This window comes from Mycobacterium syngnathidarum (genome assembly GCF_001942625.1).
Classification (GTDB): domain Bacteria; phylum Actinomycetota; class Actinomycetes; order Mycobacteriales; family Mycobacteriaceae; genus Mycobacterium; species Mycobacterium syngnathidarum.
The window spans coordinates 1-55,723 of the sequence record NZ_MLCL01000021.1; the positions used below are offsets into that span (position 1 = coordinate 1).

General features: G+C 67.0%; 59 protein-coding genes and 1 pseudogene (1 of these 60 cut by a window edge). 42 read left to right on the forward strand and 18 right to left on the reverse strand.

Features of this window, described 5'->3' with window-relative positions; genetic code table 11:
* Positions 1-679 precede the first annotated feature (679 nt).
* The 5 genes from BKG60_RS04265 to BKG60_RS04280 all read left to right on the forward strand — a co-directional run bounded on the left by BKG60_RS04265 (position 680) and on the right by BKG60_RS04280 (position 4,999).
* Positions 680-2,212 carry a flavin-containing monooxygenase gene (locus BKG60_RS04265; RefSeq protein WP_075909264.1) on the forward strand — a complete coding sequence of 511 codons (1,533 nt, stop codon included), beginning with the start codon at positions 680-682 and terminating at the stop codon, positions 2,210-2,212.
* Positions 2,209-2,523, forward strand: a complete 315-nt coding sequence (locus BKG60_RS32325; protein WP_242671572.1) for a hypothetical protein — start codon at positions 2,209-2,211, stop codon at positions 2,521-2,523. The genes BKG60_RS04265 and BKG60_RS32325 overlap by 4 nt, the downstream gene beginning before the upstream one ends.
* Complete coding sequence (locus tag BKG60_RS04270; protein ID WP_242671574.1) at positions 2,523-3,284, forward strand: alpha/beta hydrolase; 762 nt, start codon at positions 2,523-2,525, stop codon at positions 3,282-3,284. Before BKG60_RS32325 ends, BKG60_RS04270 begins: the two co-directional genes overlap by 1 nt.
* On the forward strand, positions 3,281-3,994 hold the full coding sequence (locus BKG60_RS04275) for a hypothetical protein (RefSeq protein ID WP_075909265.1): 714 nt from the start codon (positions 3,281-3,283) through the stop codon (positions 3,992-3,994). Before BKG60_RS04270 ends, BKG60_RS04275 begins: the two co-directional genes overlap by 4 nt.
* A gap of 210 nt (positions 3,995-4,204) precedes the next feature.
* Entirely contained in the window at positions 4,205-4,999 is a 795-nt protein-coding gene (locus BKG60_RS04280; protein ID WP_075909266.1) for an SGNH/GDSL hydrolase family protein, read from the forward strand.
* A gap of 58 nt (positions 5,000-5,057) precedes the next feature.
* Here BKG60_RS04280 and BKG60_RS04285 read toward each other — a convergent pair whose 3' ends face one another.
* Positions 5,058-6,446, reverse strand: coding sequence for a flavin monoamine oxidase family protein (locus BKG60_RS04285; protein ID WP_341350325.1), 1,389 nt, complete (start codon positions 6,444-6,446; stop codon positions 5,058-5,060).
* A gap of 242 nt (positions 6,447-6,688) precedes the next feature.
* Between BKG60_RS04285 and BKG60_RS04290 the strand changes: the two genes are divergently transcribed.
* The 3 genes from BKG60_RS04290 to BKG60_RS04300 all read left to right on the forward strand — a co-directional run bounded on the left by BKG60_RS04290 (position 6,689) and on the right by BKG60_RS04300 (position 9,095).
* Positions 6,689-6,880, forward strand: a complete 192-nt coding sequence (locus BKG60_RS04290) for a hypothetical protein (RefSeq protein WP_075909268.1) — start codon at positions 6,689-6,691, stop codon at positions 6,878-6,880.
* A gap of 106 nt (positions 6,881-6,986) precedes the next feature.
* A complete protein-coding gene (locus BKG60_RS04295) occupies positions 6,987-7,847 on the forward strand; it encodes a phytanoyl-CoA dioxygenase family protein (protein WP_075909269.1) in 861 nt (286 codons plus the stop codon).
* A gap of 15 nt (positions 7,848-7,862) precedes the next feature.
* Positions 7,863-9,095: a PucR family transcriptional regulator gene (locus BKG60_RS04300; protein WP_075909270.1), complete on the forward strand. Its 1,233-nt coding sequence runs from the start codon at positions 7,863-7,865 to the stop codon at positions 9,093-9,095.
* 80 nt (positions 9,096-9,175) lie between these two features.
* Here the strand turns inward: BKG60_RS04300 and BKG60_RS04305 are convergent, their stop codons facing one another.
* Both BKG60_RS04305 and BKG60_RS04310 read right to left on the reverse strand, forming a co-directional pair.
* Positions 9,176-10,057, reverse strand: a complete 882-nt coding sequence (locus BKG60_RS04305; RefSeq protein ID WP_075909282.1) for an exodeoxyribonuclease III — start codon at positions 10,055-10,057, stop codon at positions 9,176-9,178.
* Positions 10,058-10,130: 73 nt separating this feature from the next.
* Positions 10,131-10,517 (reverse strand): DUF5997 family protein, encoded by a 387-nt coding sequence (locus BKG60_RS04310; protein ID WP_075909271.1) that lies wholly within the window; start codon positions 10,515-10,517, stop codon positions 10,131-10,133.
* A 29-nt stretch (positions 10,518-10,546) separates the two neighbouring features.
* Between BKG60_RS04310 and BKG60_RS04315 the strand changes: the two genes are divergently transcribed.
* A complete protein-coding gene (locus BKG60_RS04315) occupies positions 10,547-11,260 on the forward strand; it encodes a LysR family substrate-binding domain-containing protein (protein WP_075909272.1) in 714 nt (237 codons plus the stop codon).
* Positions 11,261-11,302: 42 nt separating this feature from the next.
* Positions 11,303-11,656, forward strand: coding sequence for a cupin domain-containing protein (locus BKG60_RS04320; protein ID WP_075909273.1), 354 nt, complete (start codon positions 11,303-11,305; stop codon positions 11,654-11,656).
* Here the strand turns inward: BKG60_RS04320 and BKG60_RS04325 are convergent.
* Positions 11,653-12,102, reverse strand: a complete 450-nt coding sequence (locus BKG60_RS04325; protein ID WP_131827501.1) for a hypothetical protein — start codon at positions 12,100-12,102, stop codon at positions 11,653-11,655. The genes BKG60_RS04320 and BKG60_RS04325 overlap by 4 nt on opposite strands.
* A 257-nt stretch (positions 12,103-12,359) precedes the next feature.
* On the opposite strand from BKG60_RS04325, the gene BKG60_RS04330 reads away from it, so the two are divergent.
* Together BKG60_RS04330 and BKG60_RS04335 are read left to right on the forward strand one after the other, a co-directional pair.
* Positions 12,360-13,073: a TetR/AcrR family transcriptional regulator gene (locus tag BKG60_RS04330; RefSeq protein ID WP_075909275.1), complete on the forward strand. Its 714-nt coding sequence runs from the start codon at positions 12,360-12,362 to the stop codon at positions 13,071-13,073.
* Positions 13,060-13,980, forward strand: coding sequence for a class I SAM-dependent methyltransferase (locus BKG60_RS04335; protein WP_075909276.1), 921 nt, complete (start codon positions 13,060-13,062; stop codon positions 13,978-13,980). The genes BKG60_RS04330 and BKG60_RS04335 overlap by 14 nt, the downstream gene beginning before the upstream one ends.
* A 71-nt stretch (positions 13,981-14,051) precedes the next feature.
* Here the strand turns inward: BKG60_RS04335 and BKG60_RS04340 are convergent, their stop codons facing one another.
* Entirely contained in the window at positions 14,052-15,230 is a 1,179-nt protein-coding gene (locus tag BKG60_RS04340; RefSeq protein WP_075909277.1) for an NAD(P)/FAD-dependent oxidoreductase, read from the reverse strand.
* Positions 15,231-15,379: 149 nt separating this feature from the next.
* Here BKG60_RS04340 and BKG60_RS04345 point away from each other — a divergent pair, with 149 nt between their 5' ends.
* The 3 genes from BKG60_RS04345 to nrdF all read left to right on the forward strand — a co-directional run bounded on the left by BKG60_RS04345 (position 15,380) and on the right by nrdF (position 18,780).
* Positions 15,380-16,120 (forward strand): TetR/AcrR family transcriptional regulator, encoded by a 741-nt coding sequence (locus tag BKG60_RS04345; protein WP_070188897.1) that lies wholly within the window; start codon positions 15,380-15,382, stop codon positions 16,118-16,120.
* 80 nt (positions 16,121-16,200) lie between these two features.
* The gene (locus BKG60_RS04350; protein WP_075909278.1) at positions 16,201-17,742 is read left to right on the forward strand and encodes a flavin-containing monooxygenase; all 1,542 of its coding nucleotides are present in this window, start codon (positions 16,201-16,203) and stop codon (positions 17,740-17,742) included.
* 75 nt (positions 17,743-17,817) lie between these two features.
* The gene (gene nrdF / locus BKG60_RS04355; protein WP_070188899.1) at positions 17,818-18,780 is read left to right on the forward strand and encodes a class 1b ribonucleoside-diphosphate reductase subunit beta; all 963 of its coding nucleotides are present in this window, start codon (positions 17,818-17,820) and stop codon (positions 18,778-18,780) included.
* Here nrdF and BKG60_RS31070 read toward each other — a convergent pair.
* Together BKG60_RS31070 and BKG60_RS04360 are read right to left on the reverse strand one after the other, a co-directional pair.
* Positions 18,777-18,968, reverse strand: a pseudogene (locus tag BKG60_RS31070) (YihY/virulence factor BrkB family protein); the annotation flags it as partial. The gene nrdF and the pseudogene BKG60_RS31070 sit on opposite strands and share 4 nt — an antisense overlap.
* A gap of 64 nt (positions 18,969-19,032) precedes the next feature.
* On the reverse strand, positions 19,033-19,257 hold the full coding sequence (locus BKG60_RS04360) for a hypothetical protein (protein ID WP_070188901.1): 225 nt from the start codon (positions 19,255-19,257) through the stop codon (positions 19,033-19,035).
* A 121-nt stretch (positions 19,258-19,378) separates the two neighbouring features.
* On the opposite strand from BKG60_RS04360, the gene BKG60_RS04365 reads away from it, so the two are divergent.
* Positions 19,379-20,752: an alpha/beta hydrolase gene (locus BKG60_RS04365; RefSeq protein WP_075909279.1), complete on the forward strand. Its 1,374-nt coding sequence runs from the start codon at positions 19,379-19,381 to the stop codon at positions 20,750-20,752.
* 108 nt (positions 20,753-20,860) lie between these two features.
* The gene (locus BKG60_RS04370) at positions 20,861-21,199 is read left to right on the forward strand and encodes a DUF3349 domain-containing protein (RefSeq protein WP_075909283.1); all 339 of its coding nucleotides are present in this window, start codon (positions 20,861-20,863) and stop codon (positions 21,197-21,199) included.
* A 60-nt stretch (positions 21,200-21,259) separates the two neighbouring features.
* On the opposite strand, the gene BKG60_RS04375 is transcribed toward BKG60_RS04370, so the two are convergent.
* From BKG60_RS04375 to BKG60_RS04385, 3 genes are all read right to left on the reverse strand, one after another.
* Complete coding sequence (locus BKG60_RS04375) at positions 21,260-22,309, reverse strand: NAD(P)-dependent alcohol dehydrogenase (RefSeq protein WP_075909280.1); 1,050 nt, start codon at positions 22,307-22,309, stop codon at positions 21,260-21,262.
* Positions 22,310-22,465: 156 nt separating this feature from the next.
* Complete coding sequence (locus tag BKG60_RS04380; RefSeq protein ID WP_070188903.1) at positions 22,466-22,741, reverse strand: YciI family protein; 276 nt, start codon at positions 22,739-22,741, stop codon at positions 22,466-22,468.
* A gap of 10 nt (positions 22,742-22,751) precedes the next feature.
* Entirely contained in the window at positions 22,752-23,834 is a 1,083-nt protein-coding gene (locus BKG60_RS04385; RefSeq protein WP_075909281.1) for an iron-siderophore ABC transporter substrate-binding protein, read from the reverse strand.
* A gap of 176 nt (positions 23,835-24,010) precedes the next feature.
* On the opposite strand from BKG60_RS04385, the gene ctaD reads away from it, so the two are divergent.
* The 3 genes from ctaD to BKG60_RS04400 are packed head-to-tail and all read left to right on the forward strand — an operon-like array spanning position 24,011 to position 27,370.
* Positions 24,011-25,738, forward strand: a complete 1,728-nt coding sequence (gene ctaD / locus BKG60_RS04390) for an aa3-type cytochrome oxidase subunit I (protein ID WP_070945286.1) — start codon at positions 24,011-24,013, stop codon at positions 25,736-25,738.
* A 42-nt stretch (positions 25,739-25,780) separates the two neighbouring features.
* Complete coding sequence (gene serB / locus BKG60_RS04395) at positions 25,781-27,025, forward strand: phosphoserine phosphatase SerB (RefSeq protein WP_165617785.1); 1,245 nt, start codon at positions 25,781-25,783, stop codon at positions 27,023-27,025.
* Positions 27,026-27,061: 36 nt separating this feature from the next.
* Positions 27,062-27,370 carry a hypothetical protein gene (locus BKG60_RS04400; RefSeq protein WP_070188905.1) on the forward strand — a complete coding sequence of 103 codons (309 nt, stop codon included), beginning with the start codon at positions 27,062-27,064 and terminating at the stop codon, positions 27,368-27,370.
* Between the two features lie 9 nt (positions 27,371-27,379).
* Here BKG60_RS04400 and yczR read toward each other — a convergent pair whose 3' ends face one another.
* Positions 27,380-28,822, reverse strand: coding sequence for a MocR-like transcription factor YczR (yczR, locus tag BKG60_RS04405; RefSeq protein ID WP_070945235.1), 1,443 nt, complete (start codon positions 28,820-28,822; stop codon positions 27,380-27,382).
* A 64-nt stretch (positions 28,823-28,886) separates the two neighbouring features.
* Between yczR and BKG60_RS31870 the strand changes: the two genes are divergently transcribed.
* From BKG60_RS31870 to BKG60_RS04440, 8 genes are all read left to right on the forward strand, one after another.
* The gene (locus BKG60_RS31870) at positions 28,887-29,033 is read left to right on the forward strand and encodes a hypothetical protein (protein ID WP_165617782.1); all 147 of its coding nucleotides are present in this window, start codon (positions 28,887-28,889) and stop codon (positions 29,031-29,033) included.
* Positions 29,030-29,743, forward strand: a complete 714-nt coding sequence (yczE, locus tag BKG60_RS04410; RefSeq protein ID WP_070188907.1) for a membrane protein YczE — start codon at positions 29,030-29,032, stop codon at positions 29,741-29,743. Before BKG60_RS31870 ends, yczE begins: the two co-directional genes overlap by 4 nt.
* Positions 29,707-30,543, forward strand: a complete 837-nt coding sequence (locus BKG60_RS04415) for an ABC transporter ATP-binding protein (protein WP_070188990.1) — start codon at positions 29,707-29,709, stop codon at positions 30,541-30,543. The genes yczE and BKG60_RS04415 overlap by 37 nt, the downstream gene beginning before the upstream one ends.
* Positions 30,540-31,376 carry an NUDIX hydrolase gene (locus tag BKG60_RS04420; RefSeq protein ID WP_070945236.1) on the forward strand — a complete coding sequence of 279 codons (837 nt, stop codon included), beginning with the start codon at positions 30,540-30,542 and terminating at the stop codon, positions 31,374-31,376. Before BKG60_RS04415 ends, BKG60_RS04420 begins: the two co-directional genes overlap by 4 nt.
* Positions 31,373-32,044, forward strand: coding sequence for an enoyl-CoA hydratase (locus BKG60_RS04425; protein WP_070945237.1), 672 nt, complete (start codon positions 31,373-31,375; stop codon positions 32,042-32,044). The genes BKG60_RS04420 and BKG60_RS04425 overlap by 4 nt, the downstream gene beginning before the upstream one ends.
* Before the next feature lie 79 nt (positions 32,045-32,123).
* On the forward strand, positions 32,124-33,080 hold the full coding sequence (locus tag BKG60_RS04430) for a class I SAM-dependent methyltransferase (RefSeq protein ID WP_171055085.1): 957 nt from the start codon (positions 32,124-32,126) through the stop codon (positions 33,078-33,080).
* The gene (locus BKG60_RS04435; protein ID WP_070945288.1) at positions 33,077-34,264 is read left to right on the forward strand and encodes a THUMP-like domain-containing protein; all 1,188 of its coding nucleotides are present in this window, start codon (positions 33,077-33,079) and stop codon (positions 34,262-34,264) included. The genes BKG60_RS04430 and BKG60_RS04435 overlap by 4 nt, the downstream gene beginning before the upstream one ends.
* 73 nt (positions 34,265-34,337) lie before the next feature.
* Positions 34,338-35,027, forward strand: a complete 690-nt coding sequence (locus BKG60_RS04440; RefSeq protein WP_070945238.1) for an esterase — start codon at positions 34,338-34,340, stop codon at positions 35,025-35,027.
* Positions 35,028-35,034: 7 nt separating this feature from the next.
* Here BKG60_RS04440 and BKG60_RS04445 read toward each other — a convergent pair whose 3' ends face one another.
* Positions 35,035-36,318 (reverse strand): outer membrane protein assembly factor BamB family protein, encoded by a 1,284-nt coding sequence (locus BKG60_RS04445; RefSeq protein ID WP_070188912.1) that lies wholly within the window; start codon positions 36,316-36,318, stop codon positions 35,035-35,037.
* A 165-nt stretch (positions 36,319-36,483) separates the two neighbouring features.
* Here BKG60_RS04445 and BKG60_RS04450 point away from each other — a divergent pair, with 165 nt between their 5' ends.
* Positions 36,484-37,227 (forward strand): acyltransferase, encoded by a 744-nt coding sequence (locus BKG60_RS04450; RefSeq protein ID WP_070188913.1) that lies wholly within the window; start codon positions 36,484-36,486, stop codon positions 37,225-37,227.
* A gap of 8 nt (positions 37,228-37,235) precedes the next feature.
* On the opposite strand, the gene BKG60_RS04455 is transcribed toward BKG60_RS04450, so the two are convergent.
* From BKG60_RS04455 to BKG60_RS04470, 4 genes are all read right to left on the reverse strand, one after another.
* Positions 37,236-37,820 (reverse strand): hypothetical protein, encoded by a 585-nt coding sequence (locus BKG60_RS04455; RefSeq protein WP_070188992.1) that lies wholly within the window; start codon positions 37,818-37,820, stop codon positions 37,236-37,238.
* Positions 37,821-37,914: 94 nt separating this feature from the next.
* Complete coding sequence (locus BKG60_RS04460; RefSeq protein ID WP_070945239.1) at positions 37,915-39,156, reverse strand: glycosyltransferase family 4 protein; 1,242 nt, start codon at positions 39,154-39,156, stop codon at positions 37,915-37,917.
* A gap of 91 nt (positions 39,157-39,247) precedes the next feature.
* Positions 39,248-40,825 (reverse strand): 1,4-alpha-glucan branching protein domain-containing protein, encoded by a 1,578-nt coding sequence (locus tag BKG60_RS04465; protein WP_070945240.1) that lies wholly within the window; start codon positions 40,823-40,825, stop codon positions 39,248-39,250.
* Positions 40,822-41,604 (reverse strand): class I SAM-dependent methyltransferase, encoded by a 783-nt coding sequence (locus BKG60_RS04470; protein WP_070188916.1) that lies wholly within the window; start codon positions 41,602-41,604, stop codon positions 40,822-40,824. The genes BKG60_RS04465 and BKG60_RS04470 overlap by 4 nt, the downstream gene beginning before the upstream one ends.
* A 229-nt stretch (positions 41,605-41,833) precedes the next feature.
* On the opposite strand from BKG60_RS04470, the gene BKG60_RS04475 reads away from it, so the two are divergent.
* The 12 genes from BKG60_RS04475 (at position 41,834) to BKG60_RS04530 (ending at position 51,752) form a co-directional block, all read left to right on the forward strand.
* Positions 41,834-42,625, forward strand: coding sequence for an electron transfer flavoprotein subunit beta/FixA family protein (locus tag BKG60_RS04475; protein ID WP_070188917.1), 792 nt, complete (start codon positions 41,834-41,836; stop codon positions 42,623-42,625).
* A gap of 45 nt (positions 42,626-42,670) precedes the next feature.
* Positions 42,671-43,627, forward strand: coding sequence for an electron transfer flavoprotein subunit alpha/FixB family protein (locus BKG60_RS04480; protein WP_070188918.1), 957 nt, complete (start codon positions 42,671-42,673; stop codon positions 43,625-43,627).
* A 288-nt stretch (positions 43,628-43,915) separates the two neighbouring features.
* The gene (locus BKG60_RS04485; protein WP_070945241.1) at positions 43,916-44,659 is read left to right on the forward strand and encodes an SDR family oxidoreductase; all 744 of its coding nucleotides are present in this window, start codon (positions 43,916-43,918) and stop codon (positions 44,657-44,659) included.
* Between the two features lies 1 nt (position 44,660).
* Entirely contained in the window at positions 44,661-45,071 is a 411-nt protein-coding gene (locus BKG60_RS04490; RefSeq protein ID WP_070188920.1) for a cupin domain-containing protein, read from the forward strand.
* Positions 45,071-45,730, forward strand: coding sequence for a nitroreductase (locus BKG60_RS04495; RefSeq protein ID WP_070945242.1), 660 nt, complete (start codon positions 45,071-45,073; stop codon positions 45,728-45,730). The genes BKG60_RS04490 and BKG60_RS04495 overlap by 1 nt, the downstream gene beginning before the upstream one ends.
* An 87-nt stretch (positions 45,731-45,817) precedes the next feature.
* Positions 45,818-46,666 carry a GNAT family N-acetyltransferase gene (locus tag BKG60_RS04500; protein WP_070945243.1) on the forward strand — a complete coding sequence of 283 codons (849 nt, stop codon included), beginning with the start codon at positions 45,818-45,820 and terminating at the stop codon, positions 46,664-46,666.
* Positions 46,663-47,517 carry a lysophospholipid acyltransferase family protein gene (locus tag BKG60_RS04505; RefSeq protein ID WP_070188923.1) on the forward strand — a complete coding sequence of 285 codons (855 nt, stop codon included), beginning with the start codon at positions 46,663-46,665 and terminating at the stop codon, positions 47,515-47,517. The genes BKG60_RS04500 and BKG60_RS04505 overlap by 4 nt, the downstream gene beginning before the upstream one ends.
* A gap of 47 nt (positions 47,518-47,564) precedes the next feature.
* The gene (locus BKG60_RS04510; protein ID WP_070945244.1) at positions 47,565-48,791 is read left to right on the forward strand and encodes a cysteine desulfurase family protein; all 1,227 of its coding nucleotides are present in this window, start codon (positions 47,565-47,567) and stop codon (positions 48,789-48,791) included.
* Positions 48,788-49,858 (forward strand): tRNA 2-thiouridine(34) synthase MnmA, encoded by a 1,071-nt coding sequence (gene mnmA / locus BKG60_RS04515; protein ID WP_070188925.1) that lies wholly within the window; start codon positions 48,788-48,790, stop codon positions 49,856-49,858. The genes BKG60_RS04510 and mnmA overlap by 4 nt, the downstream gene beginning before the upstream one ends.
* On the forward strand, positions 49,855-50,868 hold the full coding sequence (locus BKG60_RS04520) for a uroporphyrinogen decarboxylase/cobalamine-independent methonine synthase family protein (protein ID WP_070945245.1): 1,014 nt from the start codon (positions 49,855-49,857) through the stop codon (positions 50,866-50,868). Before mnmA ends, BKG60_RS04520 begins: the two co-directional genes overlap by 4 nt.
* A 69-nt stretch (positions 50,869-50,937) precedes the next feature.
* On the forward strand, positions 50,938-51,432 hold the full coding sequence (locus tag BKG60_RS04525) for an SRPBCC family protein (protein ID WP_070945246.1): 495 nt from the start codon (positions 50,938-50,940) through the stop codon (positions 51,430-51,432).
* On the forward strand, positions 51,429-51,752 hold the full coding sequence (locus BKG60_RS04530) for an ArsR/SmtB family transcription factor (RefSeq protein WP_070945247.1): 324 nt from the start codon (positions 51,429-51,431) through the stop codon (positions 51,750-51,752). Before BKG60_RS04525 ends, BKG60_RS04530 begins: the two co-directional genes overlap by 4 nt.
* Here BKG60_RS04530 and BKG60_RS04535 read toward each other — a convergent pair.
* Complete coding sequence (locus BKG60_RS04535; protein ID WP_070945248.1) at positions 51,737-53,323, reverse strand: 4-coumarate--CoA ligase family protein; 1,587 nt, start codon at positions 53,321-53,323, stop codon at positions 51,737-51,739. The genes BKG60_RS04530 and BKG60_RS04535 overlap by 16 nt on opposite strands.
* A 12-nt stretch (positions 53,324-53,335) precedes the next feature.
* The gene (locus BKG60_RS04540; protein WP_070945249.1) at positions 53,336-53,737 is read right to left on the reverse strand and encodes an MmcQ/YjbR family DNA-binding protein; all 402 of its coding nucleotides are present in this window, start codon (positions 53,735-53,737) and stop codon (positions 53,336-53,338) included.
* An 85-nt stretch (positions 53,738-53,822) separates the two neighbouring features.
* Between BKG60_RS04540 and ligA the strand changes: the two genes are divergently transcribed.
* A protein-coding gene (ligA, locus tag BKG60_RS04545) for an NAD-dependent DNA ligase LigA (RefSeq protein ID WP_070945289.1) crosses the window boundary here: on the forward strand, positions 53,823-55,723 show its 5' portion. The gene runs 178 nt beyond the window's last position; only the first 1,901 of its 2,079 coding nucleotides appear in the window; its start codon is at positions 53,823-53,825; its stop codon lies off the right edge, out of view.

Genomic DNA, 55,723 nt, shown 5'->3' on the forward strand with positions numbered 1-55,723 from the left:
CTGGAAGTGCCTTTCTTGTGCTGGTCGGATTGTTGCGTAGAGAACACCAATCTTTCCAGCTCAGAGGGCACTTTCCTCATTCCGACACCCCAACAACCAGCCCATTCATCGGTGGATCAAGGCTAAGACCGGCGATAAAAGCAAGGTCGACATGACATCACCTGTGGCGCTGTAAGCGTTCCGAGGAAGGTAGCCCGTCGGGTGCCGGCACGATCGGCGCGGCCACCATCCTCGTCGCGCTGTACTACCGGGCGGGGTTCAGCTAAACCCAACCCTGGTGTTCGTGCTGGTGCTGCTCGGCGTCGCCGGCGGGAGCTGTGGAGCCGCAAGTTCGCCGCGCGGCTGCTGTGAGAAGGATGACGCGGCAAGGGCGGCACGAGCCAGATCTGAGCGGGATCCACGCTGGTGAGGGTAGACGCGACCAACTCCGCGGTATGACCAACATGATCACTCCTCCGGACTGGCTTGGCCTCCGCCTGGTACAGGCTGCGCTCGTACCCCGAGACGGACCCCGGCGGGCAGGGCCGCGCGCGGGGCGGTTGTGCCATCGGCTGCGGGAGAGGTGAGATTTCCACCACTGAACGAGCAAAGACGTTGAGATTCGATGTGGAGTCCGCCACGCCCGAACCGGCAATCTGAACTGCATCACGACGCGCTCGGCGCAGGGAGGAATCAACAGATGAGCAACACAGCAGCCCGCCCGGAGTACTTCGACGTGGTCATCATCGGCGGAGGCATCTCGGGTATCGGCGCCGCGGCGTACATCACCAAGGAGTTCCCGAACAAGACGGTGGCCCTGCTGGAGGGACGCGACTCCGTCGGCGGTACCTGGGACCTGTTCAAATACCCCGGCATCCGCTCCGACTCCGACCTGCACACCTTCGCGTACGAGTTCAAGAGCTGGAAGGACGAGAACGCGATCGCCGACGCTCCACTGATCCTGGACTACCTCAAGGAGACCGTTGACGAGTACGGGCTCGGCGACAAGATCCGCTACCGGCACAAGGTTGTCTCCGCGGCGTGGTCGAGCGACGACGCCGAGTGGCTGCTCGACGTCGACGCGATGGAGGCCGACGGGACGGTGCGGCGTGAGGTGATCAAGGCCGGTTGGGTCTTCGGCGCCACCGGCTACTACAACTACGAGGAGGGCTTCACCCCGGAGTTCGCAGGCCGAGAGGACTTCACCGGCGACATCATCCACCCGCAGCACTGGCCCGAGGGGTACGACTACTCCGGCAAGAAGGTCGTGGTGATCGGCAGTGGCGCCACGGCGATCACGCTGATCCCGTCGATGCTCAAGGGCGACGGCGCGGCCGCGCACGTGACGATGCTGCAGCGGACGCCGACTTACATCTTGACCCTGCCCCGCGTGGATGCGCTGAGCCTCAAGCTCACCCGCCTGCTGGGCGAGCGTGGCGGCTACCTGGCGACGCGGTGGAAGAACATCCTCATCGACTGGACGATCGTCGAGTTGCTGACCCGGTTCCCCAACGCCTCCCGCCGCTACATCCGCAGCGTCAACGTCAAGGAGCTGCCCGCCGGTTTCGATGTCGACAAGCACTTCAACCCGCCCTACAACCCGTGGGAGCAGCGCCTCTGCCTCGCGCCCGACGGGGACTTCTTCAAGTCCATCCGCGACGGCCGGGCCTCGGTGGTGACCGACCGGATCCGGCGGTTCACCCCCACCGGTATCGAACTCCAGTCCGGCGAGCACCTGGACGCCGACGTCATCGTCACCGCGACCGGGCTGAACCTACGCATCTTCGGCGGCATCGACCTGACGGTGGACGGGCGTCCTATCGACCTGCCCAGCTCCGTGGTGTACCGCGGCATGATGCTCTCCGGAGTGCCGAACTGGATGAACGCGATCGGCTACACCAAGTCGTCCTGGACGCTGAAGATCGGGCTGCTCGGCAAGAGCATCATCGAGCTGTTGCGCCACATGGACACCCACGGCTACGACACCGTCGTCCCGCATGCGCCTGTCGGCGTCGGCACCCGCTCCATGCTCGACCTCAACTCGGGCTACATGCAGCGGTCCAAGGACGATCTGCCGCGCCAGGGCGACGCCATGCCCTGGAAGATGGAAAACGTCTTCCTCGACGACCGGAAGATGTACCGGGGTTCGGTGATCGACGAGAACCTCCGGTTCAGCTCGCGCCTCGAGCGCGAATTCGGCGGCCGTGCCGTTGTGGAAGAGGCACGGTCATGACCGTGACCGCCCAGGCGCCCGCGTCCGCCGCTGCACCGGCTGCGCTGACCATTCCCGAGCGGCTCCAGCGCGGCGCGTTCACCGCCCTCGGGCGCGTCCCCGGCGGCGTGCTTCGCCGGCTGGCGCCGCGAGTGGTCAACGCCGACGGCGACGTGATGGCGCCCGAGATCGCCCTGATGCTCAAGGCCTCCGCAGGTGCGCCGGACTTCAGCGACGGCACCGCGGAGGAGGCACGCGCGATCGTCGCGCACGACTACCGGGTGTTCGCCGACAAGGCGCCCTCGGGCGTCGCGTCGAGCCGGAGATTGTGATGTCAGGCGGACTGCGCGCCACCCTGTACCGGCCCGCCGCACCGTCGAAGGCCCTGGTCCTGTTCCTGCACGGCGGAGGCTTCGTCCTCAGCAGCCGGCAGGACTACGACGTCCCCGTCCGCCTGATCGCGGACGGCGCCGGGGTCAACGTGCTCTCGGTCGAGTACGGCCTGGCGCCGGAGTCGCCGTTCCCCGGGCCCGTCGACGACGCGGTCACAGCCTGGCGGTTCGCTGTCGAGCACTGCGCCGAGTGGGGGATCGACCCCACGCGGATCGTGTTGCTCGGCGACAGCGCCGGCGGAAATCTCTGTGCCGTGCTCGCGAACGACCTCGCGGGCCAGACGATTCGGCCCTACCTCCAGGTGCTGATGTACCCCTTCGTGGACGCGGCGGGGGTCTACCCTTCGCGGCAGGAGTTCGCGGGCAACTCCGCACTGTCGGCGAAGCAGATCGACTGGCTGGCGAACCTGTACGTGCCCAGCCGCGAAGACCGTTTCGACCCGCGGATCTCGCCCATGCTCGCCGAGGACCTGTCCGGCGCGCCGCCGACCCTGCTCACGGTGGCCGGATTCGACCCGCTCCGCGACGAGGCGCTCGCCTACGCCGAGCGGCTCACCGAATCCGGTGTCCCGGTGCGCGTGTTCCGCGAGGGCGGCCTCGTGCACGGCTACATCTCGATGACACGGATCAGCCCCACTGCCCGCGCCGCCGTCGACCGCGTCGCCGGCGCCATCCGCACCTCCCTCAAGGAGAGCCGATGAGCACCACCCGCATGGTCCTGATCCTCCTCGCGGACCTCGCGATGGTCATCGCCGGCTTCTACTACGGCTACAAGCTGCTCCGCGGGTTCCGCAACTTCCTGCTCGGCCTCGAGTGGGTCGTCATGGCGGTCTCCGGCGTCAACGTCCTCTACCTCGCTGCGATCTATGCCGACCAGGCAAGCTCCAGCTACCGCGTGATGCTGTTCTTCGACGCCTTCTCCAGGTCTTTCGGCATGACGGTGATCCTCGTCGTCGGCATAGCGGCGGTGACCCACAGGTACCGCCCGACCTGGATGGTGGAGGCTGTCGCCATCGTGGCCGGCATCGCGGTGGGCCTCAACCGCGCCCTCGATCCGCGGCCGGTGGAACTGGGGTGGTCGATCTTCTACCTCGTGATGAATCTCGGTGCGGCACTGTTCATCTTCGTATTCATGGTGCCGAAACTGTGGCGCGCGGGCGATCGCACCAACGCAACGTGGGTCGCAATTGGGAACAGTCTCGGGGCGTTCGTGGCGATCATCTACGACTTCGTCCATCTTCCGGGCGACGACGCGGATCACACGGTGTTCTACATCATCTCGCTCTCGATCTGGGCGCTCATGATCGTGACCTTCTCCCGCGGCTACCTCGCGCTCGAACGGCACAACGCGGCGGCGGACGCGGGTCCGCCCGCGGCGGGCAAGGTCAGTCCACGGGCTTCAATCGCCTGACCAGCGTTGCAGAAGTTCCCCAAAACAACGGGCTTAGCCTTGTCGAACCGCGCTGCTGACCCGGCTGCCGGCCGCCGGGGTGGCGCTCGAGACCGTCCGTCTGAATCGCGTGCCGACCGTATGAACTTGCGCGAAAAAGCGTGCAATGACTGACCATTCGGTGTTTTCGCACTAGGCTGCTGAGAAAGCCAAGGCCGGGAGATCCGCACCATGACGACGTATCGCCGGATCGCTGCACTGGGCAGCTCCTATGCTGCCGGACCAGGCGTCCAACCCGTCGTCAACCGTGCCGCGATGCGTTCGGGCAACAACTACGCACACGTATTGGCGCGCGCTCTCGGTGCCGAACTCACCGATTTGACGGTCTCGGGAGCAACGACGTCGACCGTCCTGGATGTCCCGCAGCGTGTGGGGTTCGTCACGTTCGCACCACAGATTCGCTCACTGCCCGCCGACGCCGACCTGGTCCTCATCACGGCGGCAGGCAACGATCTGGAGTACCTGGGCTCTGCGGTCAAGCTCGGCGTCCGCTTCACCCTCGACCGGTACACGCACGGGCTGCTGCAGCGCTGGATACCTGCCGGCATTCCGGTGGCGACTCGGCAGCAGCGGGACAAGGCTGCCGCTGGGCTCGCGCGCATCGTGACCGAAACACGTTCCCGCGCACCGAAAGCACGTGTCATTCTCGTCGATTACCTACCCATGGTCGGTGACGCGACCGTCCCTTTCACCGATGTCCCGTTCGACAGGACCGTCATCGACGCTCTCGCGGTTATCCACGATCAGCTGTCGTCGGTATTCACCGATGTCGCCGGGCAAACTGGCGCCGATCTCGCACAAGCATCCCGGCTCGGCCGTGGGCATGAACTCGGTAGCCCGTTCCCGTGGATCCAGCCGTTGCAACCTGTCCACCGAATTGCGAGTTCGTTTCACCCGACCGCCGACGGGATGAAAGCTGTTGCCAGGGAACTACTGAAAATCGTCGGTGCACCCCTCGGGGGGTGAGCAGCGGCCAACGCTCGCGGGCCGGCCTGTCCGCTCGCACCCGAGGGGCACGCGAAGCTTACGCGGAGGCTTCTTCCTTGACGCCGAGTCGCTGCGCGATCTGCTCGGCGGTGTGCAGACCAGTCAGGATGGCGCCGTTCATGGTGCCGGCCCACTCGCCCGCGGTTTCGGTGCCCGCCCAGTGGATGCGCCCGTGCGGTGTGGTGAGGGCCTCGCCGTAGTTCACCGATGCAAAAGGCGGCGCGGCCGGATGCGGGCCGCCCGGGGCGAAAGGTTCTGTGCCCCAACAGTGATCGATGTAATCGATGGGGCTGCCAGCCTGCTCGCCGTACAGGTCGACCAATTGATCGAGAACCAGTTTCCGCCGAACGTCCGGACCGAAGCCGTCGTACACCCGCGCGGTGCAGAAGACCATCAGGATCCCCGGCCCGTCATCGCTGGGTGACACGTCGAAGGTGATGAACACCGGCGCGGTATCGGCCAACGCCTCACCCGAAAGTCCCTCAGCACGCCAGAAGGGCTTGTCGTAGGCAACGAACGCCTTGCTCAGCGCGCCCATCGGGAAGCTCGTCGTGAGCCCCTCGATCTTGTCCGGCAGGGCCGGGCGGTACTCGATGTACGCCCGATGCTCGGGGGCTGCGGTCACGATGGCGTACTTGGCATTGATCAGTCCCGAGTCGGTGGAGACCGTGACGCCGTTGTCGTCTTGCGAAATCTCGCAAACCCGGGTGTCCAAGACAATCCGGTCGCCGATCTGCGCAGCGAGCCGCTTGGCGATCTCCTGAGTGGTTTCGGTGACGCGATACTCCTGCTGTCCGCCTTCGACGGCAAGCATGTGATCGAGCCCGCCCACGGCCTGGATGTAGCGCAACACGTGCAGCAGTGACACATCGAGCGGGCTGCAGCCCCACTGCACCCTGGTGACGATGAACATCAGGGCACGAGTGCTGGTCGCGGCCTGCTGCTGGTCGAGCCATTCGCCGAACGAGATCGAGTCGAGCTGGCCGGCGTTGGGGGATCTCCAGGCAGCATTGACATCGATGGTCTCCAGCAATGTGTTCAGCGCCATTTGGATGCGGCCCAGATCCTCCACGTCCACCGGCCCGGTCGTCGGCAGGGTGCCCGTGTAGGTCTGGCGTTGCCCGGCCATCCAGAGAACGTTGACGCCTTCGTCGAACTGAGGGGTCAGTGAACACCCCAATCGCTCCATCAGGTCACGGATTGCGGTGTGGCGCTGGGCAACCCACGTCGCACCCAGGTCGACCTTGACCCCGGCCACCTCGCCCGTGTACGACCGGCCGCCGACCCTGTCGCGACCTTCTACGACGAGAACGGACGCGCCCATGTTGACGAGCCTGTCTGCAGCGCTCAAGCCGGCGAAGCCCGCCCCGACAATCGCGACATCAACCGATGCGGACCCGTCGCCGCCTTCGGGTGATGTCAACACGGTGTGTTTTTCCACTGTTTCCTCCATCGCTCCTAATTGATGATGCGAGATGCAGCGGGCGGCAGCGTAGGACAGAGCATGCGCAGCATGAGCTACTGCACGCGACGGATCGCCCTGGCAATCGACGCATCTCGCAACTGACAAGTTCACTGTCGCGGCTATAGGCGCAGGGCCGCTACAACGGTGCTCACCGACTGCTGAGGCGAACATGTGCAAGGTGCACCCCTGATCACCTGCCGTCCGTGCTGCCGCGCACCGACGTCGAGTCCTGCGTCAGCACCGTCGCGGCGGCGGTCAATGCCGTGACAGCGGTGATCGACGCGCCCAGCGGATTCCTGTCGATGGGTGATCTTCCCCCCGTCCTGGCAACGAAAGATGCGCGGTGGGGTGCTGAAGGGGTGCAACATGCACCGCTGCCTCGCTCAATTGGTTGAGAGGTGCCGTGGCACGTGACCAGTCTCAGCGGCCATAGTGAGATGAACGCCATGCCAACAGCTCGACGCTATCCCCAAACCTCAACTCGCAGAAAGAGATAACGCGATGACAACCGCAGTTTCGAATCTCAGGAAGCTTCCCTCCACCGCGGATGTCGCGGACATCCTCGCCGTCGTCGCCGAGGACGGCGGGGTGATCATCGAGGGCCTGCTCAGCCCCGAGCAGGTCACCCGCTTCAACGCCGAGATCGAAGCCCCCCTCACCGCGCTGACCGCCGGCGGCAAGCACGAACTCGAGATCGTCAACGAGTTCCACGGCGCCAACACCAAGCGCCTCACCAACCTGGTCACCCACAGCCCGGTCTTCCGCAACGAGATCATCGACCACGACCTGGTCCACGCCCTGTGTGATGCGACCTTCCTCGAGGAGTCCGGCACCTACTGGATGACCACCGCCCAGGTCATCGAGATCGGACCCGGCAACCGCGCGCAGTTCCTGCACCGCGACCTCGAGAACTGGTTTCCCTTCGTCGGCATGGGCCCCGCCGGGCCGGAGATCACCCTCAACTTCCTCATCGCCCTCACGGACTTCACCGAGGAGAACGGCGCGACCCGCGTCATCCCGGGTAGCCACCAGTGGCCCGACTTCCAGGACCGCGGCACCCCTGAGCAGACGGTTCCCGCGATCATGAACGCCGGCGACGCCCTCTTCTTCAGCGGCAAAACCGCCCACGGCGGCGGTGCCAACGCCACCACCGATCAGTACCGCCGCGCGGTGTCCTTCGCGTTCAACCCGGGCTTCCTGGTCGGGGAGGAGGCGTACCCGTTCCTCGTGGACCATGACGTGGTGAAAACCCTGCCGGAGCGCGTCCAGCGCATCCTTGGCTTCCGCTCTCAGTACCCCACCGGCTCGCCCGGACTCTGGATGGTCGACTACCGCGAACTCGCCGACCACCTCGGCCTGTAGCGGCAGACTGTTGCCATGACACCGGATCAGCTATGGCCCGATGCATCCGATCCGGTCCGTCGGCTGATCCGCGGACTTGCCGAGACGGCGCTGGCGAGGTCCGGGGACGTCATCGACGAGCTGACGGCGGCGTCGCTGCAGGACCCGCGGTACCGGGCGATCGCCGAGGACCCGGTGCTCGCGGAGGTCGACGCCCGCGTGGTGGCCACCCACCTCAAGCACTGGCTGACGTCCAACATCGCCGAACCTGGTCGCCGGGTCGCCCCGGCCGCGGGAAGCGCGATGCGCACCTACGCACGTGATGTGGTGCTGCGCGGCCTGACCACCGACGATGTCCTGTCGTGGCGATCGGCTCAACGTGTCGCCTGGAAGTGGTGGCTGGCCACGTGTTTCCAGGCGACGGACGACGCAGAACAGCTTCGCGAACTGATCGAGGTCTCCGGGAATTCGCTCACGGCGTTCGTCGATGACTCCATCGCCGAACTTGCCGAGCACATCCGCAAGGTCCGCGAGGAGTTCGCCGGTGGCTCGCAGCTGCAGCGCTACGCCACCGTCGAACTCCTGCTGCAGGGCGCGGACATCGCACCGTCGCGCGCCGAAGCGCAGCTGGGCTATGCACTGACGGGTTCGCACGTCGGCGTCGTCGTCTGGGTCGACTCCGAGAAAGACGTCGCCGAACTCGAACGCGCCAGTGAGCAGGTGACGCGGGCGTGCGGCGCGGACCGACGGCTGACGGTGGTTGCCGGTACCGCTGCGGTGTGGCTGTGGATACCGGCTAAGACCACGCCGACGGTCACGGACCTCGCCGAACGTCTGGGGCGACGGTGCGGTGCGCGCGTGGCACTCGGCCGCGCGGCCCCAGGGGTGAGCGGCTTTCGGCGAACGCACATGGATGCCGCTGCAGCGCAACGGCTTCTGGCGCGCCTGGACTCCGGGCTGTCCATCGTGCGCTATGAGGACGTCCACCTGGTGGACCTGTTGTCGAGGGATCTGCCGTCGGCCGACCAGTTCGTCGCCGACGTGCTCGGTGAATTGAAGGACGCCAGCCCGGTGCTGCACCAGACGGTACTGACCTACGTGGACGAGGGACTCAACCGCACGAGCACCGCAGAACGGCTGTACACCCACCGCAACACCATCGATCGGCGTCTTGCCCGGATCGACGAACTCCTGCCGAAACCGTTTGCGCGCAACCCGATCGAGGTGGCTGCGGCCCTCACACTGCTCAGTGTGCGCGGGGGCCACTAAGGCCGGCGCCCGGAAGCAGGTGCCGTCACAGGGGTAGACAGCCGGCCCGCGCGTAACTCATCGCATGCGTGAACCGGGGTTCAACGGAACGCGTACCGCACGACCACGGGCGCGTGGTCAGACAGCCGCGCGCCGGGTTCGGGTTCCTTGTCGACGGTCACCGACATGGCGGTCCGCGCGAGCCGCGGCGTGGCCAGGTGGTGATCGATGCGCCAGCCCACGTCCTTGACGAACGACTCGCCGGCCCAACTCCACCAGGAAAGCGGCCCGGGGCGGTCGCCGTGCAGCGTCCGGACCACGTCGACAAGCGTGCGCGGCCCGATCTGGGTGTCCAGCCAGGCGCGTTCCTCGGGGAGAAAGCCCTCCATCTTCTGTGCGGGCCGCCAATTGGTCACGTCGTGCGGAAGATGAGCGAGGTTCAGGTCTCCGACCAGCAGGAATTCGCGACCCGCATCGAGCGCAGCCCGGCGGTTCCGGCTCAGCTCGCGCGCGAACGCCCCGAGGAAGCGCATCTTCCGGTCGTACTTGGCGCCGCCGTCAGGCGTATCGCGCATGGTTCCGGGCCGCTGCAAGTGCGCGGGTAGGCCGCCCTTCGGCAGGTAGAGGCACGCCACGGTGAGGGGAACGTCCGCGAGGTCGACCTCGAGGTACCGGCCCTCGCCCGCATGGGCCCCGAGGCCCCGGCTGCGCGGCGGATGCGAGACCCAGGTCCGCGCGTCCGATGGTGCCTCGCGCGTCAGGATCGCGACGCCGTTGCGGCCCGGGATCGAGCCGCAGTCGATCGCCGCGTGATAGCCGTCGAACGCGCCGACCTCCTCGCGTGGGCAGCGCAACTCCTGCAGGGCCACCACGTCGAGCCCCCGCCCGGCGAGCCAGGCGTCGAAGCCGCGACGGCGTGCCGCCCGGATCCCGTTGACGTTGAACGTGGCAATGCCCAGCGGAGGGTTTGGAGTGTCAGGCATCTGGTGCTGGTGCTTCCGTTCGGGGTGCATCATGTGCGCCATCTGCGGCGGTGGTGGCACGTGGCCAGCGCCGTCAGCTGTCGCGAGCCTGCTCCGCCCGTACCGCCTTCAGCCGTCGCTGCTCGGCCAGAACATTCTGGTAGCTCTCGCGTTCGGCGATCAGCCACTCGGGCTTCTCCTGGAGTAGCTGATCGATCTGCTCGGTGGTGAGCGCATCTCCGACGCCACCACGCGCGAGACCGGCGATCGAGATGCCCAGCTTGGCTGCCACGAGATTCTTCGGGTGCGGCCCGTTCTTGCGGAGATCCTTGAGCCACTGCGGTGGGTTCTCTTGGAGGGCGGCGAGCTCGCCGCGGGTGATCGCGTTCTCCTGGAACTCGGCAGGTGTCGCGGGCAAGTACACGTCCAGTTTCTTCGCCGCTGTGGCGGGTTTCATGGACTGCGCGTTTGGCCTGCTCATGGGAATCAGCGTATCGGTAACCTGAGGCGGTGACCCCGCAGTCCCTCACCCTCGGGTATGTACCTGGCGGGACGCCCGCCAAGTGGGCGCGGATCTGGGCACAGCGTCACCCAGAGGTGCCGCTGCAGTTGCATTCCGTCGCTGCCGCGGACGCCGCCGACGCCGTGCGGGACGGCACCGTCGACGTGGCGTTGGTCCGGCTGCCGGCCGATACATCCGGACTCGCGGTCATCCCGCTCTACGAGGAGACCACGGTGGCGGTGGTGCCGATCGATCACCTGCTCACCGCCGTCGATGAGATCACCGCGGCCGACCTCGACGACGAACCTGTCCTGGTGCCGCTCGATCACGTCGTCGACTGGGCGAATGCTCCCGGCGCTGTCGTCGACCATCGACCCGAGACCACCGGGGACGCAATCGAACTCGTCGCCGCCGGAATGGGCGCGCTCGTCGTCCCACAGTCACTGGCGCGGCTGCATCACCGCAAAGACCTCACCTACCGCCCGATCGCCGACGCGCCCACCTGTCCTGTGGCGCTGGCGTTCCCGGAAGGGTCGCAATCCGAACCGGTCGACGAGTTCATCGGCATTGTGCGGGGCCGCAAAGCCAGTTCGTCGCGGGGGCAGGCCACGCCGGCGCCGAAACGCACGGCACGCGAAAAGACGCTGGCGAAACAGGCGGCCCGCGCCGCCGCGGGCAAGGTTGCGCGCAAGCCGGGCCCGGCCAAGCGCGGTCGGCGCTGAGGCGCCGGGAATTGTGAGCCGGTGTGCGCGGTTCGTGCACACATGACCACTAACGGCGACGCGGCGTCTTTCGGTCCCAACGCGCCTGGATACGAGTGGAAATCGACTTCCGAGGTCGACCCGATCGAAGTCTCTCCCGGAATCACCGTCCAACCACTCTGGCGGGGTGCCAACGGAGCCAAGGCGGCGATCACCACCATCGCTGCGGGTGCGGTCTGGGCCGGTGAAGACCTGCATGACCCAGGACCCGAAGAGGTCTATGTCGTCTCCGGTGTCTTCAATGACGGCGTGAACGACTATGCCGCAGGAACCTTCCTGCACGCCCCGGCCGGGTCGTGGCACGTACCGCAATCCGCGGAAGGCTGTGTGCTGTTCCTCTTCTATCCGGAAGGCTAGGCCGGAAGAGCGTCCAGGATCTCGTCCGCGGCCCGTGTCCATGCGGCAACGTCGGGTGGGCGGGGGATGTTGCCGACCACGAGCACGACGTTGGCCAGATACTTGTCGGTGGCTACCCGCATGGCCGGGAAAGCGCCTGGGCGAGTGAGCGGTTCGATGAGCATGCGTCGTCCGATGTCCGGAACTTCCGTTGCGCCCGGCTCCCCGATTTCCGCCAGGAGATCCTCGGTGATGACCCCGTTGGCGGGGGACTGGACCTTGATCGTCGCCGTGAACGACAGAACGCCGCCCGCGGTGGCGTAGTAATTGCAGCTGTGCCCGACGGATCCGTTGGCGTTCTGGATATCCGCGTCGAGGCCATTGTCGATCTCGACCCCTGCCAGAGCCGACATCTGTGCCCCGGTGAGCAGGCAATCCGAGGGCAGGACACGGTCACGCCATGTCACGTCGGGTGCATTTCGGGCGGGGGGACTTCCGGCGACCGGTTGCCCGGTCACCACCTGCGAACACGCAGTGGCACAAAGGACCAATCCGAGGGTCGCGGTGGATCCGCATTTCCTGCCCACCCGACCTGGCAATCGCACGTTGTCACGCTATCCGATGTGCAGACGGGGACGAAGCGGACAAATGGATTTGATCCCTGACCCTTGACCAAAAACGTTTTTTGGTCAAGTCTGGTACCGACGGGTCAACAGGAGGTGCGATGTCGGATGCGCGACGGGAACGAGCGGACCGGATCCTCGATACGGTGTCGGACCTGCTGCTGCGCTGGGGCTATCGGCGGATAAGGATCGACGAGGTCGCCAAACGGTCGGGCATCGGCAAGGGAACGGTCTATCTGCATTGGCGTACCCGCGAGCAGATGCTCGCCGCAGTCGGATCGCGGGAAACCGCCCGGATGGTGGACGCGGTCATCGAGTCGATGCGGGCCGATCCGGAGACGGTGTCGCCGCACCTGCTGATGCGACGAATCTTCATGGAGGCGATGGGCCGACCGGTGCTACGCGCAATTTATACGCAGGACATCGAAACGGTGGACGCGTTGGCAACCGACCGCTCCCAAAAGGGGATGGGCGCCGCGAATTTTGCCGGCTGGCGGGAGTATCTGGAAATTGTCCACGGGCACGGCTTGCTGCGGGAGGGGCTGAGCCCGGCCGATGTGCACTACCCGCTCACAGCGACCGTCTACGGATTCTTCGCAGCTGAGCCGCTGCTGCCCGACGAACTCACCCTGAGCCTGGACGACAAGGCCGATCAGTTGGCTGCCACATTGCGTCGGGCTTTCGAGCCACCTCGACCACCGGGCCGAAAGCACGTGGATGCCGCAGCGAGCGAGGTCGTCGCTCTCTATGAACGGATCGCCGAGCAGTTCCGGACACTCACCTACGCGCAAGGAGGCCGTGATGAGCCGAAGTGACAACGACAGCTGGGATCTGGCATCGAGCGTTGGTGCGACCGCCACCGTGGTGGCCGCGCAGCGCGCGATCGCATCACGAGGACCGGATCCACTGATCGACGACCCCTATGCGGAGCCCCTGGTGCGTGCGGTGGGGGGCGATGTCGTGCGGACCATGCTCGACGGCGGGGATGTGCCGGACGGCGCCGCTGCCCTCGATCGGCAACAGCTCGCCGAGGCCATGGCGGTGCGGACCCGGTTCTTCGACAGCCTGTTCATCGACGCAGCCGCCGCGGGCGTACGTCAGGCAGTGATCCTGGCCTCGGGCCTGGATACGCGCGCCTACCGCTTGCCGTGGCCTGCCGGGTCGGTCGTGTACGAAGTCGATCAGCCGGCGGTGATCGACTTCAAGACCTCGACTCTGGCCGGCCTGGGTGTCGAGCCCGCCGCAATACACCGTGCGATCGCCATCGATCTACGCGGTGACTGGCCAAAAGCGTTGGTGGACAACGGGTTAGACGCCGATAGTCCGACGGCGTGGATTGCCGAAGGGTTGCTGATCTACCTGCCGCCCGCCGCCCAGGATCAGTTGTTCGACGACATCACGCGACTGAGCGCTCCCGGTAGTTGTCTCGCCACCGAGTACATTCCCGACGCGTCGGCTTTCTCCGAAGATCGGTCACCGGGCGTCGCGGAGGGCTTTCGCCGGTTCGGCTTCGACGGCGAGTTGTCTCACCTCGTCTACCACGGTCGACGCAGCTCCGTCATCGAGTACCTGACGGCATGTGGTTGGGAGGTGTCGGCCCAGTCGCTGGAAGAGGCCTACACCGCCAACGGGTTTGAGCTCCCTGGCGATGACATGTTCGCCGCATTCTCCGATGCCCGCATTGTCAGCGGAGTGCTGGCCGGCGGGTCGTCGCCGGCTTGAGCCGAATGGCCAGTTGCTGCACGCCGGTCGCGAAAGAGCGTGTCATAACTGGTCATTCGGCACAGCCACGCCTACGTGTGCTGCGGACTCTGCGCCTTCTTGTACAGCGACTTGAGCAGCAGGTCGCGGAACGTGTGGTTGTCCAACGCCTTCAGTCCGGCACCCGCGACGGCGGGCATACCCGCGAGCTTGTTGAAAAAACGGCCGCGCCGGTATTCCCGACCCCACGCCGCACGCATCCGCTGCTCATAGTTGGTGAAATCGTCGGGACCGCCGTTGGTCAGCGCGGCAATCGCGCATTCGCCTGCGGTCAAACCGGATTCGAGCGCCTTCGAGATGCCGGCACCGGACACCGGCTTGCCCGCACCCAGCGAGTCGCCGACGAACAGCACGCCCGGCCGCCACGGCGGCCAGGCCGTGAAGCCCATCGGCAACCGCCAGGCCCGCACGCTCTTGTTCTTCTTGAGCTCCTCGATCGGCGGCAGTTCCCATTCGGCGGGCAGGGTCCGCAGGAAATCGCCCAGGAACTGGGTGGCGTTGATCGACTGCCAGTTCTTGTAGCTGTTGACGTAGCCCAGGCCGATGTTGAACCGGCCCCCGCCCATCGGGAAGATCCAGCCGTAGCCGGGCAGCTGATCGCCCTGGAACAGCAGCTTGAGGTAGATCTCGAAGGCATCGCTGTCGGGACGGTTGGCGTGCATCTCGGACCGGATGGCGATTGCCGAGTAGCCGTTGTACTCCGAGTCGATCTTCAGTGCCCGCTTGATCGGGGAGTAGGCGCCGTCGGCCGCGATGACCGCGTCGCCGAAAACCTTCTCACCGCTCTTGAGTACGACGCCGACCACGCGGCCCTTGGCGTCGAACTCGGGTCCGGCGACTTCGGCGCCCTGACGCACCTCGGCACCCGCCGACTCGGCGTGCTTGAGCAACAGGGTGTCCAGTTCGGTGCGGCTCACGGTGTGGCCGTGGCCGGGCATACCGGGACGCCGCGGGAAGGAGAGCTCCCACTCGCTGGGGCTGTACACCGTCACCTTGTTGACCCGATGGAACTTGGCAACCTCGTCGGCCAGCCCCATCTTCTGCAGATAACTGACCGCGCGGGCGGTGAGCCCGTCACCGCATGGCTTGTCGCGGGGGAACTCCGCCTTGTCCAGGACCAACACCTTGGCGCCGGTCTGAGCGGCCTGCCACGCTGCGGCTGACCCAGATGGGCCGCCACCTGCAATGACCAGGTCGTATCGCTGCGTCATGAGCCTCGTCTCATTGGTTGACTGTGGCTGCGATAGTACCCAAGCGGGGTGTCGGCGGCTCGACAGGCGAACGCCCGGGTCAAACGGCAAAACCGCGTGTTGTGGGGCGGTCTGGGCAGGTCAGCGCCATCGGGCGGTACAGTGATCGCGTGCGGCGAACGTCGAGATCACATTCCAGCGCTGGCGCGGGTGTCAAGGTTGATGCCCGCAGCGAGCGCTGGCGTGAGCACCGCAAGAAGGTGCGTTCAGAAATCGTCGACGCCTCGTTCCGGGCGATCGACAGGTTGGGCCCCGAGGTCAGCCTCCGGGAGATCGCCGAAGAGGCGGGCACTGCCAAGCCCAAGATCTACCGCCACTTCGCCGACAAATCCGATCTGTTCCAGGCCATCGGCGAGCGTCTGCGCGACATGCTGTGGTCGGCGATCTACCCGGCCATCAACCTGGGCGCCGACCCGGCCCGGGAAGTCATTCGCCGCAGCGTCGAACAGTACGTGCTGCTGGTCGACGAACACCCGAACGTGTTGCGGTTCCTGATCCAGGGCCGGTTTGCCGAGCAGAGCGAATCGACCATGCGGGCGCTGAACGAAGGCCGCGGGATCACCCTGGCGATGGCCGACATGTTCTCCAACGAACTGCGCGAGATGGAACTCGACGGTGCCGCGATCGAGTTGGCCGCGTTCGCCACTTTCGGTGCGTGCGCTTCGGCCACGGACTGGTGGCTGGGCACCGACGAGGACAGCCCGCGCCGGATGCCTGCCGCGGAGTTCGTCAATCACCTGACCACGATCATGGTCGGTTCCATCAACGGCACCTGCGAACTGCTCGGCATCTGGATCGACCCGGACCTGCCGTTGCACGAGGGAGTCCAGCGGCGCCAGCACGCCAGCTAACCGACTCGTTGACAGTCCGGTCCCAGGTCCGGAGACTGGGGAGTATCCGGTACCGCCGTTCCCAGAAAAGGACCTGAGCTATGACGGCTGCCCAACCCACACCGCAGGGTCAGCAACCAATCCACACCCGCGCCTTGATCATCGGCAGCGGGTTCTCGGGGATGGGGATGGCGATCGAGCTGCAACGACGTGGCGTCGATTTCCTGATCCTCGAGAAGGCCGACGAATTCGGCGGCACTTGGCGCGACAACACCTACCCGGGTTGCGCCTGCGACATCCCGTCGCACATGTACTCGTTCTCTTTCGAACCGAAGGCGGACTGGAGCCACATGTGGTCCTTCCAGCCCGAGATCCAGGACTACCTGCTGGGCGTGGCGTCCAAGTACGGGCTGCGCCGCAACACCCGCTTCAACACCCACGTCGACCGCGCGCACTGGGACGACCAGGAGCTGCGCTGGCACGTGTTCAGCGACACGGGCCAAGAATTCATCGCCCAGTTCCTGGTCTCGGGCGCAGGCGGTCTGCACATCCCGCAGATCCCCGACGTCGAAGGGCGTGACGAATTTACCGGCGCGGCTTTCCATTCCGCGGAGTGGGACCACAGCGTCGACCTCACCGGCAAGCGAGTCGCGGTGATCGGCACCGGTGCCAGCGCGATCCAGATCGTTCCCGAGATCGTCAAGGACGTCGCCGAGCTGCATCTGTACCAGCGCACCCCGCCGTGGGTCATGCCGCGGGTGAACAACAAGTTCCCGCAGTGGATTCGGCGCATCTTCAGCTATGTGCCCGGCACCCGCGCGGCGATGCGGGCCGCCATCTACTGGATCCACGAAGGCGTCGGCTTCGCGATGACCCAGCAGCCGTGGCTGCTCAAGATCGGCGAGGCGATGGGCCGCTACAACATCAACCGCAGCATCAAGGACCCCGAGCTGCGTCGCAAACTCACCCCGAGCTACCGCGCCGGGTGCAAGCGAATCCTCAACTCCGACACCTACTATCGCGGGATCGCCAACCCCAAGACCCAGGTGATCACCGAGTCCATCAGTCGGATGACCCCGACCGGCATCGTCACCGCCGACGGTGTCGAGCATCCGGTCGACGTCGTGGTGTTCGCCACCGGGTTCCACGTCACCGACTCCTACACCTACGTCGACATCAAGGGCGCCGGCGGCGAGGACCTGATCGACCGCTGGAACCGCGAGGGGATGGCCGCGCACCGCGGCATCGCGGTGTCCGGTATGCCGAACCTGTTCTTCCTGCTCGGACCCAACACGGCGCTGGGGCACAACTCGGTGGTGTTCATGATCGAACAGCAGATCCGCTACGTCGGCCAGGCCATCGCCGCCGTCGACAAGGCCGGGGCCCAGGCCCTCTCGCCCAGCCCTCGTGCCCAGGCGGAATTCAACACCGAGCTGCAGCAGGATCTGGCCAATACGGTGTTCAACACCGGAGGTTGCCGGAGCTGGTACATGGACGCCCACGGCGTCAACCGGACCCTGTGGAGCGGCATGACCTGGCAGTACTGGCTGGCAACGCGCAAGCTGGACCCGGCGGAGTTCGATTTCATCCATGAGGCGAGCGACACGAAAACACAAGGTGTTGCGGTCCCCGCGGGTCAGTGACCCCAGGGGTAGTGTCGTGGTTACTGTCCGGCAAACACAACGACCTGGTGAAATGGGGTTCTGGTGAGCGAAGGCATGAAGCTGATCGACCGTGTCTCAGCGATCAACTGGAACCGTCTCCAGGATGAGAAGGACGCGGAGGTCTGGGACCGGCTCACCGGCAACTTCTGGTTGCCGGAGAAGGTGCCGGTGTCCAACGACATCCCGTCGTGGGGCACGCTGACTGCACACGAGAAGCAGCTCACCATGCGGGTGTTCACCGGCCTGACGCTGCTGGACACCATCCAGGGCACCGTCGGTGCGGTCAGCTTGATCCCCGATGCGCTGACCCCGCACGAGGAAGCGGTCTACACCAACATCGCCTTCATGGAGTCGGTGCACGCCCGTAGCTACAGCAACATCTTCTCCACGTTGTGCTCGACGGCCGAGATCGACGATGCGTTCCGCTGGTCGGAGGAGAATCCGAACCTGCAGCGCAAGGCCGAGATCGTCATGCAGTACTACAAGGGTGACGAGCCGCTCAAGCGCAAGGTGGCCTCCACGCTGCTGGAGAGCTTCCTGTTCTACTCGGGCTTCTACCTGCCGATGTACTGGAGCAGCCGGGCCAAGCTGACCAACACCGCCGACATGATCCGGCTGATCATCCGCGACGAGGCCGTGCACGGCTACTACATCGGCTACAAGTACCAGCGCGGGTTGTCCCTGGTCGACGAGCAAAAGCGTACGGAGCTCAAGGATTACACCTATGAGCTGCTTTTCGAGCTGTACGACAACGAGGTCGAATACACCCAGGATCTCTACGACGAGGTCGGTCTGACCGAGGACGTCAAGAAGTTCCTGCGCTACAACGCCAACAAGGCGCTGATGAACCTCGGCTATGAGGCGTTGTTCCCCAAGGACGAGACCGACGTGAACCCGGCGATCCTGTCCGCACTGTCACCGAACGCCGACGAGAACCACGACTTCTTCTCCGGGTCGGGTTCGAGCTACGTGATCGGCAAGGCCGTCAACACCGAAGACGAGGACTGGGACTTCTAGTCACCGCGGCCGCGGGTGCGCCGCAGCAGGCGTCCCCGCAGTAGACCGCGCCGCCGCTTTTTGGCGCTCTTGTCGATGACGCTGGTGTCGCGCAGCGGCAACTGCAGAATTTACTCGGCGGGGATACCTGCCTGCAGCTGTCGGCCGCGTTCGAGCTCGGCATCGAACAGCAGGGCCACGTTGGTGATCTCAGTCGGGGAATCGGGCTTGGTCGATGCGTCCGGTGCTGGGCGCGAACGGTTTTCGTCCTCGTCAACGTGCACAGGGGTAGCTTCGTCGCGCACTGTGCCGTCGCTCCCGCTGATTGGACAGGCCCAGTGCCACACCGAGCACCGACAAGGCGACGATGGCCGCCACCACGCCCGGCCCCGGCAGGCCGAGGCTCAGCGCCACGATGCAGACGAGCGCCGCCGCGACGATCAGAAAGGCGAAGACCGGTCCGGCGAACTGTCCGTTGGTGGTCGACTTGCGTTCCATGGGTTCGGATTACCCGCCCGGGGCCTGCACCACACAGCTTCTTTTGTCGACTCGAAAGTGTTCGGTCGCGTGGAGCAACCACTCAGTGAGCTGACAGCCGGCCCTGATAGGAAATGAGCCGATGCACCAGCTCATTGCGCAGATCTCGCTGATCCACGGCTGGTTCCCGGTGGTCGTTCAGCTGATCGCTGCCCTGCTGCTGGGCGCCGCGGTGGGCTGGCGCACGCAACGCTGGCGGCGCCGGTTCCTGCCCGCGCTCGTGATCACGGCGACCGTGCTGGCGGCCGCGACGTATTGGTACATCGACTCGATCGGCGTGGCCGGTAACGCCGGGCCACCCGAGTTGTGGTTCTGGATTGCGTTGAGTGTGCTGTCGGTCGGCATCGCATTGCTGGGCTGGGCGAGTGCGCGGTGGTGGCGGCGCACCGTCTCGGTGGCCGCGGTCGGGGTATGCGGGCTGGCTTGCGCGCTGACCCTCAACATGTGGGTCGGATACTTCCCGACGGTGGGCGGCCTGTGGAAGCAGCTCACGTCAAGCCCACTTCCGGGGCAGACAGACCGGCTGACCGTGACCAAGATGCAGCTGGCCCACTTTCAGCCGCCCAGCGGTGTCCTGGTCCCGGTGACCATCGATTCGACGGCTTCGGGTTTCACGCACCGTGGTGAACTCGTCTACCTCCCGCCGGCCTGGTTTGCGGGCAATCCGCCGCCGCAGCTTCCGGTCGTGATGATGATCGGCTCACAACTGAACACCCCGGCCGACTGGCTGCGCGCGGGCAATGTGCTGGGCATCCTCGACGGCTTCGCGGCCGCCCATGGCGGCAATGCGCCGGTGTTCGTATTCGTCGACGCCACCGGCTCGTTCACCAACGACACCGAGTGCGTCAACGGAGTCCGCGGGAAGGCGGCCGACCATCTGACCAAAGACGTTGTCCCATATCTGATCTCGAACTTCGGGGTGCGTTCAGATCGTGATGGGTGGGGGATCGCAGGCTGGTCGATGGGCGGCACCTGCGCAGTGGACCTGACCCTGATGCATCCGGACATGTTCCGGTCATTCATCGACATCGCCGGGGATTTGCGACCCAACACCGGAACCAAGACTCAGACGATCAACCGGCTGTTCGGCGGGGACGCCGACGCCTGGGCGGCTTACGATCCGGCCACCGTCATGCGTCGGCACGGCCCGTACGCGGATGTCACGGCGTGGTTCGAGGTGCCGCACCACGACGGCGTGACGCATGACCCCACGGCCAATCCCGAGGCTCAGGACATCGCCGCGAGCACGCTGTGTGAAGCGGCCCGGGCCGAGGCGATCAGGTGCTCGGTGCAGACTGCGCCCGGCCGGCACGATTGGGCATTCGCCGCCAACGCTTTTGGCGCCGCGTTACCGTGGCTGGCCGGCCAGCTCGACACGCCCGGTGTGGAACGGACCGAACTGCCGCCTTCGACGTTGGGGCCCGGACCCACCAACGTCCAGGCCGCCCCGGGCTAGGGATTTTCCCGCGCGGGATGCATTTTGGCGATGAATCACCAATGAATGACCGACCAACTGTCGGCCCTTCCAGTGGTGGGCCGGGCGAGAAACGGCGAAACTTACCGGGTGTCAACAAAGTCGCTGCTGATTTCGGTCCTGAACTGGCTGCGTGCCGGGTACCCGGAAGGCGTCCCGGGAACCGATCGGGTGCCGCTGCTCGCGCTGTTGCGGGCCACGCCGCTGACCGAGGAGCAGGTGGCCGAGGTGGTACGCAACATCGCCGAGGTCTCAGCGCCTGCCGACGTTGACGACCCGATCAAGCGCGACGACATCGCCGAGTTCATCGCCGATGTCACCGACCACGACGCCGGCCCGGAGAATGTTCAGCGGGTGGCGGCCAAACTGGCCGCCGCGGGCTGGCCGTTGGCCGGGGTGGACTTGGGAACCGACGCAGACACTCAATAACGAGCAACGCCGAGGATTGCAGTCACCGGGTGACTGCAATCCTCGGCGTTGACGGGTCGGCTAGCCGCGCAGCGAGGCGGTGTCGATCACGAAGCGGTACCGCACATCACTGGCCAGCACGCGCTCGTAGGCCTCGTTGATGTAGTCGGGCTGGATGACCTCGATCTCCGGGGTGACGTCGTGCTCGGCGCAGAAGTCCAGCATTTCCTGGGTCTCCGGGATGCCGCCGATCATCGAACCGGACAGGCTGCGCCGCATGCCCGCCAGCGGGAAAGGCGGAACCTCCATCGCATGTTCGGGCATGCCCAGCTCCACCAGGGTGCCGTCCACGGCCAGCAGGCCGAGGTACGCGCCGAGGTCGAGGTTGGCCGAAACGGTGTTGAGGATCAGATCGAAGCGGCCGCGAAGCTTGCGGAAGGTGTCCGGATCGCCGGTGGCGTAGTACTCGTCGGCGCCGAGCCGAAGGCCGTCTTCCATCTTCTTCAGCGACTGCGACAGCACGGTGACATGCGCGCCCATTGCCTTGGCGAGCTTGACACCGACATGGCCCAGACCGCCGAGACCGATGACGGCGACCTTCTTGCCCGGGCCGGCGTTCCAGTGCCGCAGCGGCGAGTAGGTGGTGATGCCGGCGCACAGCAGGGGAGCGGCCTTGTCCAAGGGGATGCTGTCGGGGATACGCAGCACGTAGTTCTCGTCGGCGACGATCGCACCGCTGTAGCCGCCGTAGGTCGGGGTGCCGTCGCGCTCGGTCGAGTTGTAGGTGGCGATCATGCCGCCGCCGGTGCAGTACTGCTGCAGCCCGGCCTTGCAGTTGTCGCACTCACGACAGGAGTCGACGAAACATCCGACGCCGACATGGTCGCCGACCTTGTACTTGGTGACCTCCGAGCCGACCTCGGTGACCACGCCGGCGATCTCGTGACCGGCCACCACCGGGTAATTCGGAGTGCCCCATTCGGCCCTGACGGTGTGGATGTCGGAGTGGCAGATGCCGGCGAAGTGGATGTCGAAGGCCACGTCATGCGGCCCTACCTCGCGGCGGGTTATCGTGGTCTTGGCCAGCGGTTCGGTCGCCGAGTTGGCGGCATAGGCGTAAACAGTGCTCATCAAAGCCCTCTTTGCTCGTCGTCTTGTGCGTGTCCCGGAAAAGATTAGTCCGGTTAACTGACTACTGCCTGAAAGGCAGTCCACGGCGTGCAACGACACCGGCCGCGGCGGTAATCCCGCTACTGGTTGTGACTTATCTCCCGGATCGGGGTTGGGTCACAGCCCGGGGGCGCGGAACGCCCCGTTGAAGGACGTGCGCTCGCAGCGGATGAGCCCGGCCGAGGTGTAGGGGTCCCGGGCGATGAGATCGGTGACCTCCTCTTCGCTCAGGTCGCCGGTGATGAGCACGGCGCCGGTCGCCGACTCCAGGCGGCCGGCCAGGATGATGCGGCCCGCCGCCACTTCTTCCTCGAGCCAGGCGATGTGGGCGGGGCGGGTCTGATCGACGACGTCGATGGGCTGGGTGTACGTGGTGGTGAGGACGTGGAACACGGGGCCGAGATTAGTTGATGGGGGCGTTCACCCAGCGCAGGTCGTCGAGGATGCCGCGGGCGGCCACGATGTTCTGCCCGGTCTGCCAGACCTCGTTGTTCACCACGAACACCCGGTTGTCCTTGGCGGCCGACAAGTCCCGCCATGCGGTGCTGTGCAGGATCTTGGGCGCGTGGTCCCTGGCTGCCGAGGATGCGAACGAGACGTAGACGATGTCCGCGTCGGCGATGCGGTAATCCGCGTCGGTGGTGCCCAACTCTACGTATGGCTTGTCGGTAAAGCGTTGTGCGGCAGGGCGATCCAACCCCACGGCGGCCAGCACGCTGCCGGCGAAGGTGTCGGCGCCGTAGACCCGCACGCTGTTCTCGGTCAGCTGCACCACCGATGCCTGGAAATGGGCCGCGTCGTTCTGTGCACCGGTATCGCGGGCGGCGTCGTCGAATTTCGCGATCAGGTCGGCCGCGGCTTCTGCGCGCCCGGTCGCCTCACCCACCGTGCGCAAGGTGTCGCGCCAGGCGGCCCCGGGCGCACCGGTGAACACGGTCGGGGCGATCGCCGACAGCGCGTCGAACGACGCCGGAGCCAGGCTTGCCGATCCCAGGATCAGCTCAGGATTCGCCGCTTTGATCGCGTCGAGGTCTGGTGCGTTCCGCGAACCGGCGGGGGCAACCCCGTGCACCACGGCCCCCAGATACGAGGGCTGCTCCGACGAACCGTCCGGAAGCGCGGCCGCGACGATGCGCGACTGCAGGCCCAGCGCGCACAACGCGTCCAGCTGGTCACCGGACAGCGCGACGATGCGTTGCGGGTCGCCGCGCACCTCGGTGGACTCCGAGATAGCCGAACCTTCGGCTCTGTCTCCTCTGGCGTTGCGGACCTCGCGCGCCGACTGGTCGGCGGCGGCCGGCTCGGCTGCGCACGATTCGTCGGGGCGACGCTGATTACCCAGCACGCCGGCATCGGCGATCTTGGTGACGCTGGTGGACATCGACGTCTGCGCCTGCTGTGTCTGCTCGGCAGAGCCGCACCCACTGGCGAGGGTTGCGGCCGCAGCGATCACCGCGAGCGCGGCGCGGGGTCGGTTGGTCAGCACCGGGCGACCGTAACATTCACAGCCTTACCGCTGGTCAAGCCCTCGCGGCCGAAAGATTCGACGCCGCGCCGCCGCGCAGTACGACAGTTTGTAGGACCCAGGGACGCGAAGACCGCCGGGAGCGTTAGGATTCAGTTCGATAAGCGGGATTTCCCGACGAATCTTTGGAGGATCTCTTGGTAGCCGAAGCGCCCCCAATCGGAGAACTCGAGGCACGTCGTCCTTTTCCGGAACGGATGGGCCCCAAGGGCAACCTGATCTACAAGCTCATCACCACGACCGATCACAAGCTGATCGGCATCATGTACTGCGTCGTCTGCTTCGCCTTCTTCTTCATCGGCGGTCTGATGGCGCTGTTCATGCGTACCGAACTGGCGATGCCCGGCCTGCAGTTCCTGAGCAACGAGCAGTTCAACCAGCTGTTCACCATGCACGGCACGGTGATGCTGCTGTTCTACGCCACCCCGATCGTGTTCGGGTTCGCCAACCTGGTGTTGCCGCTGCAGATCGGCGCGCCCGACGTGGCATTCCCGCGGCTGAACGCGCTGTCGTTCTGGCTGTTCCTGTTCGGCGCGCTGATCGCGCTCGGCGGCTTCATCACGCCCGGCGGTGCCGCGGACTTCGGTTGGACGGCCTACTCGCCGCTGACCGACGCGATCCACTCGCCGGGTGCCGGCGGTGACCTGTGGATCCTGGGTCTGGCCGTCGGTGGTCTGGGCACCATTCTCGGTGGCGTCAACATGGTCACCACCGTGGTCTGCATGCGTGCGCCCGGTATGACGATGTTCCGCATGCCGGTGTTCACCTGGAACATCTTGGTGACCTCGATCCTGGTGCTGATCGCGTTCCCCATCCTGACCGCCGCACTGTTCGGCCTGGCCGCCGATCGCCACCTGGGCGCCCACATCTACGATCCCGCCAACGGCGGTGTCCTGTTGTGGCAGCACCTGTTCTGGTTCTTCGGTCACCCCGAGGTGTACATCATCGCGCTGCCGTTCTTCGGCATCGTGTCCGAGATCTTCCCGGTGTTCAGCCGCAAGCCGATCTTCGGCTACACCACGCTGATCTACGCGACCATCAGCATCGCGGCCCTGTCGGTCGCGGTGTGGGCGCACCACATGTACGCCACCGGCGCGGTCCTGCTGCCGTTCTTCTCGTTCATGACGTTCCTGATCGCGGTCCCGACCGGGATCAAGTTCTTCAACTGGATCGGCACGATGTGGAAGGGTCAGCTGACATTCGAGACGCCCATGCTGTTCTCGGTCGGCTTCCTGATCACCTTCCTGTTGGGTGGCCTGTCCGGCGTGCTGCTGGCCAGCCCGCCGATCGACTTCCACGTCACCGACAGCTACTTCGTCATCGCGCACTTCCACTACGTGCTCTTCGGCACCATCGTGTTCGCCACCTACGCGGGCATCTACTTCTGGTTCCCGAAGATGACCGGACGTCTGCTCGACGAGCGCCTGGGCAAGCTGCACTTCTGGCTGACCTTCATCGGCTTCCACACCACCTTCCTGGTGCAGCACTGGGTCGGTGACGAGGGCATGCCGCGTCGCTACGCCGACTACCTGCCCACCGACGGCTTCACCACGCTCAACGTGATCTCCACGATCGGTGCCTTCATCCTGGGCATCTCGACGCTGCCGTTCGTGTGGAACGTGTTCAAGAGCTGGCGTTACGGCGAGCCGGTGACGGTCGACGACCCCTGGGGCTACGGCAACTCGCTGGAGTGGGCGACCTCCTGCCCGCCGCCGCGGCACAACTTCACCGAGCTGCCCCGGATCCGTTCGGAGCGCCCCGCGTTCGAGCTGCACTATCCGCACATGGTCGAGCGCATGCGCGCCGAGGCCCACGTGGGCCGCACGCATCACGCGGAGCTCGAGACCGCGGACCGCTCCAGCTGACGGGTGGCAGCATCCGGGGGTGAGCACGTCGAGGAAGTTTCGATGATCGGTGCTCCGCGAGAGCGCTCGTCGGTACTGATCACCGTCACGGGGGTCGATCAGCCCGGTGTGACTTCGGCGCTGTTCGAGGTGCTTGCCCGCCATCAGGTCGAGCTGCGCAACGTTGAACAGGTCGTGGTCCGCGGCCGGCTCACCTTGGGTGTGCTGGTCGCGGCCCCGGCCGAGACGGTCGACGGCGACGCGCTGCGAAGCGATGTCGAGACGGCGATTCACCAGCTCGGCCTGGACGTCACGGTCGAGCGCAGCGACGACATGCCGGTCATGCGCGAACCGTCGACCCACACGATCGTGGTGCTCGGCCGCCCGATCACCGCTGAGTCGTTCAGCGTGGTCGCCCGTGCGGTCGCGAGTCTGGGCGTCAACATCGACACCATCCGCGGGGTGTCCGACTATCCGGTGACCGGCCTGGAACTCCGGGTGTCGGTACCGGCCGGTGCCGCATACAGCCAACTCCAGTCGGCCCTGGCCCAGGTGGCCGTCGACGAGGGTGTCGACATCGCCCTCGAGGATTACAGCCTCGCCCGACGGGCCAAGCGGCTCATCGTCTTCGACGTCGACTCCACCCTGATCCAGGGCGAGGTCATCGAAATGTTGGCCGCCCGGGCCGGCATGGAAGCCCAGGTCGCCGCGGTCACCGAAGCCGCGATGCGCGGTGAATTGGATTTCGCCGAATCACTGCACCGCCGGGTGGCGACCCTGGCCGGCCTGCCCGCCTCGGTGCTCGACGATGTCGCCGAGCAGGTCGAACTGACCCCTGGCGCCCGGACCACCATCCGCACCCTGCGGCGGCTCGGTTTTCACTGCGGCGTGGTGTCGGGCGGTTTCCGTCAGGTCATCGAACCGCTGGCGCACGAACTCATGCTGGACTACGTGGCCGCCAACGAACTTGAAGTCGTCGACGGCAAGCTGACCGGGCGGGTGATCGGTCAGGTCATCGACCGGCCGGGTAAGGCCAAGGCGCTGCGCGATTTTGCCCAGCAGGTCGGCGTGCCCATGGAACAGACCGTGGCCGTCGGCGACGGCGCCAACGACATCGACATGCTGGCCGTGGCGGGCCTCGGCGTCGCCTTCAACGCCAAACCCGCGTTGCGTGAGGTGGCCGACGCGTCGCTCAGCCACCCCTACCTGGACACCGTGCTGTTCATCCTCGGTGTCACCCGCGGTGAGATCGAGGCCGCCGATGCCCTCGACGGAGTGCTGCGCCGCGTCGAGATCCCCGAGGACTGACAGCGCATCGACTCACCCCTGAAGTAGGGTGGGGCCATGGCGAACTTGAAGCACACGGTCGTGGTTGGCGCGTTCGCTGTTGCGGCGGTCTTGGGACAGCTGGCGGTCGCGGCCCCGGCCGAGGCCAAGCGATGCCCCTCGGGCACGGTGCAGACAAAGTTCGAGGGCGTGTGTGTGGCCGGTTCGTCCGGCGGCGGGATGGGTGCGGTGGCCCCGCCGGTGATGGCGCCGGGCACCGGAGACGCCAACATCCAGAGCCGGCCCGGCCAACTGCCCACGGTCAACGGGATTCCGTGCACCATCGAGCATTACAGCACCTGCTACGCCATGTCGCAGCAGCCGTAGCATCTGCGTCTACACCACCAGCGTCTGAGGTTGCTGCGCGCTGAGCGTGCCCGTGATGCTGTGCCAGGCCCGCGCCAGCAGGCGCACCGCATCTTCGAGTTCGGGTTCGGGCAGTGCATAAGGCAGCCGGATGAACCGCTCCAGCGTGCCGTCCACCCCGAACCGGGGGCCCGCGGGCACATCCAGGCCCAGGCGCATCGCCGCGGCCGACAATGCCGTGCTCATCGGCGCGGGCAGCTTCACCCACAGCGACATGCCCCCTCGGCCGTGGCCCGGCTGCCAGTCCGGAAGTTCACGCGCCAGCAGGGCGGTCAGGAATTGCCTTCGGGTGCACAAGATCTCGCGCCGTTCCGGTAGCACCTCGGCGTGCATGGCAAGCAGCTTCGCCGCGGCGAGTTGTTCGAGGATCGGGGTGCCGAGATCCACCGACGGCCGGATCGCGGCGATGGTGGCCAGCGTGCCGCGCTCGGCGCGAATCCAGCCGACCCGCAGGCCGCCCCAGAACGATTTCGACATCGAGCCGATGGTCAGCACCAGGTCGTTGCGGGGCACCGACGCCGCCAGCGGCTCGGGCGGGGCCTCGTCGATCCACATGTCGACGATCGACTCATCGACGATGGTGCGGGTTCGGGTGTCGGAAATGATCTGCCCCAAGCGCTTTCGCTCCATGGCGGTCATGGTGAACCCGGTGGGGTTGTGGCTGTCGGGAACGAGGTAGGCCAGGCTCGGCGCGAGTTGTCGCAGCGCGGCCTGCACGGCGTCCAGTTCCCAGCCGTCGTCGGTGAGTGCGACCGGGACGGCCCGTGCTCCCGCGGTCGAGATCGCCGACAGCGCACCGTGATAGGTCGGTTGCTCGACGAGTACCCGGTCGCCGGGCTGGGTGTGGCTGGCCAGGATCAGCCCGATCGCGTGCTGGGCGCCGCTGGTCACCATGATCTGGCTCGGATCGGTGGGTAGCCCTCTGGCGCAATATCTTTCGGCGATAGCGGTTCGCAGTGGGCCGACGCCCATCAGCTCGTGTCCGGGCTCGCGCAGGTACGGCGCGATATCGCGAGCGGCATCGGCGAACGCTTCCAGTACGGCGGTGCCGGGAGCGGACAAGGCGGCCGCAGCCAGGCTGACCGTCGGGGTGGTGACATCGGGTTCGATGTGACCGGCAGCCGGCAGGGCCGTGATGCTGCGGGCCCCGCGGCGGGCGTGCAGGTACCCGTCCTCGCGCAGCTGCGCGAAGGCCGCGGTGACAGTGGTGCGCGACACCCGCAGCGCCTCGGCCAGCGCCCGTTCGCTGGGAATGCGTGACCCGACCGGAACGCGGCCGTCCACGATGAGCAGCCGGATGGCGTCGGCCAGGCCGAGGTAGGCAGGGCCACTTTGGCTGGCAGTGCGCCAGTTGCCCAGTTCACGGGCCAGCAGGTCCACATCGAGGGTGCGTGCGGCCATATCGAAAGACATAATAAGGCCAGTATGTGCCAACTGGATATTGATGAGCAAGCCAGCTGGCCGAGATCATGGCTGCATGGCACGGAACTGGATTTCCCGATTGGCGGAGAATCTCCGCCGTCTGCACGATCCCGGCAACTACACCGAGGACCGCGATGTGGACGCCCGCCGGGTGCGTAGCGAGCTCGACGCGATTCGCGTCCGATTCCCCGACCACGCATGAGGACGGCATTCACCCGCGGTGGCCTGCTCCTGATCGGCCTGTGCGGCTACGGCGCGTCGATGGCGATGATGGTGCGCGCCGGGCTCGGACTCGATCCATGGGACGTGTTCCACCAGGGCCTCACCCGGCACAGCCCGCTGTCGCTCGGCATGGCTTCGGCCGTCGTCGGCGCCGTCGTCCTACTGGCCTGGATCCCGCTGCGGAACCGGCCCGGAATCGGGACCGTTGCCAATGTCATCGTCATCGCCGTCACCGTCGACGCCACCCTCGCGGTGCTTCCCGCGCCGGCGGCGATGCCGGTTCGCATCGCAATGATGATCGGCGCCGTCGTGCTCAACGCCGTCAGCACCGTGCTCTACATCGGTGCCGGGCTCGGTCCCGGGCCCCGTGACGGGCTGATGACCGGACTGGTCGCCCGTACCGGATTGTCGGTGCGGCTGGTGCGCACCGCAATTGAGGCCACCGTGCTGGCCGTCGGCGCGCTGTTGGGCGGCACCGTCGGGATCGGCACGGTTGTCTATGCATTCGGAATCGGGCCGCTCGTGCAGCTGTTCCTGCGGCTGACCCCGCGGTCGCTGTTGTTCCACGATTTCAGTGGCGGGCATGCCCGAGCGGATCGGGAACCGGTCACTACGATGAGCGAGTGGCCTCAGGGGAACGCACCGACTCGACAATCAGCGCTGACGACGGAACCGACCCCGACCTGTTGATCGACTTCGCGCAGGTAATCCTGCAGCGCGGCGGCAACACCCTCGTCGGGCCGATCACCTGGGCCGTCGAACTCGACGAGCGTTGGGTGGTGATCGGTCCGAACGGGGCGGGCAAGACCTCCCTGCTGCGGATCGCCGCTGCCACCGAGCATCCGTCCTCGGGCACCGCCTACGTGCTCGGTGAACGACTCGGTCGCACCGACATGTCCGAGCTGCGAGCCCGTGTCGGTCTGAGCAGCTCGGCGCTGTCACAGCGGATCCCCGACCACGAGGTGGTGCGAGACCTGGTGGTGTCGGCCGGCTACGCCGTACTGGGCCGGTGGCGCGAGGACTACGAGGACGTGGACTACGCCCAGGCCATCGACATGCTGGAAAGCGTCGGTGCCGAACATCTTGCCGAGCGCACCTACGGGACGCTCTCAGAAGGCGAACGCAAACGGGTCCTGATCGCTCGGTCGCTGATGACCGACCCCGAACTCCTGCTGCTCGACGAGCCCGCGGCCGGCCTCGACCTCGGCGGCCGCGAAGAGCTGGTGGCGCGGTTGACCGATCTGGCAGCCGACCCCGATGCGCCTGCCATGGTGCTGGTCACCCATCATGTCGAGGAGATTCCGGTCGGATTCAGCCACGCGCTGATCCTGTCGGAAGGCAAGGCGGTTGCCTCGGGTCTGCTGACGGAGGTGTTGACTGCTGAGAACCTGTCCAAGGCGTTCGGTCAGTCGATCGCCCTTGACGTGATCGACGGGCGGTACTTCGCCCGGCGGACCAGGAGCCGTGCGGCCCATAGGAGGCGACAATGACCGACCCCGATCCACTGGTGCCACGACCGGCGGCCACGGTGATGCTGGTCCGCGACGCCGCTGAATCCATCGAAGTCTTCATGATGCGCAGGCACGCGGCCATGGAGTTCGTGGCCGGGGTGATGGTTTTTCCGGGCGGGGGAGTCGACGACCGCGATCGCAACGCCGACATCGCCTGGTTCGGACCCGAACCGGCCTGGTGGGCACAACGGCTCGGGGTGGACACCGGGCTGGCCGAGGCGCTGGTGTGCGCTGCGGCCCGCGAGACCTTCGAGGAGTCCGGGGTCCTGTTCGCCGGCCCCTCCAACGACCCGGACGGGATCGTCAGCGATGCCTCCGTCTACGGCGATGCACGTGCCGCCCTGGCCAACCACTCGCTGTCCTTCGCCGACTTCCTGCGGGACGAGAAACTCGTGCTGCGCGCTGACCTGCTGCGGCCGTGGGACAACTGGATCACGCCCAAAGAAGAACGAACCCGCCGCTACGACACCTTCTTCTTCGTCGGCGCCCTGCCTCAGGGGCAGCGGGCCGACGGCGAGAACACTGAAACCGACCGGGCCTTCTGGAGCACCCCGCAGGCCGGCCTCGACGACTTCGAGCAGGGCAACTCGTTCCTACTGCCGCCGACCTGGACGCAGCTGAACAGCCTCGCCGGCCGCTCGGTCGCCGACGTGCTGGCCAGCGAACGCAAGATCGTCCCCATCGAACCCAACCTCTCACTCGGCGAGGGAAGCTGGCGGATCGAGTTCTTCGACAGCGGACGCTACAACGCGGCCAGGAACCAGCGGGCGCCTCTGGGCCGGGGGCCGGCCGCGGAGGAATCGGTTCAGTGAACGAGTTCGTCAGCGCGATCAGCGGGGTGACGCCGGAACAGGACCGTGTCGGCACCCTGATGTTGTCGCGGCCACCGACCAACGCCCTGACCCGGCAGATGTACCGCGAGATCATCGCGGCGGCCCACGACCTGGGCGAGCGCACCGACATCTCGGCCGTCATCCTGTTCGGCGGGCATGAGATCTTCTGCGCCGGCGACGACGTTCCCGAGTTGCGCACGCTGAACGCGGGCGAGGCCGCCGCTGCGGATGAGGCGCTACGCCAGTGCATCCAAGCCGTGTCCGCCATTCCCAAGCCCACCGTGGCCGCGATCACCGGCTACGCGCTGGGCAGCGGACTGGGCCTGGCGATGGCCGCCGATTGGCGAGTCAGCGGCGACAACGTCAAGTTCGGGGCGACCGAGATCCTGGCCGGACTGGCGCCACGCGCCGGCGGAGGTGCGCGGCTGGCCGAGGTCATCGGGGCCAGCAAGGCCAAGGAGCTGGTGTTCAGCGGCCGGTTCGTCGGCGCCGAGGAGGCGTTGGAACTCGGCCTGATCGACCAGATGGTGGCGCCCGACCACGTCTACGACGAGGCACTGGCTTGGGCCCGGAGGTTCGTCGAACATCCCGTGGACGTTCTGGCGGCGGCCAAGGCCGCCGTCGACGGACTGGTGGACCGGCCCTGACGCTTGCCCCACCCCGGCCGTTAGGCTGCCCTTCATGACTGACATCAAGGATTCCGGCACGGAAGCCGATATTGCCGGCATGCCGACTCCTAACCCGCACGCCACGGCCGAGCAGGTCGAAGCCGCGATGCATGACAGCAAGCTCGCGCAGGTGCTCTACCACGACTGGGAAGCCGAGACCTACGACGAAAAGTGGTCGATCTCCTACGACCAGCGGTGTATCGACTACGCCCGCGGCCGTTTCGACGCGATCGTGCCCGAATCCGAGCAGCGTGAGCTGCCGTACGACCGGGCCCTCGAGCTGGGTTGCGGCACCGGATTCTTCTTGCTCAACCTGGTCCAATCCGGGGTGGCGCGGCGCGGCTCGGTGACCGACCTGTCCCCGGGCATGGTCAAGGTGGCCACCCGGAACGGGCAGTCACTCGGCCTGGACATCGACGGGCGGGTCGCCGACGCCGAAGGCATCCCGTACGAGGACAACACCTTCGATCTGGTGGTCGGGCACGCGGTGCTCCACCACATCCCCGACGTCGAGCTCTCCCTGCGTGAGGTGGTCCGGGTGCTCAAACCCGGCGGTCGTTTCGTCTTCGCCGGTGAACCCACCACGGTCGGCAACAAGTACGCCCGCGAGCTGTCCACCCTGACCTGGCACGCCACCACCAACCTGACCAAGCTGCCCTGGCTCAGCGGCTGGCGCCGGCCCCAGGCCGAACTGGACGAATCCTCCCGGGCCGCGGCGCTGGAAGCCGTCGTCGACCTGCACACCTTCGACCCGGCAGACCTGGAGCGGATGGCGAGCAACGCCGGTGCCGTCGAAGTACGCACCGCCAGCGAGGAGTTCAGCGCGGCGATGCTCGGCTGGCCGGTGCGCACCTTCGAGGCCGCGGTGCCCCCGGAGCGTCTGGGTTGGGGCTGGGCCAAGTTCGCGTTCAACAGCTGGACCACGCTGAGCTGGGTCGACGCCAACGTGTGGCGCCGGGTGGTGCCGAAGGGCTGGTTCTACAACGTGATGGTCACGGGGGTCAAGCCCTCCTGAGCGGTGGAGTAGCGTTCGACCTCTCACACGTCGCATATCTGCGATCGGAGGCGGGAGAGCGGGCCCTGGCCCAGGTGGCCGAGCGCCGCCTCACCGGAGCCAGCCTGGTCAGCGACATCGCCGCCGTACGATCGCAATTCGGCGACCATGCCGGGATTCTGGTGGAGACCGTGCAGCTGAGGCGTCGAGCCGCGGCCAAGTTCGACGACCCGCGGCGGTGGCTGTTCACCGACGAGGCGCTGCAACAGGCCACGGCCGCACCGGTGGCCGCCCATCGGGCCCGGAGACTCGCCGGTGCCCGGGTGCACGACGCGACCTGTTCGATCGGCAGTGAGCTTGTGGCACTGCGTGATTGCACAGCCCAACTGCTCGGCAGCGACCTCGATCCGGTGCGGCTGGCAATGGCCGCGCACAACCTCGAAGAGGGCGGTACCGAGGTTCCGCTGTGCCGCGCCGACGCACTCGCGCCCGTCACCCGCGACACGGTGGTGATCATCGACCCGGCCCGGCGGTCCGGTGGTCGGCGTCGCTTCGACCCGCGTGCCTACACACCGGCGCTCGATGCCGTACTGGAGCTCTACCGCGACCGGGACCTCGTGGTGAAGTGCGCTCCCGGAATCGATTTCGACGAGCTCACCAAGATGGGCTTTGCCGGAGAGATCGAGGTGACGTCGGTCGCCGGCGGCGTGCGCGAAGCGTGCCTTTGGTCACCCGGTCTGACCGAGCCCGGTGTGCGTCGGCGAGCCAGCCTGCTCGACACCGCCGAAGAGATCACCGACGCCGAACCCGACGACTGCCCCGTGGCGCCGGCCGGACGCTGGATCATCGACCCCGACGGCGCGGTGGTGCGAGCCGGACTGGTGCGTCACTATGCGGCGCGGCACGGACTGTGGCAACTCGACCCCGACATCGCCTACCTCTCCGGTGACGACTTGCCCGCCGGGGTGCGTGGTTTCGAGGTACTCGAAGAGCTGCAATTCCAGGAGCGGCGATTGCGGGCCGCGTTGGCCGCCCGATCGGTGGGGGCGTTGGAGATCCTGGTTCGTGGCCTGGACGTGGACCCCGACGCGTTGCGGGCGCGGATGCGGCTGCGCGGGACCGAGCATCTCGCGGTGGTGATCGCACGGCTAGGCTCCGGGTCGGCCAGCCGGGCGACGGCATTCATTTGTCGCCCATCGCGATAGCGGCCACGTACCCTGAACGAAACACGCCGGTGGACCACCGGTGTGAGTTGATCGCCTGCGAGGACGACTGACGATGCGAATTTCCCCTGTGACAGCGATGCTGGCAGCCGGTGCGCTGCTGGGCTGGCTCGGCATGCCGGTGGCAGCCGGGCAGTCGGCCTGCGCCGACCTCGGCGGCACCGTCGACGGTGACCAGATCTGTCAGGTGCACACCGCCAATGCCGCCTACACACTCGACTACACGTTCCCGGTCGACTATCCCGACCAACAGGCTGTCGCCGGATACCTGATCCAGACACGCGACGGATTCGTCAACGTCTCCAGCATGCCCGGCCTGCGCGATCAGCCCTACGTCCTGGACGCCAAGGGCACCGCCTACAGCTCCGGGACCCCGGCGCGCACCCAGAGCCTGGTGTTCGAGGTCTATCAGAATGTGGGCGGTGCCCACCCGCAGACCTGGTACAAGACGTTCAACTACAACGTTGCCACGCGGGCCCCGATCACGTTCGACACCTTGTTCAAACCGGGCTCCAGGCCGTTGGACGTGGTCTTCCCGATCGTCCAGCGCGAACTCCAGAAACAGTCGGGCGTCGAGCAGGCCATCCCGCCGACCATCGGCCTCGATCCCGCCCACTACCAGAATTTCGCGATCACCGACGACGCGGTGATCTTCTTCTTCGGACAGGGCGAACTGCTGCCCGAGGCGGCCGGAGCCAGCCAGGCCAATGTTCCCCGGTCCGCCGTGGCGGCCCTGCTGGCCTGACGCGGGATCAGGCCGGCGCGAACCCGTACACCTGACCGTCGCTGGTCGCGGTGACGATCCGATGGTCCTGTCCGATCGACACCCCAACCGGCCAGCCGGTGGCCTCCGGAACGGGATATGCGTTGAGGGTGTGCCCGTCGGCGGTGTCGAACACCAACAGCGTCTGGCCGTGCCCGCCCTCGCGGGCCACCGTGTAACCGACACCGCCCGCCCGGCTCGACGTGGTCAGCGGGACCACATCGTCACGGGTCCAGGCCACCTCACCGTGGTCACCGGCGTCGCGCACCGCGGTCAGCTTGGACTCCGGCCCGCCTCCGGCCACGATCAGCCCGTCCGGGGACACCGAGGGTGGCGTCTGGGCCAGATAGTTCAGCGGCACGGACCACTTGGGTGACCCGTCGGCAGCATTGAGTGCCCACAGCTTCTGGTCGCGGCCGTTGACGTACACCGTCGAGCCGTCGGCGGACAACACCGGGCTGGCCAGCGGCCCGCGGCCCACGGCGTCGCTGGTCCACTCCTGCGTCAGCGGCGTGTCCTCGCCGGGGTGGTAACGCAAACCCGTCAGCACCGGTGCCTCGGCTCCTGGCTGCCACACACTGACCACGACGATGCGGGCCTGATGCGAGAATGCGGGCGCAGCTGCCACCGGGCACCGCGACCGGGCAGGCCGGCAGTCGTCCAGACCGCGCTGCGAATCGGTCGGATCCACGCCGGAAACCAGATCCAGCGGGGTGCCGTCGACCGTGCCGCGGTGCCCGTCGAACACCAGGACCTGGCCGAGATGGGTGACCACCAGCAGCTGGCCGTCATCGAGAATCCGGGGTGTGGTCGGCATGCCGATCACCGGCTGACGCCAACGGACCCACTGCGTGGGCGGGAAGGACAGGATCGTGCCGGGCTGCCCGACGTAGACGTTGTCGAACCCGTCGAACAAGGGACCCGACCAGCCGCCGCCCAGCACCAGGCGGGTGCACCAGCGTTGGCGGGCGTTGTTGTCGGCTTCCCACACCATCAGCGAACAGCCCCCGGCGGTCTGTGCGTTGACCGCAAGCCGGTTGTCCGCGCTCAGCGCCACCTGGGCACCCAGCTCACCCTTGACCGACCGGCTCCACTCCAGCCGCAGCGCCTCAGGGCCGTGGATTCGGCTGTAGCTGCTGTTGGCGGCGTCTCCGTACTGTGCCGACCAGCCTTGTGCAGCGTGCGCGTCCACCCACGAATCGGTGTTCTCGCATCCGGCGAGCAGGCCTGTGAACAGCACCGCGACCGCCAGTGCAAGGTATCGCCGGAACACGATGTCCTTTCGTCGCCGAACACGCGGGGCGCTCGTATTTGTGACCCAGGTGAGGGTAACCGTTCCGGCTGGGGAACCGGCGCACAGTGACCCGCCACAGGTGCGGCGTAACGGAGCACAGCGACCCGAATACCCGTCGAACGCCCTCGCGTAGGCTGTCCGGCCATGACGACGATGTGGGGCGCTCCGATTCACAAGCGCTGGCGTGGCTCCCGGCTGCGTGATCCGCGCCAGGCCGACTTCTTGACGAGAGCGTCGCTGAAATGGGTCATCGACAATCGCGCCTACACCCCGTGGTACCTGGTGCGTTATTGGCGGCTGCTGAAGTTCAAACTGGCGAACCCGCACATCATCACCCGCGGCATGGTCTTCCTCGGTAAGGGCGTGGAGATCCAGTGCACCCCCGAACTGGCGCAGATGGAGATCGGCCGCTGGGTGCACATCGGCGACAAGAACACCATCCGCTGCCACGAGGGTTCGCTGCGCATCGGTGACAAGGTGGTGCTGGGCCGCGACAACGTGATCAACACCTACCTCGACATCGAGCTCGGCGACTCCGCGCTGATGGCCGACTGGTGCTACGTGTGCGATTTCGACCACAAGATGGACAACATCGAATTGCCGATCAAGGACCAGGGCATCGTCAAGGGCCCGGTGCGCATCGGCCCCGACACCTGGATCGCCGCCAAGGTCACCATCCTGCGCAACACCTCGATCGGCCGTGGCTGCGTGCTGGGGGCCCACGCCGTGGTCAAGGGGGAGATCCCCGATTTCTCGATCGCCGTCGGGGCGCCGGCCAAGGTGGTCAAGAATCGCAAGCTGGATTGGGAGACCTCGGCAACCGAGCGCGCCGAACTCGCCGCCGCGCTGGCCGACATCGAGCGCAAGAAGGCGGCGAACAGCAACTGACGGGCGGCTCAGGCCCCGTTGCACACCCCGGAGTCGCGGATCGTGTTCCCGTAGACATTGGCGGTGGCGACGTTGGCGTTGATGACCCCCGCCGGCTGCTGCTTGGCGATCTTGTCGCTGATCTGGGTCAGCTGATACCACAGGTGATAGATCGAATCGCCGTTGTACAGCGGTGAATACTGGCTCTGATCCGGGTAATTCGTGATGTACAGGGTGTGGGCGCGAGGATCCAGGAACGCCGCCGACTGATCGACGTTGGCCCGCACGGCGTCGCCGGCGGCCTGCACGCCGGGCGCGGTCCAATAGTCATGCTGCTCACCCAGGAAATGCTGGAAGCCCACGATCTGACTGATCAACGTCCCGTACTGCGCGTTGAACCACTGGCAGGACTCGCGCTGAGCGTCGATCTGCTCGGGCGTGACGCGCACCTGCCACAGGTTGTAGGGGAACACCGTGTAGTTCGGCGACCAGTCCGACGGATGGGGCACGAAAGCGGGCAGCGTGGGGGCGGTGCCGTTGGGTTCGGCGACCGACGGGGCCGCCAGGCCGAGTGCGAGCGTTGCGCCGACGAATGCGGCGCAGGCCGTCCGCACTCCGAGTCTCCAAGTTCGAGTCACGACTCGATTGTGCTTGCCGGCCACCGTGGGCGACAGCGGATCGGTCATTCTCGCCACGCGTTCGGCTGGATCAGCGGTCGGGCAGGGCATGCTCGACGATCGGCCGGCGCGGGTGTGGTTCGCGTTCGGCACGTTTGGCAGCCAGATAGACCTGACTGGTCTCGGCGGCCACGGTGTGCCAGTCGAAATCGGCGCTGAGCCGCTCGCGGGCCGCGACCGCCCGGCGCTGGGCCGCCTCGGGGTCGTCCAGCACGGCCCGCACCGCCGCCGCCAGTCCCACCACATCTCGCGGCGCGAACGACATCCCGGTCTGGCCGTCGATCACCGCCTCACCCAGGCCGCCCACGTTGGACGTCACCAGTGGCGTACCGGTGGCCGCGGCCTCCAGCGCCACGATGCCGAAGGGCTCGTAGTGGCTGGGCAGCACCGCGGCGTCCGCAGCCTGCAGGGCACCCAGCAGCTCCTCGTGCCCCAGCCGTCCGACGAACCGGGTTGCCTTGAACACCTTGTGCTTTCGGGCCTGGTCGACAAGCCACTGCTGCTGGGTTCCGTCGCCGGCGATCGTCAGGGTGGTGCCGGGATGTGCGCGGCGGATACGAGGCAGGGCCGCGATCGCGTCGTGCACGCCTTTCTCGTATTCCAACCGGCCGACGTAGAGCAACTCGGGCGGGCCCTGGCGTACCTGCCGTGGGGCGAACGGCCAGAGATCGGCGTCGATCCCGTTGCGGATCACCCTGATCTCGGACAGATCGGGGCCGAACAGCTCGGTGATCTCGTCGTTCATCGAAGCCGAACATGTGATCAGCGAATCGGACTCGCGCACCAGCCACGACTCCACGGCATGGACCTGGCGGCTGATCGGACCGGAAACCCAGCCCGAATGCCGACCCGCTTCGGTCGCATGGATCGTGGAAACCAGTGGTACATCGAAGTATTCGGCCAGTGCGATGGCAGGGTGGGCAACCAGCCAGTCGTGGGCGTGGACGAGGTCGGGCACCCAGCGGTCGCCCGAATTGTCTTTGACGGCAAGGCCGGTGCGCACCATGGCGTGCCCCATGGCCAGGGTCCAGGCCATCATGTCGGTGCCGAACTCGAACTCGTGCGGATCCTGCGCCGCGGCCACCACCCGGACGCCCTCGCTCACCTCGTCGGTGGACGGGTGGGTGCTCGGGTCGGTGTCGGTGGGCCTGCGGCTGAGGACCACGATCTCGTGGCCTGCTTCGGCGAGCGCGGTGGCCAGGTGGTGCACGTGTCTGCCCAGACCGCCGACGACGACGGGTGGGTACTCCCATGACACCATCAGGATCTTCATGACTGCGTGCTTTCATGCCGGTGCGAGTGTGCGGACAAAGCTGAGGCTTGGCGGGGTCTGGAGCGGCAGATACGCACGCTCGTGCTGATGGTCATTTTGGCAGACGCCGGGCGTCGAGGGCACCGAACAGTCCGTCGGCCTTGTTCCAGCCGTCGGCGAGCCGTTCGGCATGGTCGCGCCGGCCGGCGGCCAGCGCGTCGGATATCTCGCGGGTGGCGTGGGCGTGCAGGTGAGCGCGGTAGCGCGCGTAGTCGGCGGCCGAATCCTTGCTCACCATGAACGGCCAATCGCTGGACACGGTCAACAGCGTCTCCCGCAGGATCTGATCGGCCACTCGGTCGCGCGGGGTCGGTGCACCCACCGCAGCGTGCTGGGTGAGCGCCTTGTCCACGGTGCTCAGGGCGCCGTCGACCACTTCGCTGTTCAACTGGACCAGATCGGCGACCTTCTCGCCGTTCCAGACCTGCCAGTTCTTGCCCGAACCCCATGAGCTGGGCGGCAATTCGACCGGGTCGCCGATGAATCCGCCGGCCTTGGCATCTGCCAGCGTGCCCACCCGTACGCCGGCTGCCGGCAAGGCCCGCAGGACCCGGCCGAGCCATTCCGGGCCCTCGTACCACCAGTGCCCGAACAGTTCGGTGTCGAATGCGGCCACCACGTGTGCCGGGCGGCCGATCCGCTCGCTCTCACTGATCAGCCGGCGCCGGACCACCTCGACGAAGTCGGCGACATGCTCGTCGATCGCCCGGTCGGCGCGCTGCGGATCGTAAGGCGCCTTCTCCTCGGACGGGACATTGCGGCCGGTGACCCGGGCCGGCTTGAGGCCCGTGGTGTGGTCATAGGTGTGGAAATCCCGGTAGGCGGCATGGCCGGGGTAGCCGGACTTGGGCGACCAGACGCGGTAGCTGACCTGCAGATCACGTCCGAACGTCACCACATCGGACTGACCGACCGGCCGGCCGAGCGCGGTGTCGCCGTGCAGCGAGGGGCCGTCCACCATGAAGTGCCCGACACCGGCCGCGGCGTAACCGGTCTCCATACCCGGCCCATACGCACATTCGGGTGCCCAGATGCCGACGGGTGTGTGCGCGAACCGTTGCTGTGCGTCGGCCAGGCCTTCGCGCAACGCGAATTCACGCAGTCGCGGGTTCAGCAGCGGCTGGAACGGGTGGGACAGCGGGCCGCCCAGTAGTTCGATGGTCTCGGCGTCGATCAGCTGGCGCAACAGTCCGCTGCCACCGTGCCGCCAATGTGTGGTGAACTCCTCGATGGCCTGGCCGGCCTCGGCATATTCGCGAATGCCGAACTGCCGCAACCCTTCCGGCTCGCGCAGCGTCGTCGCCTCCTGGGCGCGCAGCTGCCAGTTGGCCAACCAGTGGTGCATGCCCGTCAGGCAGTAGGGGTCATCGAGCTGTGCGGTGACCACCGGAGTCATCCCGAGGGTGATCAGGTGGCGGCGATCCTCGGCCGCCAGGCCGCGCAGCACCCGCATCAACGGCAGGTAGGCCGCGGCCCAGGACTGGTAGAGCCACTCCTCGCCGACCGGCCAGCGGCCGTGATGGGCCAGCCAGGGCAGGTGGGTGTGCAGGACGAGCGTGAACAACCCGGGAGCCGGATCGCCGGCGACATCGAGCCGGGTTACCGGTTCGGGCTCGGGATTCGAGGTCACGGCCGCACCGCGATCGCGACCAGATCGAGGCTGTCATCAATGTTCCGGTTGTTGGGCCCGCCGGCTTCTTCGAGGTCGAAGTCGTCGACGCTCACCGCGGCCACATCGGCGAGCAGCTGCTCGGGCCATGCCGCACCGGCCACGGCGCGCTGTACCTGCGCCTCGATGATCGAACCGCCGTGCCGGGCGTCGAGCTTGGCGAGTCCGTCGCCGTGAAACACCCCGAGCATCGACTCGACGGTGAATCCGGCGTCGTTCAGCAGCTCGGTCAGCTCGGCGGCGTTGAGCTCGCGGGTGTGGAACGGGTTGAGCGGGGTGTCGCGACCGGGGGAGAAGGTGATCCGGTTGGGCGTGGATACCAGGAACACGCCGCCGGGACGCAGCACACGGAAGCATTCGGAGACGAATTGACCCTGATCCCACAGGTGTTCGATGACCTGGAAGTTGACCACGACGTCGACCGACTCGTCCTCCAGTGGCAGCTCGGCGAGGTTGCCGTGCCGGATGTCCACCCTCGGGTAGCGGGCCCGCACGTGCGCGACAGTGGCCTCGTCGTAGTCCAGTGCGATCACCTTGCGGGCCACGTCGGCGATCAAATCGGCGCCGTAGCCTTCGCCGCAGCCGGCCTCCAGGACGTCTCGGTCGACGCACCGGCCGGTCAACCGCTGGTACACCACCTCATGCCGGCGGAACCAGTAATTCTCCTCGGCCAGGCCTGGGATGGTCCGCTCGCCGGTCAGGGGTAGGGCGTGATCCGGGTCGCCAACGAATGCGCTCATTGGAAGGCAGGCTAACCCAGCCTTGCCCAGGTTGAAGGGGTCGGTGGCCAATCAACCAACGGCTCCCATACCTCAGGGGTGTGGTAGGGGAGGCCGGAATACAAACTCCGACCAGCTATGGTGTTCCTGCGAACCATCAAAAGTTACCGACCGGTAACATGATGCTAGTTGCCTAGAACGTGATATGAGCCCGGGCCACCGGTCTCATCGAGGAGGACGAACCAGAGTCATGACGAACATCGTGGTCCTGATCAAACAGGTCCCAGACACTTGGTCGGAGCGCAAGCTGTCCGACGGCGATTTCACCCTCGACCGTGAGGCTGCCGACGCCGTGCTCGACGAGATCAACGAACGCGCCGTGGAAGAGGCGCTGTTGATCAAGGAGCGTGAGGGCGGAGACAGCACCGTCACCGTGCTGACCGCCGGCCCGGAGCGCGCCACCGAGGCGATCCGCAAGGCGCTGTCCATGGGTGCCGACAAGGCTGTGCACCTCAAGGACGACGGCATGCACGGCTCCGACGTGGTCCAGACGGGCTGGGCGCTGGCCCGCGCGCTGGGCACCATCGAGGGCACCGAGCTGGTAATCGCCGGTAACGAGGCCACCGACGGCGTCGGCGGCGCAGTCCCGGCCGTGATCGCCGAGTACCTGGGCCTGCCGCAGCTCACCCATGTGCGCAAGCTGACCGTCGACGGCGGCAAGGTCACCGCCGAGCGTGAGACCGACGAGGGTGTGTTCACCCTCGAGGCAACGCTTCCGGCCGTGGTCAGCGTCAACGAGAAGATCAACGAGCCCCGCTTCCCCTCCTTCAAGGGCATCATGGCCGCCAAGAAGAAGGAAGTCACCGTGCTCACCCTCGCCGAGATCGGCGTGGAAGCCGATGAGGTCGGCGTTGCCAATGCCGGTTCCAAGGTGCTGTCTTCGACCCCGAAGCCGCCGAAGACCGCCGGTGAGAAGGTGACCGACGAAGGCGAAGGCGGTACCAAGATCGCCGAGTACCTGGTCGCCCAAAAGTTGATCTAGCAGCTCATTCCGAACTTCCACTTCCGAAAGACGTAACGAGAACTCATGGCTGAAGTACTTGTGCTCGTTGAGCACTCCGAAGGCGCGTTGAAGAAAGTCAGCGCCGAGCTCATTACCGCCGCCCGCGCCCTGGGTGAGCCTTCCGCAGTTGTGGTGGGCAAGCCGGGCACCGCGGCTGCGCTGACCGACGGCCTGAAGGCCGCCGGTGCGGCCAAGATCTACGTCGCCGAGTCCGACGACGCAGAGAACTACCTGCTCACCCCCGTCGTCGACGTGCTGGCCGGGCTGGCCGAGTCGGCTGCCCCCGCTGGCGTCGTCCTCGCCGCCACCGCTGACGGCAAGGAAATCGCCGCCCGCCTGGCTGCGCGCATCGGCTCGGGTCTGCTGGTCGACGTGGTCGAGGTCCGCGAAGGCGCCGTGGGTGTCCACAGCATCTTCGGTGGTGCCTTCACCGTCGAGGCCCAGGTCACCAGTGACACCCCGGTGATCACGGTGCGTCCGGGCTCCATCGAGGCCACCCCGGCCGACGGTGCCGGCGAGGTCGTCAACGTCGAGGTCCCGGCTCAGGCCGAGAACGCGACCAAGATCACCAAGCGCGAGCCCGCCGTCGCCGGTGACCGCCCCGAGCTCACCGAGGCCAGCGTCGTGGTCGCCGGTGGCCGTGGTGTCGGCAGCGCCGAGAGCTTCTCGGTGGTCGAGGAGCTGGCCGACTCGCTGGGCGGCGCCGTCGGTGCTTCCCGCGCCGCGGTCGACTCGGGTTACTACCCGGGCCAGTTCCAGGTCGGTCAGACCGGTAAGACCGTGTCGCCGCAGCTGTACATCGCCCTGGGCATCTCCGGCGCGATCCAGCACCGTGCCGGCATGCAGACGTCCAAGACGATCATCGCGGTGAACAAGGACGAGGAAGCTCCGATCTTCGAGATCGCCGACCTCGGCATCGTCGGTGACCTGTTCAAGGTCAGCCCGCAGCTGACCGAGGCGGTCAAGGCCCGCAAGGGATAGATCGCCCACGGCGTCAACAACGCGTCAACACAAACCCCGGTGCCCGGTGCACCGGGGTTTGTGCTGTGTGGGGCGGGATGCGGCGAAACCGGGCCCACGACATGCGCCGAGTGTCACGCTGGAGTGGCACTCGGGCCCGAGAGCCACTCCAGCGTTGACAAGCCGGCCGGTGCGGCCCGAGGACCGGGCAGGCCGGCCGCACCGACTACGGACTTTCCAGGGTTTGCACCCGTGCGTGCGGTGCCAGTGTGGATCTTGTCAGCACGCCAGAGAATAAGGATTCGCACAATGAAAATCACAGTCATAGGTGCCAGTGGCCAGATCGGTTCGCGGGTGGTGCGGTTGCTCACCGAGGCCGGGCATGACGTGGTGGCTGCCTCCCTGTCGTCGGGCGCGAATGTCCTCACCGGGGAGGGCCTGGCGGATGCGCTCAGCGGTGCCGACGCCCTCGTCGACGTCGTCAACTCGCCTTCGTTCGAGGACGGCCCCGTGATGGACTTCTTCACCAAGTCGTCGCGCAACCTGGCGGCGGCCGCGAAGGAGACCGGAGTCGGACATTACGTCGCGTTGTCGATCGTGGGCGCCGACGGACTGCCCGACAGCGGCTACATGCGGGCCAAGGTGGCTCAGGAGAAGAACATCACCGACTCCGGGCTGCCGTACACCGTCGTGCGGGCCACGCAGTTCCAGGAATTTGCCGAGGCCATCACCGCGTCACTGGTGGTCGGTGACGAGGTGCGGGTTCCCGACGCCCGGATCCAGCTGATCTCCGTCGACGACGTCGCGGCCGAGGTGGCCAAGGTGGCGCAGGCCGCGCCAATCAACGGCATCGTCAACATCGGTGGGCCGGAAAAGTTTTCGTTCGCCGACATGGCGCGCGCGGTGCTGGCCGCCCAAGGCGACGAGAAGCCGGTCGTGGTCGATGCGCAGGCGACGTATTTCGGTACCGCGGTCGACGACAACAGCCTGGTCACCGGTGACGACGGGATTCTGGGCGAAACCCGCTGGGCCGCACGGTCCGGGGCCCGCTGACATGCCCGTCTCAGCTGAGCGCGAGCAGGCGCTCCACGATGCGATGACCGTGATCGCCAGTGTCACACCGCCGTTCATCCCGCCGAACGCCGAGGTGATGACGACGATCATCGAATGGCCCGCCGGATCACCGGGCGCGCCGCCCCACCGGCATCCCGCCGGGCCCGCATTCGGCTATGTGTTGGAGGGCGAGATGCTCTTCGAGTTGGAGGGCGAGGCTCCGCGGGTGGTCAAAGCGGGGGAGGCCTTCTGGGAGCCCGGCGGTGATGTCATCCACTACTCGGACGCCAACCACCGCGACGATATTCCGCTGAAGTTCCTTGTCAACATGCTGTGCGTCCCCGGGGAACCGATGCTCGTCATCGTCGAGGACGATGAACTCGAAGCCCGTAAGGACCGGCGAGTGCGCTGATGGCCGAGTTCGAAGACGTGGTCCGCTCACGCAGGTCGTCACGAATGTTCTTGACGGACAAGCCTGTTCCGCGACGACTTCTGGACGAGGCACTGGCGTTGGCGGTGCGGGCACCGTCGAACTCGAACACACAACCCTGGCGCGTCTTCTTCGCCACCGGTCAGCGGCGCGTCCGATTGGTGGATGCGCTGCTGACCGCAGTCGCGGCCGCACCCCCCGCGATCGGCTCGGCCGGCCTGCCACCGAAGTTCGCCCACCTGCGCAGGGAAAGCGGCGCTCTGGTCTACGGAGCCATGGGGATTGCCCGCGACGATGCCGAGGGCCGCTGGGCCGCCCAGCTCCGCAACTGGCAGTTCTTCGGCGCCCCCGTCGCCGCAGTGGTCTGCATGCACCGCGATTTCACGAACGTGGACGCGCTGGGCGTCGGGATGTTCCTGCAGACCCTGCTGCTGGCGTTGAACGAACGGGGTATCGGCAGTTGCGTGCAGGTGTCGATCTCGTTCTATCCAGATGTGTTGCGGGAACAACTCGACATCCCCGACGACCTGACCGTCCTGTGCGGGCTGTCGATCGGGTACGCCGACCCCGAGTTTCCGGCGAATCACCTGGACACACCGCGGAACCCGATCGGTGAGAACGTGGTGTTCCTCGACGACTGACGCCGGACCAAAAAAGTCACCTGGCGCTCACGGACATGTCACACGGGCGATGCCGTACGGAGACCCCACTGGGCGACCGTGCTGGTTATGAGCACTGCATCTGTACTCATCGCCGCTGATCGCACCGACAGCGCGGCGCCCGGTGCGCCCCGCTACACCCTGCTGTTGTCCGCCGACTCCGAGCTCATCGAAGCCGCCCAGCGGCTCCGGCACGACGTGTTCACCTCCGAACCCGGATTCGCACTTGCCGGCACCACCGATGGACGTGACGCCGACCGATTCGACGAACACTGCGACCACCTGCTGGTACGCGAGGACCACACTGGTGAATTGGTGGGTTGTTACCGGATGCTGCCGCCGCCGGGCGCCATCGCCGCAGGCGGTCTCTACACCGCCACCGAGTTCGACGTCCGTGGCCTCGATGCACTGCGGCCGTCTCTGGTCGAGATGGGCCGGGCGGTTGTGCGCGCCGACCATCGCAACGGCGCCGTCGTCCTGCTCATGTGGGCAGGAATCCTGGCTTACCTCGACCGCTCCGGCTACGACTATGTGACGGGCTGTGTGTCGGTGCCCGTCGCGGGGAACGCCGACGGCCCGCCGGGGACCCAGATCCGCGGCGTCCGTGACTTCGTGCGCCGCCGCCACGCCGCGCCCGCAGAACACACGGTGTACCCCTACCGTCCCGTCGTCCTCGACGGCAGAGGACTCGACGACATCGAGCCCCCGGCGCGGACCACGGTGCCGCCGCTGATGCGCGGCTACTTGCGGCTGGGCGCGCAGATCTGCGGGGAACCGGCCCACGACCCCGACTTCGGGGTGGGCGACTTCCCGGCCCTGCTGGACAAGCGTCGGGCCGACGTGCGCTATCTCACCCGCCTGCGCTCGGTCTCGGCGGCAGCCGACATGGCCGACGGGATGGGCGGGGGCGCGTCATGACAAGCGCGGCCTGCGAGCACCCCTGGCTGCCCAAGGCATCGTGCGACGGCAGCTGCGTGCACGCCGGCGGCGCGGACACCGGCCGTCGGTACGTGGTGTGGATCCGCACCACGGCGCGGGTGGTCATGGCCGTGCTCCTGGCGCCCGGGGTGCCCTTGCTGGCGGTGCCGGTGCCGGGCCGCTCACACGTGCAGCGCTTCTACTGCCGGTTGATGCTGCGTTGCTTCGGCGTCCGAATCAGCTTGTCCGGCGGACCTATTCGCAATCTGAAGGGCGTGCTCGTGGTCAGTGGCCACGTGTCATGGCTGGACATTTTCACGATCGGTGCGGTCCTGCCCGGCTCGTTCGTGGCGCGTGCCGATCTGGTGGAATGGCCCGCGGTGGGCCGGCTGGCCCGGGTGATGAAGGTGATCCCGATCGACCGGGGGAGCCTGCGCCGGCTGCCCGCGGTGGTGCACACCGTCGCCGAGCGGCTGCGTGCCGGGCACACCGTGGTGGCCTTCCCGGAGGGCACCACCTGGTGCGGTCTGGCCTACGGACCGTTCCGGCCGGCGATGTTCCAGGCCGCGATCGACGCGGCCCGGCCGGTGCAGCCGCTGCGGCTGGTGTACCGCCATCGGGACGGCCGGCCGTCGACGATTCCGGCCTTTGTGGGGGAGGACACCCTGCTGCGCTCGGTGCGCCGGGTCATCACCGCACGTCGCACGGTGTGTCACGTGCACGTGGGATCACTGCAGCTGCCCGGAGACGACCGGCGGGCCCTGGCCGGGCGCTGCGAAGCGGTGGTCCGTTCCGACGGGGCCGCGCACCAGGCGCTTGCCGGCGGACCCGCGCACGTTCTGGCGGCCTGAGGCGGCTGGAAGGGCAGTTGCCCGCCAGCGGCTATCCTAGGAGGGTTATGGCCTCCATCCTGACCTCCTCCTCAGGCGGGCCGGTCTACCTCGATCACGCCGCCACCACCCCGATGCACGCTGCTGCCATCGAGGCGATGACCGCCGCGCTGGCCACCATCGGCAACGCGTCCTCGCTGCACGGTTCCGGCCGGATGGCGCGTCGTCGCATGGAGGAGGCCCGCGAGACGCTGGCCCGCCTGCTGGGCTGCCGCCCCTCGGAGGTGATCTTCACGGCCGGGGGCACCGAGAGCGACAACCTGGCCGTCAAGGGCATCTACTGGGCCCGCCGCGATGCCGAGCCGGCGCGACGGCGGATCATCACCACCGCGGTCGAGCACCACGCCGTCCTGGACGCGGTGCAGTGGCTGGTGGACCACGAGGGCGCCGAGGTGACCTGGCTGCCCGTCGACGCCGAAGGCGTCGTCGCACCCGAGTCGCTGCGCGCGGCCCTGCAAGCCGGTGACGGACCCGCGGACGTGGCCCTGGTCAGCATCATGTGGGCCAACAACGAAGTCGGCACCATCATGCCGATCGCCGACCTGGCGTCCATCGCCGCCGAGTTCGATGTCCCGATGCACAGCGACGCCATCCAGGCCGTCGGCCAGATCCCGGTCGACTTCGCCGCTACCGGGCTGGCGGCGATGAGCGTTGCGGCGCACAAGTTCGGCGGCCCGATGGGCGCCGGCGCGCTGGTGCTGCGCCGTGACACCGCCTGCGTGCCCCTGCTGCACGGCGGCGGGCAGGAGCGCGACGTCCGTTCCGGGACGCCCGACGTGGCCGGCGCCGTGGCGATGGCCGCGGCTGCCGAGGTGGCCATCGGAGGGCTCGCCGACTACAGCGCCCGGGTGCAGGCATTGCGGGACCGCCTCATCGAGGGTGTGCTGTCCACGATCGAGGACACCTACCTCAACGGGCCCCGCGGAACCGACCGGCTTCCCGCCAACACCCACTTCACTTTCCGTGGCTGCGAAGGCGATTCGCTGCTGATGTTGCTCGACGCCAAGGGCATCGAATGTTCCACCGGCTCGGCGTGCACCGCCGGCGTGGCGCAGCCGTCGCATGTCCTGATCGCCATGGGCGCCGACCCGGCCACCGCACGGGGATCGCTGAGATTCTCGTTGGGGCACACCAGCACCGACGCCGACGTCGACGTCGTCCTGCAGGTGCTGCCCACGGCCGTCGACCGCGCCCGGCAGGCGGCGTTGGCCAGCGCGGGGAGGACGTTCTCATGAGAGTGCTGGTCGCGATGAGCGGCGGCGTGGATTCCTCGGTGGCCGCCGCACGGATGGTCGACGCCGGCCACGACGTCGTCGGAGTGCACATGGCACTGTCGTCGGCACCGGGGACACTGCGCACCGGATCGAGGGGCTGCTGCTCCAAGGAGGACGCCGGCGATGCCCGCCGGGTGGCCGACATTCTCGACATCCCGTTCTATGTATGGGATTTCGCCGACCGGTTCAAGGACGACGTGATCGATGACTTCGTCGAGTCCTACGCCCGCGGCGAGACCCCGAATCCCTGTGTGCGGTGCAATGAGCGGATCAAGTTCTCCGCGCTCGCCGCGCGCGCGTTGGCGCTCGGTTTCGATGCGGTGGCCACCGGTCACTACGCCCGGTTGGTCGATGGCCGGTTGCGGCGCGCGGTCGACGCGGACAAGGACCAGTCCTACGTGTTGGGTGTGCTGACCGCCCAACAGCTGGCGCATGCGATCTTCCCGATCGGTGACACCCCCAAGCCACAGATCCGGGCCGAGGCCGCCGAGCGTGGCTTGGCCGTCGCGAAAAAGCCTGACAGCCATGACATCTGCTTCATCCCGTCCGGGGACACCCAGGCCTTCCTGGGCGCTCGGATCGGGGTGCGCCGCGGCTCGGTGATCGACAACGAGGGCACAGTGCTGGCCGAACACGAAGGCGTGCACGGCTTCACGATCGGGCAGCGCAAGGGCCTGGGTATCGCGGGACCGGGTGCCGACGGCCGACCGCGCTATGTCACCGCGATCGATGCCGAGACGGGCACGGTGCGGGTCGGACCTGTCGAGGACCTTCAGATCTGGGAGCTGGTCGGCGACAAGCCCGTATTCACCAGTGGCACCCCGCTGCAGGGTCCGGTGGAATGCCAGGTCCAGGTGCGCGCGCACGGCGGAATCACCGATGCGGTGGTCGAGGTACGTGACGGCCGGCTGGCGGTCTCGCTGCGCGCGCCGCTGCGCGGCGTGGCACCTGGCCAGACGATGGTGCTGTACCGGCCCGACGCCGAGGGCGACGAGGTCATCGCCAGCGCGACCATCGCACGCGCGTGAGCGTCTTCGCAGCAGCGACCGGCATCGGATCCTGGCCGGGCACCCAGCCTCGGGCTGCCGCAGACGTCGTCGTCGGCGAACTGCACACCCTGTCGCACCTCGTGGAACTGCCGGCGCGGGGGATCGGTGCCGACCTGATCGGGCGTGCCGGGGCGCTGCTGGTCGACATCGGCATCGACACCGTGCCGCGCGGATACCGGATCGCGTCGCGCCGCAGTGCCGTGCTGCGCAGGGCGGTCAGCCTGCTGGGCGAGGACATCGACGCCCTGGAAGAGGCGTGGGAACGCGCTGGGCTACGGGGTAGTGGGCGTGCGGTCAAGGTCCAAGCGCCCGGCCCGATCACGGTGGCCGCCCAGCTGGAACTGCCCAACGGGCATCGCGCGATCACCGATCACGGTGCCTTGCGGGACCTTTCGGCCTCACTCGCAGAGGGGCTGGCGGTCCATCGGGCAGAGGTGGCCCGGCGGTTGGAGACCCCGGTGGTGGTCCAGCTCGACGAGCCGTCGCTGCCCGCCGCATTGGCGGGGAGGCTGTCCGGGGTCACCAGTTTCACCCCGGTGCATCCGGTGGACGAGGCGCTGGCGGTCGATCTGATCAACGCCTGCGTCGCCGCGGTCGGTTCGGACGTCGCGCTGCACAGTTGCGCTCCGGAACTTCCGTGGAAGGCGTTGCTGCGCAGCGCTGTTCACGCGGTGTCGGTCGATGTCTCGACGCTGACGCCGACAGATCTGGATGGCATCGGAGAATTCGTCGACTCGGGCCGCACCGTGCTTCTCGGCGTGGTGGCTGCGACATCGCCCGAGGGTGGCAGGCCGTCGGTCGAAGAGGTCGCCAAGGCAGCGGTGGCGCTGACCGACCGGCTCGGATTCAACCGCGCCGTACTGCGCGACCGCATCGGCATCACCCCGTCCTGTGGGCTGGCCGGCGCAACGGCGCAATGGGCGCGCACCGCGGTGGAACTCGCCCAGAAGGCCGCCGACGCCTTCGCCGAAGATCCGGAAGGGATCTAGTAAAGGCAACCACAAGGTTGCGCTTGGTTGGGTGCGTGCCTAAGCTGAAGGGCAACTGAAAGGTTGCGTATGAGTACTGATCGGATCGAAAAGGAAATTCTGCTCAACGCGCCCCTGGACCGGGTATGGCGGGCCATCAGCGATTCCGGGGAATTCGGCCGGTGGTTCGGAGTCCGGTTCGACGGACCATTCGTGGCCGGGCAATCGGTCAACGGGGTGATCACCCCGACCGAGGTGGACGACGAGGTCGCTGCCATGCAGGAGCCCTACGCCGGCGAGGCCGACGCCTGGCACATCGTGGCGGTCGAGGCACCCCATCGGCTGGCCTTCCGCTGGCATCCGTATGCCGTCGAACCTGGCGCCGACTACGCGGCCGAGCCCACCACGTTGGTCGAATTCACCTTGGCCGAGGCCGAGGGCGGGGTGCTGTTGCGCATCGTCGAATCGGGGTTCGATGCGATTCCCGCGGCGCGAAGGAAGTCGGCGTTCGAGGCCAACAGCGAGGGCTGGGCCCACCAGACCGAGATGGTGCGCAAGTACCTGGCACTCGGTGAGCCGGTATGACGGCCGCCGTCGCTGAGCACGCACCCTTTTTCGACGCACTCGGCGATCCCAACCGACTACGCATCGTCACCCGGCTCTGTGAGGGCGGTCCGTGTTCGACGGTGCAACTGACACAGGTGATTCCGGTAACGCGGCAGGCCGCGACAAAGCACCTGCTGCTGTTGGAGGCGGTGGGCCTGGTGACCAGTGATCGGATAGGTCGCGAACGCATCTGGCGGATCCAGCCCGAGCCGCTGGTGCAGGCAAGCGACTACCTGACCGCACTGTCGCGACGCTGGGACAGTGCGATCGACCGACTGCGGGCCTACGTCGAGGACTGACTTCCCCGCAGCTCACGGCGCAGGATCTTGCCTGCCGACGACTTGGGGATGGCGTCGATGAACTCGACCTGACGCACCTTCTTGTAGGGCGCAACCAGGCCGGCAACGAAGGCCATCACCTCGTCGGCACTAACCTCCGACGAAGGCTGTTTGACCACAAAGGCTTTCGGTACTTCCTCGCCGGACTCGCTGTCCTGCACACCGATCACCGCGGCATCGGCGATGCCGGGATGGCCCAGCAGGACGGCTTCCAGCTCGGCGGGCGGCACCTGGTAGCCCTTGTACTTGATGAGTTCCTTCAATCGATCGACGACGTAGACGCAGCCGTTGGAATCAACCTGGGCCAGATCTCCGGTGTGCAGGAACCCGTCGGCGTCGATGGTCTCCTTCGTGGCCGCCTCGTTGCCCAGGTAGCCGGCCATCACATTGGGCCCCTTGAACCACAGTTCGCCGGTCGCGCTCAAACCCTCTGCCGGGATCTCGATTTCATTCCCGGTGTCGGGGTCGACCAACTTGCTCACGCTGTTGGGGACAGTCCAGCCGCACGAGTCCAATGGCGCGACGGTGCCGACCGTCGCCAGTCCGCCGTCATGCGGGGTGATGTGGCTGACCGGGCTCAGCTCGCTCATCCCGTAGCCCTGAGACACCGTGCAGCCCAACCGCTCTGCCACCGCACGACCGAGGTCGGCGTCCAGCGATGCCGCACCGGACAACACAGCCCGCAGCGAGGACAGATCATAGGAATCGACGAGCGGGTGCTTGGCCAGGGCCACGGCCACCGGCGGGGCGATGTAGACGAACGTGCACCGGTGGTCGGCGATGTTGCCCAGGAACTCGCCGAGATCGAACGACGGCATGATGACCAGCCGTGCGCGGGCGTGCAGGGCGGCGTTGAGCAGGACCGTCATGCCGTAGATGTGGAAGAACGGCAGCACGGCCAGCAACCGGTCATCAGCGGTCAGGCCCTGCAGTGGGCGGATCTGAGCGACGTTGGCCGTCAGGTTGGCGTGGGTGAGCATGACGCCCTTGGGGTTGGCCGTGGTGCCCGAGCTGTACGGCAGCGCCGCCAGGTGTGTGGCCGGATCGAAGCTCACCTGAGGTGCCGGACCCTCGGCACCGAGACCGTCACCGTCGAGCACCACAACCTGGTCCTCGGTCAGGCCGGCCCCCAGCGCCCCCTCGAGAGCTTGCGGCAGCAGCGCGTGCACCGTGACCAGCAGGCTCGCGTTCGAATCCTTGAGCTGCTTGGCGATGTCACGCGCGGTGAACAGGGCGTTGACGGTGGTGGCGGTGGCGCCCGCACGCAGGATCCCATGAAACGCGATCGCGAAACCGGAACTGTTGGGGGACAACAGCGCCACCACGTCGCCGACCCCGATGCCGCGCGCGGCCAGCCCGCCGGCGAACGCGTCGATGCGGCGCACCAGGTCGCCGTAGCTTGTCTGTGCACCGGACTTCGCGTCGACCAACGCGATCCGGTTCGCGTCGGCGTCGGACATGTCGGCGAACAGATAGTCGTAGACACTGACGGTGGGCAGGTCGACATCGGGGAATGGGCTGGCGAAACTCATGGCTGCTTCCGTTCAGTTCTCGTCGAGTTGTTTGATCAGACGCCGCGAAGCCACCAGTCGGAACGAGGCGTCGATGAGTTCGCGAACCTCGTCCCAGTCGACCTTCGCGGCGGTGAAGTCCAGGCCCAGCCAGCCGAACGGACCCATGTAGGCCGGGAAGAAGAAGCGGCTGTCCTGTTCGAGTGCCCGCCGGTCGCTCTCGTCGACCTTGATCAGCAGCGAGTGCGGATAGGGCACCATCTCGCCGCCTCTTTCGGGCTTCACATTGCCGCCGTACATCGCGAACATCTTCGGCGCGCAGAACACCGGGCGGCCCCAGGAGACCTTCTCGAAGGCCTCGGGAAAACCGAGGGCCACGGCGCGTAGTTCGGCCAGGCCCGGGTCGTCGTCGCTGAACATGATCGGGTGCGGCATGCTCCTTAGGTTAGTGGGACGCCCGGTACCGGCTGTGAGCGCAGCGGCTGATCGGCCTGTCGGCATATTCGACTAGCCTGCGGTGGTGACCTCGAACGAGACTGGAGACGCTGACCTGCGACGACGTTGGCAGGACCTCGCAGAGGAAGTGCGCGGGCATCAGTTCCGGTACTACGTGAAAGACGCGCCGATCATCTCCGATGCCGAATTCGACTTGCTCTTGCGTCAGTTGCAGGGGCTCGAGGACGAGCATCCCGAGCTGCGGACTCCGGACTCACCCACCCAGCTGGTCGGCGGTGCCGGGTTCGCCACCGAATTCGCCCCGGCCGAGCATCTGGAACGGATGCTGTCCTTGGACAACGTTTTCGATACCGATGAGCTCTCGGCCTGGGCGGCGCGGATCAGAGGGGAGATCGGCGACGCCGCGCACTACCTGTGCGAGCTGAAGATCGACGGAGTGGCGCTGGCGCTGGTCTACCGGCAGGGGCGGCTGGTCCGAGCCGCTACCCGCGGCGACGGGCGAGCCGGCGAAGACGTCACGCTCAACGCCCGCACCATCGACGACATCCCGGAGCAACTCACGCATTCCGACGAGTTTCCGGTGCCCGAGGTACTCGAGGTGCGCGGCGAGGTGTTCTTCCGGGTTGCCGACTTCGAGGACCTCAACGCCGGTTTGGTCGCCGAGGGCAAGCCTCCATTCGCCAACCCCCGAAACAGTGCGGCCGGCTCGCTGCGGCAGAAGAACCCGGCGGTCACCGCGCGGCGCAAGCTTCGGATGATCTGCCACGGGCTCGGGCACATCGAAAGTGCCGGGGGCTTACCGTTCGCGTCGCTGCACGACGCCTACCGGGCGCTGGGGCAGTGGGGCCTGCCGGTATCAGCTCATACCGCAAAGGTTTCCGGCGTCGCCGCCGTTGCCGAGCGGATCGCCTACTGGGGTGAGCACCGCCACGACGTCGACCACGAGATCGACGGCCTGGTGGTCAAAGTCGACGAAGTGGCGCTGCAGCGTCGGCTCGGCTCGACCTCGCGGGCGCCGCGCTGGGCCGTGGCCTACAAATACCCACCGGAAGAGGCCACCACGAAACTGCTGGACATCCGCGTGAGTGTGGGGCGGACCGGGCGGGTCACCCCGTTCGCCTACATGGAGCCGGTCAAGGTGGCCGGATCGACCGTCGGCCTGGCCACGTTGCACAACGCGACAGAGGTTCAGCGCAAAGGGGTGCTGATCGGCGACACCGTGGTGATCCGCAAGGCCGGCGACGTCATTCCCGAGGTGCTCGGCCCCGTGGTCGACCTGCGGGACGGATCCGAGCATGCGTTCGTCATGCCGACCAACTGCCCCGAATGCGGCACCGTGCTGGCCCCCGCCAAGGAGGGGGACGCCGACATTCGCTGTCCGAACACCCGAAGTTGCCCAGCACAGTTGCGGGAGAGGGTGTTTCACGTCGCGGGCCGCGGCGCATTCGACATCGAAGGGCTCGGCTACGAGGCAGCCACCGCGCTGCTGCAGGCCGGGGTGATCGCCGACGAGGGCGATCTGTTCACCCTGACCGCTGAGCAGTTGCTGCGCACCGAACTGTTCACCACCAAGGCCGGGGAGCTCTCGGCCAACGGCAAGCGGCTGCTGGCCAACCTGGACAAGGCCAAGGCCCAGCCGCTGTGGCGGGTACTGGTCGCGTTGTCGATCCGCCACGTCGGGCCCACCGCGGCCCGTGCACTGGCCACCGAGTTCGCCAGCCTGGACGCCATCATCGCCGCAGGCGAAGAGCGGTTGGCCGCGGTGGAAGGGGTCGGCCCGACGATCGCGGCCGCCGTCGTCGACTGGTTCACCGTCGACTGGCACCGCGCCATCGTCGACAAGTGGCGCGCTGCCGGGGTCCGGATGGCCGACGAGCGTGACGCCAGCATCGAACGCACCTTGGAAGGCCTGTCGATCGTGGTGACCGGGTCCCTGCCCGGGTTCTCCCGCGACGAGGCCAAGGA

Coding starts and splice junctions, on each gene's coding strand:
- BKG60_RS04265 (WP_075909264.1), top strand. CDS start 680: ATGAGCAACACAGCAGCCCGCCCGGAGTACTTCGACGTGGTCATCATC.
- BKG60_RS32325 (WP_242671572.1), top strand. CDS start 2,209: ATGACCGTGACCGCCCAGGCGCCCGCGTCCGCCGCTGCACCGGCTGCG.
- BKG60_RS04270 (WP_242671574.1), top strand. CDS start 2,523: ATGTCAGGCGGACTGCGCGCCACCCTGTACCGGCCCGCCGCACCGTCG.
- BKG60_RS04275 (WP_075909265.1), top strand. CDS start 3,281: ATGAGCACCACCCGCATGGTCCTGATCCTCCTCGCGGACCTCGCGATG.
- BKG60_RS04280 (WP_075909266.1), top strand. CDS start 4,205: ATGACGACGTATCGCCGGATCGCTGCACTGGGCAGCTCCTATGCTGCC.
- BKG60_RS04295 (WP_075909269.1), top strand. CDS start 6,987: ATGACAACCGCAGTTTCGAATCTCAGGAAGCTTCCCTCCACCGCGGAT.
- BKG60_RS04300 (WP_075909270.1), top strand. CDS start 7,863: ATGACACCGGATCAGCTATGGCCCGATGCATCCGATCCGGTCCGTCGG.
- BKG60_RS04305 (WP_075909282.1), bottom strand. CDS start 10,057: ATGCCTGACACTCCAAACCCTCCGCTGGGCATTGCCACGTTCAACGTC.
- BKG60_RS04310 (WP_075909271.1), bottom strand. CDS start 10,517: ATGAGCAGGCCAAACGCGCAGTCCATGAAACCCGCCACAGCGGCGAAG.
- BKG60_RS04320 (WP_075909273.1), top strand. CDS start 11,303: ATGACCACTAACGGCGACGCGGCGTCTTTCGGTCCCAACGCGCCTGGA.
- BKG60_RS04330 (WP_075909275.1), top strand. CDS start 12,360: ATGTCGGATGCGCGACGGGAACGAGCGGACCGGATCCTCGATACGGTG.
- BKG60_RS04335 (WP_075909276.1), top strand. CDS start 13,060: ATGAGCCGAAGTGACAACGACAGCTGGGATCTGGCATCGAGCGTTGGT.
- BKG60_RS04340 (WP_075909277.1), bottom strand. CDS start 15,230: ATGACGCAGCGATACGACCTGGTCATTGCAGGTGGCGGCCCATCTGGG.
- BKG60_RS04350 (WP_075909278.1), top strand. CDS start 16,201: ATGACGGCTGCCCAACCCACACCGCAGGGTCAGCAACCAATCCACACC.
- nrdF (WP_070188899.1), top strand. CDS start 17,818: ATGAAGCTGATCGACCGTGTCTCAGCGATCAACTGGAACCGTCTCCAG.
- BKG60_RS04360 (WP_070188901.1), bottom strand. CDS start 19,257: ATGGAACGCAAGTCGACCACCAACGGACAGTTCGCCGGACCGGTCTTC.
- BKG60_RS04365 (WP_075909279.1), top strand. CDS start 19,379: ATGCACCAGCTCATTGCGCAGATCTCGCTGATCCACGGCTGGTTCCCG.
- BKG60_RS04375 (WP_075909280.1), bottom strand. CDS start 22,309: ATGAGCACTGTTTACGCCTATGCCGCCAACTCGGCGACCGAACCGCTG.
- serB (WP_165617785.1), top strand. CDS start 25,781: ATGATCGGTGCTCCGCGAGAGCGCTCGTCGGTACTGATCACCGTCACG.
- BKG60_RS04400 (WP_070188905.1), top strand. CDS start 27,062: ATGGCGAACTTGAAGCACACGGTCGTGGTTGGCGCGTTCGCTGTTGCG.
- yczR (WP_070945235.1), bottom strand. CDS start 28,822: ATGTCTTTCGATATGGCCGCACGCACCCTCGATGTGGACCTGCTGGCC.
- BKG60_RS31870 (WP_165617782.1), top strand. CDS start 28,887: ATGGCACGGAACTGGATTTCCCGATTGGCGGAGAATCTCCGCCGTCTG.
- yczE (WP_070188907.1), top strand. CDS start 29,030: ATGAGGACGGCATTCACCCGCGGTGGCCTGCTCCTGATCGGCCTGTGC.
- BKG60_RS04420 (WP_070945236.1), top strand. CDS start 30,540: ATGACCGACCCCGATCCACTGGTGCCACGACCGGCGGCCACGGTGATG.
- BKG60_RS04430 (WP_171055085.1), top strand. CDS start 32,124: ATGCCGACTCCTAACCCGCACGCCACGGCCGAGCAGGTCGAAGCCGCG.
- BKG60_RS04440 (WP_070945238.1), top strand. CDS start 34,338: ATGCGAATTTCCCCTGTGACAGCGATGCTGGCAGCCGGTGCGCTGCTG.
- BKG60_RS04450 (WP_070188913.1), top strand. CDS start 36,484: ATGACGACGATGTGGGGCGCTCCGATTCACAAGCGCTGGCGTGGCTCC.
- BKG60_RS04460 (WP_070945239.1), bottom strand. CDS start 39,156: ATGAAGATCCTGATGGTGTCATGGGAGTACCCACCCGTCGTCGTCGGC.
- BKG60_RS04470 (WP_070188916.1), bottom strand. CDS start 41,604: ATGAGCGCATTCGTTGGCGACCCGGATCACGCCCTACCCCTGACCGGC.
- BKG60_RS04475 (WP_070188917.1), top strand. CDS start 41,834: ATGACGAACATCGTGGTCCTGATCAAACAGGTCCCAGACACTTGGTCG.
- BKG60_RS04480 (WP_070188918.1), top strand. CDS start 42,671: ATGGCTGAAGTACTTGTGCTCGTTGAGCACTCCGAAGGCGCGTTGAAG.
- BKG60_RS04485 (WP_070945241.1), top strand. CDS start 43,916: ATGAAAATCACAGTCATAGGTGCCAGTGGCCAGATCGGTTCGCGGGTG.
- BKG60_RS04490 (WP_070188920.1), top strand. CDS start 44,661: ATGCCCGTCTCAGCTGAGCGCGAGCAGGCGCTCCACGATGCGATGACC.
- BKG60_RS04495 (WP_070945242.1), top strand. CDS start 45,071: ATGGCCGAGTTCGAAGACGTGGTCCGCTCACGCAGGTCGTCACGAATG.
- BKG60_RS04500 (WP_070945243.1), top strand. CDS start 45,818: ATGAGCACTGCATCTGTACTCATCGCCGCTGATCGCACCGACAGCGCG.
- BKG60_RS04505 (WP_070188923.1), top strand. CDS start 46,663: ATGACAAGCGCGGCCTGCGAGCACCCCTGGCTGCCCAAGGCATCGTGC.
- BKG60_RS04510 (WP_070945244.1), top strand. CDS start 47,565: ATGGCCTCCATCCTGACCTCCTCCTCAGGCGGGCCGGTCTACCTCGAT.
- mnmA (WP_070188925.1), top strand. CDS start 48,788: ATGAGAGTGCTGGTCGCGATGAGCGGCGGCGTGGATTCCTCGGTGGCC.
- BKG60_RS04525 (WP_070945246.1), top strand. CDS start 50,938: ATGAGTACTGATCGGATCGAAAAGGAAATTCTGCTCAACGCGCCCCTG.
- BKG60_RS04530 (WP_070945247.1), top strand. CDS start 51,429: ATGACGGCCGCCGTCGCTGAGCACGCACCCTTTTTCGACGCACTCGGC.
- BKG60_RS04535 (WP_070945248.1), bottom strand. CDS start 53,323: ATGAGTTTCGCCAGCCCATTCCCCGATGTCGACCTGCCCACCGTCAGT.
- BKG60_RS04540 (WP_070945249.1), bottom strand. CDS start 53,737: ATGCCGCACCCGATCATGTTCAGCGACGACGACCCGGGCCTGGCCGAA.